The organism is Pseudomonas sp. BF-B-30 (genome assembly GCF_019956305.1).
GTDB lineage: Bacteria > Pseudomonadota > Gammaproteobacteria > Pseudomonadales > Pseudomonadaceae > Aquipseudomonas > Aquipseudomonas jessenii.
Genome location: NZ_JAHBDG010000012.1, coordinates 57,121 through 114,791, shown reverse-complemented (window position 1 = coordinate 114,791; position 57,671 = coordinate 57,121). Strand labels below are relative to the sequence as shown.

Annotated in this window: 47 protein-coding genes and 1 tRNA gene; 23 read left to right on the top strand and 25 right to left on the bottom strand. The window is 57.7% G+C overall.

Translation table 11 applies throughout. The features are described 5' to 3' along the window. Positions 1–130: 130 nt before the first annotated feature. The 3 genes from KGB29_RS09065 to KGB29_RS09055 form a co-directional block, all read right to left on the bottom strand. The gene (locus KGB29_RS09065; RefSeq protein ID WP_150815182.1) at positions 131–2,032 is read right to left on the bottom strand and encodes a PhoX family protein; all 1,902 of its coding nucleotides are present in this window, start codon (positions 2,030–2,032) and stop codon (positions 131–133) included. A 67-nt stretch (positions 2,033–2,099) separates the two neighbouring features. Then, a complete protein-coding gene (locus KGB29_RS09060; protein WP_150815181.1) occupies positions 2,100–2,864 on the bottom strand; it encodes a TOBE domain-containing protein in 765 nt (254 codons plus the stop codon). Between the two features lie 63 nt (positions 2,865–2,927). Then, entirely contained in the window at positions 2,928–3,668 is a 741-nt protein-coding gene (locus KGB29_RS09055) for a ComF family protein (protein WP_150815180.1), read from the bottom strand. A 93-nt stretch (positions 3,669–3,761) separates the two neighbouring features. Here KGB29_RS09055 and bioB point away from each other — a divergent pair, with 93 nt between their 5' ends. The 10 genes from bioB to KGB29_RS09005 all read left to right on the top strand — a co-directional run bounded on the left by bioB (position 3,762) and on the right by KGB29_RS09005 (position 16,274). Continuing rightward, complete coding sequence (gene bioB, locus KGB29_RS09050) at positions 3,762–4,817, top strand: biotin synthase BioB (protein WP_057713026.1); 1,056 nt, start codon at positions 3,762–3,764, stop codon at positions 4,815–4,817. 159 nt (positions 4,818–4,976) lie between these two features. Continuing rightward, positions 4,977–6,155, top strand: coding sequence for an 8-amino-7-oxononanoate synthase (gene bioF, locus KGB29_RS09045; protein WP_150815178.1), 1,179 nt, complete (start codon positions 4,977–4,979; stop codon positions 6,153–6,155). Next, a complete protein-coding gene (locus KGB29_RS09040) occupies positions 6,148–6,879 on the top strand; it encodes an alpha/beta fold hydrolase (protein ID WP_150815177.1) in 732 nt (243 codons plus the stop codon). Before bioF ends, KGB29_RS09040 begins: the two co-directional genes overlap by 8 nt. Next, positions 6,872–7,684, top strand: coding sequence for a malonyl-ACP O-methyltransferase BioC (gene bioC, locus KGB29_RS09035; RefSeq protein ID WP_150815176.1), 813 nt, complete (start codon positions 6,872–6,874; stop codon positions 7,682–7,684). The genes KGB29_RS09040 and bioC overlap by 8 nt, the downstream gene beginning before the upstream one ends. Next, positions 7,681–8,361: a dethiobiotin synthase gene (bioD, locus tag KGB29_RS09030; protein ID WP_150815175.1), complete on the top strand. Its 681-nt coding sequence runs from the start codon at positions 7,681–7,683 to the stop codon at positions 8,359–8,361. Before bioC ends, bioD begins: the two co-directional genes overlap by 4 nt. Before the next feature lie 122 nt (positions 8,362–8,483). Further along, positions 8,484–8,780 (top strand): pyrroloquinoline quinone biosynthesis protein PqqE, encoded by a 297-nt coding sequence (locus KGB29_RS09025; protein ID WP_150815174.1) that lies wholly within the window; start codon positions 8,484–8,486, stop codon positions 8,778–8,780. 276 nt (positions 8,781–9,056) lie between these two features. Next, positions 9,057–10,862: a phenylacyl-CoA dehydrogenase gene (locus KGB29_RS09020; protein ID WP_057713032.1), complete on the top strand. Its 1,806-nt coding sequence runs from the start codon at positions 9,057–9,059 to the stop codon at positions 10,860–10,862. 195 nt (positions 10,863–11,057) lie between these two features. Then, positions 11,058–12,350, top strand: coding sequence for a GGDEF domain-containing protein (locus KGB29_RS09015; protein ID WP_150815173.1), 1,293 nt, complete (start codon positions 11,058–11,060; stop codon positions 12,348–12,350). An 85-nt stretch (positions 12,351–12,435) separates the two neighbouring features. Continuing rightward, entirely contained in the window at positions 12,436–14,232 is a 1,797-nt protein-coding gene (locus KGB29_RS09010) for an acyl-CoA dehydrogenase C-terminal domain-containing protein (protein WP_150815172.1), read from the top strand. A gap of 263 nt (positions 14,233–14,495) precedes the next feature. Next, complete coding sequence (locus tag KGB29_RS09005; protein WP_150815171.1) at positions 14,496–16,274, top strand: acyl-CoA dehydrogenase C-terminal domain-containing protein; 1,779 nt, start codon at positions 14,496–14,498, stop codon at positions 16,272–16,274. Between the two features lie 227 nt (positions 16,275–16,501). Here the strand turns inward: KGB29_RS09005 and KGB29_RS09000 are convergent, their stop codons facing one another. Beyond that, positions 16,502–17,431 (bottom strand): LysR family transcriptional regulator, encoded by a 930-nt coding sequence (locus tag KGB29_RS09000; protein WP_057713036.1) that lies wholly within the window; start codon positions 17,429–17,431, stop codon positions 16,502–16,504. A 169-nt stretch (positions 17,432–17,600) separates the two neighbouring features. Here KGB29_RS09000 and KGB29_RS08995 point away from each other — a divergent pair, with 169 nt between their 5' ends. The 4 genes from KGB29_RS08995 (at position 17,601) to KGB29_RS08980 (ending at position 20,048) form a co-directional block, all read left to right on the top strand. Further along, positions 17,601–18,884: an aspartate aminotransferase family protein gene (locus KGB29_RS08995; protein WP_150815170.1), complete on the top strand. Its 1,284-nt coding sequence runs from the start codon at positions 17,601–17,603 to the stop codon at positions 18,882–18,884. A gap of 251 nt (positions 18,885–19,135) precedes the next feature. Further along, positions 19,136–19,492, top strand: coding sequence for a type II toxin-antitoxin system RelE/ParE family toxin (locus KGB29_RS08990; protein WP_150814013.1), 357 nt, complete (start codon positions 19,136–19,138; stop codon positions 19,490–19,492). Continuing rightward, the gene (locus KGB29_RS08985; protein WP_046039442.1) at positions 19,485–19,805 is read left to right on the top strand and encodes a helix-turn-helix domain-containing protein; all 321 of its coding nucleotides are present in this window, start codon (positions 19,485–19,487) and stop codon (positions 19,803–19,805) included. Before KGB29_RS08990 ends, KGB29_RS08985 begins: the two co-directional genes overlap by 8 nt. An 84-nt stretch (positions 19,806–19,889) precedes the next feature. Beyond that, positions 19,890–20,048: a YqaE/Pmp3 family membrane protein gene (locus KGB29_RS08980; protein ID WP_003228885.1), complete on the top strand. Its 159-nt coding sequence runs from the start codon at positions 19,890–19,892 to the stop codon at positions 20,046–20,048. Between the two features lie 131 nt (positions 20,049–20,179). Here the strand turns inward: KGB29_RS08980 and KGB29_RS08975 are convergent, their stop codons facing one another. From KGB29_RS08975 to KGB29_RS08930, 10 genes are all read right to left on the bottom strand, one after another. Next, positions 20,180–22,006 (bottom strand): S9 family peptidase, encoded by a 1,827-nt coding sequence (locus KGB29_RS08975; protein ID WP_150814012.1) that lies wholly within the window; start codon positions 22,004–22,006, stop codon positions 20,180–20,182. Next, complete coding sequence (gene pqqE, locus KGB29_RS08970) at positions 21,972–23,144, bottom strand: pyrroloquinoline quinone biosynthesis protein PqqE (protein WP_150814011.1); 1,173 nt, start codon at positions 23,142–23,144, stop codon at positions 21,972–21,974. Before pqqE ends, KGB29_RS08975 begins: the two co-directional genes overlap by 35 nt. Then, positions 23,116–23,391, bottom strand: coding sequence for a pyrroloquinoline quinone biosynthesis peptide chaperone PqqD (gene pqqD, locus KGB29_RS08965; protein WP_150814010.1), 276 nt, complete (start codon positions 23,389–23,391; stop codon positions 23,116–23,118). The genes pqqE and pqqD overlap by 29 nt, the downstream gene beginning before the upstream one ends. After that, on the bottom strand, positions 23,388–24,140 hold the full coding sequence (pqqC, locus tag KGB29_RS08960; RefSeq protein ID WP_007993179.1) for a pyrroloquinoline-quinone synthase PqqC: 753 nt from the start codon (positions 24,138–24,140) through the stop codon (positions 23,388–23,390). The genes pqqD and pqqC overlap by 4 nt, the downstream gene beginning before the upstream one ends. A 124-nt stretch (positions 24,141–24,264) precedes the next feature. Continuing rightward, positions 24,265–25,176, bottom strand: coding sequence for a pyrroloquinoline quinone biosynthesis protein PqqB (pqqB, locus tag KGB29_RS08955; protein WP_102670857.1), 912 nt, complete (start codon positions 25,174–25,176; stop codon positions 24,265–24,267). A gap of 81 nt (positions 25,177–25,257) precedes the next feature. Beyond that, on the bottom strand, positions 25,258–25,332 hold the full coding sequence (pqqA, locus tag KGB29_RS08950; RefSeq protein WP_003444522.1) for a pyrroloquinoline quinone precursor peptide PqqA: 75 nt from the start codon (positions 25,330–25,332) through the stop codon (positions 25,258–25,260). A 158-nt stretch (positions 25,333–25,490) separates the two neighbouring features. After that, the gene (gene pqqF, locus KGB29_RS08945) at positions 25,491–27,920 is read right to left on the bottom strand and encodes a pyrroloquinoline quinone biosynthesis protein PqqF (RefSeq protein ID WP_150814009.1); all 2,430 of its coding nucleotides are present in this window, start codon (positions 27,918–27,920) and stop codon (positions 25,491–25,493) included. A gap of 38 nt (positions 27,921–27,958) precedes the next feature. Beyond that, entirely contained in the window at positions 27,959–28,753 is a 795-nt protein-coding gene (locus tag KGB29_RS08940; protein ID WP_150814008.1) for a carbon-nitrogen hydrolase family protein, read from the bottom strand. 12 nt (positions 28,754–28,765) lie between these two features. Further along, positions 28,766–30,448: a flavin monoamine oxidase family protein gene (locus tag KGB29_RS08935; RefSeq protein ID WP_150814007.1), complete on the bottom strand. Its 1,683-nt coding sequence runs from the start codon at positions 30,446–30,448 to the stop codon at positions 28,766–28,768. A gap of 222 nt (positions 30,449–30,670) precedes the next feature. Beyond that, entirely contained in the window at positions 30,671–31,132 is a 462-nt protein-coding gene (locus KGB29_RS08930; RefSeq protein ID WP_046039454.1) for an Lrp/AsnC family transcriptional regulator, read from the bottom strand. 186 nt (positions 31,133–31,318) lie between these two features. Here KGB29_RS08930 and KGB29_RS08925 point away from each other — a divergent pair, with 186 nt between their 5' ends. Continuing rightward, positions 31,319–33,673 (top strand): glucose/quinate/shikimate family membrane-bound PQQ-dependent dehydrogenase, encoded by a 2,355-nt coding sequence (locus KGB29_RS08925; protein WP_150814006.1) that lies wholly within the window; start codon positions 31,319–31,321, stop codon positions 33,671–33,673. Positions 33,674–33,735: 62 nt separating this feature from the next. On the opposite strand, the gene KGB29_RS08920 is transcribed toward KGB29_RS08925, so the two are convergent. Beyond that, a complete protein-coding gene (locus KGB29_RS08920) occupies positions 33,736–34,467 on the bottom strand; it encodes a hypothetical protein (protein WP_150814005.1) in 732 nt (243 codons plus the stop codon). 75 nt (positions 34,468–34,542) lie between these two features. On the opposite strand from KGB29_RS08920, the gene KGB29_RS08915 reads away from it, so the two are divergent. Next, entirely contained in the window at positions 34,543–35,217 is a 675-nt protein-coding gene (locus KGB29_RS08915) for a peptidase M41 (protein ID WP_150814004.1), read from the top strand. 98 nt (positions 35,218–35,315) lie between these two features. On the opposite strand, the gene KGB29_RS08910 is transcribed toward KGB29_RS08915, so the two are convergent. After that, a complete protein-coding gene (locus tag KGB29_RS08910) occupies positions 35,316–35,624 on the bottom strand; it encodes a DUF3077 domain-containing protein (protein ID WP_150814003.1) in 309 nt (102 codons plus the stop codon). Positions 35,625–36,147: 523 nt separating this feature from the next. Between KGB29_RS08910 and KGB29_RS08905 the strand changes: the two genes are divergently transcribed. From KGB29_RS08905 to KGB29_RS08880, 6 genes are all read left to right on the top strand, one after another. Next, complete coding sequence (locus KGB29_RS08905; RefSeq protein ID WP_371319479.1) at positions 36,148–36,942, top strand: MarR family transcriptional regulator; 795 nt, start codon at positions 36,148–36,150, stop codon at positions 36,940–36,942. Position 36,943: 1 nt separating this feature from the next. Further along, positions 36,944–37,645 (top strand): hypothetical protein, encoded by a 702-nt coding sequence (locus KGB29_RS08900; protein WP_150814002.1) that lies wholly within the window; start codon positions 36,944–36,946, stop codon positions 37,643–37,645. Beyond that, on the top strand, positions 37,642–38,313 hold the full coding sequence (locus KGB29_RS08895) for a PP2C family protein-serine/threonine phosphatase (RefSeq protein ID WP_150814001.1): 672 nt from the start codon (positions 37,642–37,644) through the stop codon (positions 38,311–38,313). The genes KGB29_RS08900 and KGB29_RS08895 overlap by 4 nt, the downstream gene beginning before the upstream one ends. Positions 38,314–39,045: 732 nt before the next feature. Then, complete coding sequence (locus tag KGB29_RS08890) at positions 39,046–41,100, top strand: class I SAM-dependent DNA methyltransferase (RefSeq protein WP_223616397.1); 2,055 nt, start codon at positions 39,046–39,048, stop codon at positions 41,098–41,100. Between the two features lie 203 nt (positions 41,101–41,303). Next, positions 41,304–42,359, top strand: coding sequence for a restriction endonuclease subunit S (locus tag KGB29_RS08885; RefSeq protein WP_223616396.1), 1,056 nt, complete (start codon positions 41,304–41,306; stop codon positions 42,357–42,359). Positions 42,360–42,381: 22 nt separating this feature from the next. Further along, the gene (locus KGB29_RS08880) at positions 42,382–45,615 is read left to right on the top strand and encodes a type I restriction endonuclease subunit R (protein ID WP_317851347.1); all 3,234 of its coding nucleotides are present in this window, start codon (positions 42,382–42,384) and stop codon (positions 45,613–45,615) included. A 422-nt stretch (positions 45,616–46,037) separates the two neighbouring features. On the opposite strand, the gene KGB29_RS08875 is transcribed toward KGB29_RS08880, so the two are convergent. From KGB29_RS08875 to KGB29_RS08860, 4 genes are all read right to left on the bottom strand, one after another. Continuing rightward, positions 46,038–46,520, bottom strand: coding sequence for a hypothetical protein (locus KGB29_RS08875; RefSeq protein ID WP_223616394.1), 483 nt, complete (start codon positions 46,518–46,520; stop codon positions 46,038–46,040). Beyond that, a complete protein-coding gene (locus tag KGB29_RS08870) occupies positions 46,520–47,443 on the bottom strand; it encodes a hypothetical protein (RefSeq protein WP_223616393.1) in 924 nt (307 codons plus the stop codon). Before KGB29_RS08870 ends, KGB29_RS08875 begins: the two co-directional genes overlap by 1 nt. Before the next feature lie 599 nt (positions 47,444–48,042). Next, on the bottom strand, positions 48,043–48,444 hold the full coding sequence (locus tag KGB29_RS08865) for a hypothetical protein (RefSeq protein WP_223616392.1): 402 nt from the start codon (positions 48,442–48,444) through the stop codon (positions 48,043–48,045). Between the two features lie 351 nt (positions 48,445–48,795). Then, a complete protein-coding gene (locus KGB29_RS08860) occupies positions 48,796–49,167 on the bottom strand; it encodes a hypothetical protein (protein ID WP_223616391.1) in 372 nt (123 codons plus the stop codon). A gap of 1,248 nt (positions 49,168–50,415) precedes the next feature. Between KGB29_RS08860 and KGB29_RS08855 the strand changes: the two genes are divergently transcribed. After that, positions 50,416–51,324: a site-specific integrase gene (locus KGB29_RS08855; RefSeq protein WP_223616390.1), complete on the top strand. Its 909-nt coding sequence runs from the start codon at positions 50,416–50,418 to the stop codon at positions 51,322–51,324. 127 nt (positions 51,325–51,451) lie between these two features. On the opposite strand, the gene KGB29_RS08850 is transcribed toward KGB29_RS08855, so the two are convergent. From KGB29_RS08850 to KGB29_RS08830, 5 genes are all read right to left on the bottom strand, one after another. Further along, positions 51,452–52,096 carry a helix-turn-helix domain-containing protein gene (locus KGB29_RS08850; protein WP_223616389.1) on the bottom strand — a complete coding sequence of 215 codons (645 nt, stop codon included), beginning with the start codon at positions 52,094–52,096 and terminating at the stop codon, positions 51,452–51,454. Then, positions 52,089–52,337 (bottom strand): hypothetical protein, encoded by a 249-nt coding sequence (locus KGB29_RS08845; RefSeq protein WP_223616388.1) that lies wholly within the window; start codon positions 52,335–52,337, stop codon positions 52,089–52,091. Before KGB29_RS08845 ends, KGB29_RS08850 begins: the two co-directional genes overlap by 8 nt. A 299-nt stretch (positions 52,338–52,636) precedes the next feature. Further along, complete coding sequence (locus KGB29_RS08840) at positions 52,637–53,701, bottom strand: site-specific integrase (protein WP_223616387.1); 1,065 nt, start codon at positions 53,699–53,701, stop codon at positions 52,637–52,639. 106 nt (positions 53,702–53,807) lie between these two features. Then, positions 53,808–53,884 (bottom strand) — tRNA-Ile (locus KGB29_RS08835). A gap of 15 nt (positions 53,885–53,899) precedes the next feature. Next, complete coding sequence (locus tag KGB29_RS08830) at positions 53,900–57,646, bottom strand: bifunctional diguanylate cyclase/phosphodiesterase (protein ID WP_150814000.1); 3,747 nt, start codon at positions 57,644–57,646, stop codon at positions 53,900–53,902. Between the last annotated feature and the right edge of the window lie 25 nt (positions 57,647–57,671).

The window sequence follows — 57,671 nt, the reverse complement described above, 5'->3', positions numbered from 1 at the left end:
GGCGCGGTTTTAGTGGATGTGTGGTGTCTGGGCTGCCGCCATCGCGAGCAAGCTCGCTCCCACAGGTCATGCGCCAGATTTGAAATCGCGCCAATCCTGTGGGAGCGAGCTTGCTCGCGATGAGGGGTTGTCAGGCGCCGACGATCCCGCCATCTTCCCGCGAAATCGCCATCACCGAAGACCGCGGCTTGCCGTTGGGCAGGTGCTCGGGGAAGGTAGAACCGCCGTTTTCACCCGGATGCTGAATCCCGACAAACAGGGTTTTCTGGTCCGGCGAGAAGCTGATCCCCGTCACTTCACAACCTACCGGGCCAACCATGAAGCGACGAATCTCGCCGGTTACCGGATCGGCACAGAGCATCTGGTTGTTGCCCATGCCGGCAAAGTCTCCGGCGTTGCTCGAATCGCCGTCGGTGAGAATCCACAAGCGTCCGGCCTTGTCGAAGCCCAGGCCGTCAGGGCTGTTGAACATGTTCTGCGGCGTGATGTTCGACGATCCGCCTTTTGGTGTGCCGGCGTGAACCCCCGGATTACCGGCGACGACGAACAGGTCCCAGGCAAAGGTTTTCGAGCCGTGATCGTCACGCTCGGTGCGCCAGCGCAGGATCTGGCCGTAGACGTTCTTCTCGCGCGGGTTCGGCCCGCCCGCCGGTTGCCCGTCTTCGCCGCGTTTGGCGTTGTTGGTCAGCGTGCAGTAGACCTGGCCATCCATGGGGCTGACCACGATCCATTCCGGGCGGTCCATGCGCGTGGCTTTCACCACACTGGCGGCGAGACGCGCGTGAATCAAAACTTCGGCCTGATCGGCAAAACCGCTGCTGGCGTCGATGCCGTTTTTGCCGTGGGTCAGTTCGATCCATTCACCCTGGCCTTTCGGGTGATCGACGTTGCCGTCGCCGGCATCGAACCTCGCCACGTACAGGGTGCCGTGGTCGAGAATGTCACGGTTGGCCTTGGGGTTCTTGTGGTCGATCTTGTCGCGGCTGACGAATTTGTAGATGAACTCACCGCGTTCATCGTCGCCCATGTACACCACGGCATGACCGTCGCCGGTTTCGGCCAGTGCGGCGTTTTCGTGCTTGAAGCGGCCCAGGGCCGTACGTTTGACCGGCGTCGATTTCGGATCGAACGGATCGATCTCCACCACCCAGCCGTGACGGTTGAGCTCGTTGGGGTTCTTCGCCATGTCGAAGCGCTCGTCGTGCTGGTGCCAGTTGATTTCTTTGCTGGTGGCCACCACGCCGTAGCGTTTTTGCGCCGGGTCGAACTTCTGCTCGGCGTTGCTGCTGCCGAAGCAGTCGGTGAAGTTCTCTTCACAGGTCAGATAGGTGCCCCACGGCGTCTTGCCGTTGGCGCAGTTCTGGAAGGTGCCCAGGACGTTCTTGCCGTGCGGATCGGCACTGGTTTTGAGCAGGGCATGTCCGGCGGCCGGGCCGCTCAGGGTGATCGGTGCGTTGCCGTGAATGCGGCGGTTGTAGCGTGAGCCCTGGACGAACTGCCATTGGCCGTTCTTGCGCTGCACTTCAATTACCGACACACCTTCGCAGGCCAGCGCCTTGCGCACTTCTTGCGCCGATTGCGGCATGCCGCCGTGGGCGTAGAGGTAGCGGTAGTTGGTGTATTCGTTGTTGATCGCCATCAGCGCCCGGTCTTTTTCGCCCGGAAATTCGAACAGGCTCATGCCATCGTTGTTGTCGCCGAACTGGACTTCCTGATGTTCGGCGCTGCCGTTGCCGCTCGGGTCGAACGCCGGACCGTCCTTGTGCAGGGGCTGGCCCCAGCTGATCAGCACCGAGGACTTGTAGCCCGGTGGCAGGGTGATGGTGTCGCTGGTGGCGGCGGCAATGCTGTCGAAACCCAGCAACTGGCTGTTGCCGGCGCTGACACTGGCGGCCATCACGCTGCGGCTCAGCAGGTTGCCGCCAAGGAACATCGCCGCGCCGCACAGGGCACCTGCGCTGATGAAGCCGCGACGGCTGAGGCCGACCATGGTTTCGAGGTCGGTGGACTGGTTTTCTTCTAATAGGCTCATTTCAGGCTCCCTGCGGATTTTGCAGACACCTTAATGATGAGTCATGAACCTTTTGTTGCAGTTCTGCTTACAGTGGTGTGCCCAGCAGTACCTTGGACGGCGAAAACTCCACGCGCACCGGTTTACCACACGTCAGCTCCGATGCTTGCAGATGACTCTGTTCGGCCAAGGCGCATAGAGTCAGGCCGTTGGGCAGGGTGATGCGCACTTCGCTGGGACCGTCGTCGGCGTCGAGGATTTTTTCGATGATGCCGCTGAGGCAATTGTTTTCAGGCGTTTCGACAGAGTCGATTTGCAGCACGTCGAGCCAGCCGGCCTTGATCAATGCCACGACTTCAGTGCCGATTTGCAGTTCCAGGCGCTCGGTGCTGTCGTGGGTAATTTGCGCGGCGACGATCACGCCTTCGGCGACTTCGAGGCGAATCAGGTCGTTGCGTCCCTGAGGTTCGATCGCAATCACCTTGCCGTGCAACTGATTGCGCGCGCTGGTGCGCAGCATCAGGCGCCCGAGCAGATCCAGATCGCTCGCGTCTTCAGCTGCTTCCAGCACTTGGGTCTGCAAGGCTTGCAGCTTCTGGTACAGGCGCAACACCCGCTCGCCTTCGTTGGACAGGCGCGCACCGCCGCCGCCCTTGCCGCCGACAATCCGCTCCACCAGCGGCTTCTGCGCCAGGTTGTTCAGCTCATCGATCGCATCCCAGGCAGCCTTGTAGCTCAGGCCCGCACTTTTTGCCGCGCGGGTGATCGAGCCTTGTTCGGCGATGTGCTGCAGCAGGGCGATGCGCTGCGGACGGCGGACAATGTGCTGGGACAGCAAGGTTGGCAAAGACATGACAAGTCGCTTTGGGTGGTGACGATGGTGAGGACGTTGGTCGCTTGGGCCGCGCGAGTCAAGTCAGGGTGTCTCGCCGGGTTTGGGCGTGCGGGCCAGGCAATAGACGTCGACCCTCGCCGCCCCGGCGTCCATCAACAGGCGAGCCAGGGCCTGGGCCGTGGCTCCGGTGGTCAGTACGTCGTCGACCAGAGCCAGGTGCCGGCCTTTGACGACCGCGCCGGGTGCCAGGGCGAAAGCATTGCGCAGGTTTCTTAGACGGGCTTCGGCGTTCAAGGCCTGTTGGGCGTCGGTGTCTTGAGTGCGCAGCAGCAACCGTTCGTCGCAAGGGATATCGAGACTCGCACTCAACCAGTGAGCCAGCATCGCCGCCTGATTGAACCCGCGCTGGCGCAGGCGCCGATTGGCCAGCGGCACCGGGATCAGCGCCTGGGGTCGCAGCAGATCGTCTTCGAAGCGATGTTGCAGGTATTGAACAAGAAGTTCGGCGAGCAGGCGACCAAACGGCCACTTGGCGTTGTGTTTGAAGCGGGTGATCAGGCTGTCTACCGGAAAGCTGTAGGTCCAGGGCGCAATCACTTGTTCGAAGGCCGGTGGCTGCTTCAGGCAATGGCCGCAGGTCAGTCCCGCGGCCGGGAGCGGCAGGGCGCAGGTCAGACAGTGATCACCGAGCCAGGGCAACTCGATTTCGCAGGCCGTGCAGACAGGAGGAATGCCGTCGGCCGCTTCATCGCACAAAAGACATGATTGTTTGTTTTTTAACCAGATGTAAACCTGTCCTTCGTATCGTGGTTGACAGCGCATCGCTCTTCCTTAAATATGCCGAAACATCTGTGAAGCGGCTGTGAAACTCCATTACCCAGCCGACTGCCAAAGCATAATTCAAAGGAAACGCCCATGAGCGCCAGCACCACTGCCACCCTGCGTCATGACTGGACTTTGGCCGAAGTCAAAGCACTCTTCGTTCAACCATTCAATGACCTGTTGTTCCAGGCGCAGACGGTGCACCGTGCGCATTTCGACGCCAACCGCGTCCAGGTGTCGACCCTGTTGTCGATCAAGACCGGCGCCTGCCCGGAAGATTGCAAATATTGTCCGCAGTCCGGTCACTACAACACCGGCCTGGAAAAAGAGAAACTGATGGAGGTGCAGAAGGTCCTCGAAGAGGCCGCTCGCGCCAAGGCCATCGGTTCGACCCGCTTCTGCATGGGCGCGGCGTGGAAGCATCCGTCGGCCAAGGACATGCCGTACGTGTTGAAGATGGTCGAAGGCGTGAAAGCCATGGGCCTGGAAACCTGCATGACCCTCGGTCGCCTGGATCAGGAGCAGACCGAAGCGCTGGCCAAGGCCGGCCTCGACTACTACAACCACAACCTCGATACCTCGCCGGAGTTCTACGGCAGCATCATCACCACCCGCACCTACAGCGAACGCCTGCAAACCCTGGCGTACGTGCGTGATTCGGGGATGAAGATCTGCTCCGGCGGCATTCTGGGCATGGGCGAGTCGCTGGACGACCGCGCCAACCTGCTGATCCAGTTGGCCAACCTGCCTGAGCATCCGGAGTCGGTGCCGATCAACATGCTGGTGAAAGTCGCCGGTACGCCGCTGGAAAATGCCGACGACGTCGATCCGTTCGACTTCATCCGCATGCTCGCCGTCGCGCGCATCCTGATGCCGCAATCCCACGTGCGCCTGTCCGCCGGCCGCGAAGCCATGAACGAGCAGATGCAGGCCCTGGCGTTCTTCGCCGGTGCCAACTCGATTTTCTACGGCGAAAAACTGCTGACCACCGCCAACCCGCAGGCCGACAAGGACATGCAACTGTTCTCGCGCCTGGGCATCCTGCCGGAAGCCCGCGAAGAGCACGCCGATGAGGTGCATCAGGCAGCTATCGAGCAGGCGTTGGTGGAGCAGAAGAGCAGCGAGCAGTTTTACAACGCGGCTGTTTGAGCAATCACTGCTTCCACTGAATGAATGCAAAACCCTGTGGGAGCGGGCTTGCTCGCGAAGGCGGTGTATCAGTCAACATCTTTGTTGAATGTCAGGCCGTATTCGCGAGCAAGCCCGCTCCCACAAAAAGCTCTATGTCATTTGATAGTCGAGGCCTGCATGTCTTTCGATCTCGCCGCACGCCTTGCCGCCCGTCGTGCCGAAAACCTCTACCGCCAGCGCCCGCTGCTTGAAACCCCGCAGGGGCCGCAAGTGGTGATCGATGGCCAGCCGTTGCTGGCGTTCTGTAACAACGACTACCTGGGCCTGGCCAATCATCCGCAAGTGATCGAAGCCTGGCGTGCCGGTGCTTCGAAGTGGGGTGTGGGCGGAGGGGCATCGCATCTGGTCATCGGCCATAGCGCCCCGCACCATGCGCTGGAAGAAGCGTTGGCCGACCTGACCGGTCGCCCGCGGGCGTTGCTGTTCACCACCGGCTACATGGCCAACCTCGGCGCGGTCACGGCGTTGGTAGGGCAGGGTGATACGGTGCTCGAAGACCGGCTCAATCATGCGTCGCTGCTCGACGCGGGGCTGTTGTCCGGCGCGCGGTTCAATCGCTACTTGCACAACGACCCGTCGAGCCTGGCCAAGCGCCTGGAAAAAGCCACCGGCAATACACTGGTGGTCACCGACGGCGTGTTCAGCATGGACGGTGATCTTGCCGACTTGCCGGCGCTGGCCCGAGAAGCCAAGGCCAAAGGCGCCTGGTTGATGGTCGACGATGCCCATGGTTTTGGACCGCTGGGTGCCAACGGTGGCGGCATCGTCGAACACTTTGGCTTGAGCCAGGATGACGTTCCGGTGCTGGTCGGCACCCTCGGCAAGGCGTTCGGTACGGCAGGTGCCTTTGTGGCTGGCAGCGAAGAGCTGATCGAAAGCCTGATCCAGTTCGCCCGCCCCTACATCTACACCACCAGCCAGCCCCCCGCGCTGGCCTGCGCCACGTTGAAAAGCCTGGAACTGCTGCGCAGCGAACACTGGCGCCGCGAGCATTTGCAGACGCTGATCCGCCAGTTCCGCAAAGGTGCCGAGCAGATTGGCCTGGAACTCATGGACAGCTTCACGCCGATCCAGCCGATCATGATCGGTGACGCGGGGCGAGCGGTGCGCCTTTCGCAAATGCTGCGTGAACGCGGGTTGATGGTGACCGCGATTCGCCCGCCGACCGTACCCGCCGGCAGTGCCCGGCTGCGGGTCACGTTGACGGCTGCCCACAGTGAGGCCCAGGTACAGCTATTGTTAAACGCACTGGCCGATTGTTTTCAACAACTGAAGCCGGAGCCAAGCCATGCGTGATCGTCTGATTCTGCTGCCCGGCTGGGGCCTTGGCGTTTCACCGCTGGAGCCTCTGGCGGCGGCCTTGCGCGGTTTGGATGAGCACCTGCGCGTCGAGATCGAGCCGTTGCCGGAGCTGGAGTCGAGCGATCTTGAAGAGTGGCTCGATGAGCTTGATTCGACCTTGCCGCAAGACGTGTGGCTGGGCGGTTGGTCATTGGGCGGCATGCTCGCCTGCGAATTGGCGGCCCGGCGTGGCGATCGCTGCTGTGGTGTGTTCACCCTGGCCAGCAACGTTTCTTTTGTCGCTCATGATCAATGGACAAGCGCCATGTCCGGGGAAACCTTCGATGCGTTTCTGGCGGGATGTGAGGCCGATCCGCGCGCGACCTTGAAACGCTTTTCACTGCTTTGCGCCCAAGGCGCCGAAGACCCACGCGGATTGTCGCGGTTGTTGCTTGGCGGCGCCCCGAACACCGCTACGCCGGTGTTGCTGAGTGGTCTGCAAGTGCTCGCGCAACTGGATACACGGCAGGCGCTGCATTCGTTCCGCGGTCCGCAATTGCATCTGTTCGCCGGCCTCGACGGGCTGGTGCCGGTGGAAGCGGCGGGCGAGTTGTTGGCATTGCTGCCGGATGTCGAAATCGGTCTGATTGAACAGGCCAGCCACGTGTTTCTCCTGGAGGATCCCCACGGTGTGGCGGGGGCGATCCAGGCCTTTTTGCATGAGTCCGGCGATGACTGATTTATCCCTTCCCAACCTGCCCGGCGCCTTGCCCGACAAGCGCCAGGTAGCAGCCTCATTCTCCCGCGCGGCAGCAAGCTACGACAGCGTGGCCGAGCTGCAGCGTGATGTGGGCAGCCAATTGCTCGGGCGCTTGCCGCAGGACTTCGTACCGCAGCGCTGGCTGGACCTGGGCTGTGGCACCGGGCATTTCAGTCGTGCCCTGGGTGAGCGATTTCCGGGCAGCCACGGGGTGGCGCTGGACATTGCCGAGGGCATGCTCAACCACGCCCGGCCATTGGGCGGTGCCACATACTTCGTGGCCGGCGATGCCGAGCGACTGCCACTGCAGGATTCGTCTTGCGACCTGATCTTCTCCAGCCTGGCGGTGCAGTGGTGCGCGGACTTCGACTCGGTGCTCAGTGAAGCCTTTCGAGTACTGAAACCGGGCGGCATTTTCGCGTTTGCTAGTCTGTGTGTAGGGACGTTGTTTGAATTGCGCGACAGCTGGCGCGAAGTCGACGGCATGGTGCACGTCAACCGCTTCCGGGAGTTTGGTGTTTATCAACAACTATGTGCGGCCAGCGGCTTGAGGGTGGTCAGTCTGCAAAACCTTGCGCACGTGCTGTATTACCCGGATGTGCGCAGCCTGACCCATGAACTCAAGGCGTTGGGTGCGCACAATCTCAATCCCGGGCGGCCGGGTGGCTTGACCGGCCGGGCGCGGATTTTGGGTTTGATCGAGGCTTACGAACAGTTTCGTCAGGCCCAGGGACTGCCGGCGACTTATCAAGTGGTGTACGCCGTTTTGGAGAAACCCTTATGAGCGCAGCCTATTTCATCGCCGGCACGGATACCGATGTCGGTAAAACCACGATCGCTGCGGGGTTGCTGCATGCGGCGCGTTCGGCGGGTTTGAGCACGGCGGCGGGCAAGCCGGTCGCTTCCGGTTGCGATGTGACACCTAAAGGCCTGCGCAACGCCGATGCGCTGGCCTTGCTGGCGCAGTGTTCGCTGCCGCTGACCTACGCACAGGTCAATCCGATGGCCTTCGAACCGGCCATTGCTCCGCATCTGGCCGCGCGAGAGGCGGGCGTGGCGCTGACGGTGCAGTCGTTGCTGACGCCGATGCGGCAGATTCTGGGCATGCAGGCGGACTTCACCCTGATCGAAGGCGCCGGCGGCTGGCGCGTACCCCTGGCGGATCAGGACAACCTGTCGGACCTGGCCATCGCATTGAAGCTGCCGGTGATCCTGGTGGTCGGTGTACGCCTGGGGTGTATCAGCCATGCCCTGTTGACCGCCGAAGCGATTGCCCGGGACGGTTTGCAACTGGCGGGGTGGGTGGCCAACATCATCGAACCGAAGACCTCGCGGCTGGAAGAAAACCTGGCTACCCTGGCCGAGCGCCTCCCGGCACCGTGCCTGGGGCGTGTGCCTAAACTCAAGGCCGTTACGGCCGAGGCAGTGGCCGAGCACTTGCAACTGGACCTGTTGGACTGAGGCGAGTGGCTGCGGGCTTTGCCTATGAGAAGGCACTGTGCCATTAGTGTTTTTGTCGAGTGTTTTGCTGGCCACTCTGCTTCAATGGTCACTGTTGATCCTTTGAAAGGACGAGTTCTCCCTTGGAAATCTCAGGAAACACCGCTTTTTATGCCGGTCTGAGCACTCTTCAGACAGGGCTGAACCGTGTCGATCAAGCCGCCGGGCAGATCGCCAACACGACGATCGAGCGCTCGGTCACCAGCCAGTCCTCCGAGACGCAGGTCGATCGTCTGCGATCGGTTGATCGCAGCCGGCAATCGGACCTGGCCAGCAATGTGGTCGAAATGGCCCAAGGCAAATTTCAGGTCGAACTGGGCGCCAAAGTCGCCAAGGCATCCGACGAAGTGCTCGGAACGCTGATCGATACTTTCGCCTGATCCTCATTGAATCCGTCTCTCCAACGCCGCGCCTGTTCGCGGCGTTTTTCTGCGTAAGTCCTTCTCACTCAACTAATCTTTTCTGCAGGGTGGCTCGCTCGGTCAATGTCCGTCGTGCGGTTGCGCGCAGATGTGCCTGATCGGCGGTGACGAATGGAAAAAGATCGACGCTTGACAAGATTTGGGCGTAAACGTATGTTTCAAACAACTGTTTGATCGCAACAACAAATCAATGCGGTCGTTCATTCCCGGTTACATCAGCAGAGGTTTATCGCTATGCCTGACTACAAGGCCCCCTTGCGTGATATTCGCTTCGTTCGTGACGAGCTGCTCGGCTACGAAGCGCACTATCAGAGCCTTCCGGCTTGTGCCGACGCAACTCCGGACATGGTTGACGCCATTCTTGAGGAAGGCGCCAAGTTTTGTGAGCAGGTACTGGCTCCGCTGAACCGCGTGGGCGATCTCGAAGGCTGCACCTGGAGCGAGTCCGGCGTTAAGACCCCGACTGGCTTCAAGGAAGCCTACAAGCAATTCGTCGAAGGTGGCTGGCCAAGCCTGGCTCACGACGTAGAGCACGGCGGCCAAGGCTTGCCGGAGTCCCTGGGTCTGGCCATCAGCGAAATGGTTGGCGAGTCCAACTGGTCGTGGGGCATGTACCCAGGCCTGTCGCACGGTGCGATGAACACCATCTCCGAGCACGGCACCCCTGAGCAGCAAGAGGCTTACCTGACCAAGCTGGTTTCCGGCGAGTGGACCGGCACCATGTGCCTGACCGAGCCGCACTGCGGCACCGACCTTGGCATGCTGCGCACCAAGGCCGAGCCTCAGGCCGACGGTTCCTACAAGGTTTCCGGCACCAAGATCTTCATCTCGGCCGGTGAACACGACATGGCCGACAACATCGTCCACATCGTGCTGGCTCGCCTACCGGATGCACCGGCTGGCACCAAAGGCATCTCGCTGTTCATCGTTCCGAAATTCATGCCGAACGAAGACGGTTCGATCGGTGCGCGCAACGCCGTGTCCTGTGGTTCCCTGGAACACAAAATGGGCATCCACGGCAACGCTACCTGCGTAATGAACTTCGACGGCGCTACCGGTTTCCTGATTGGCCCGGCGAACAAAGGCCTGAACTGCATGTTCACCTTCATGAACACCGCACGTCTGGGTACCGCGCTGCAAGGCCTGGCCCACGCTGAAGTCGGTTTCCAGGGCGGCCTGAAATACGCTCGCGACCGTCTGCAGATGCGCTCGCTGACTGGCCCGAAAGCGCCGGACAAAGCCGCTGACCCGATCATCGTGCACCCTGACGTACGCCGCATGCTGTTGACCATGAAGGCATTCGCCGAAGGCAACCGCGCAATGGTTTACTTCACCGCCAAGCAGGTCGACATCGTCAAGTACGGCGTGGACGAAGAAGAGAAGAAGAAAGCCGACGCACTGTTGGCGTTCATGACTCCAATCGCCAAAGCCTTCATGACCGAAGTCGGTTTCGAATCGGCCAACCATGGCGTGCAGATCTACGGCGGCCACGGCTTCATCGCCGAGTGGGGCATGGAGCAGAACGTCCGCGACAGCCGCATCTCGATGCTGTACGAAGGCACCACCGGTATCCAGGCACTCGACCTGCTGGGCCGTAAAGTGCTGATGACCCAGGGCGAAGCTCTGAAAGGCTTCACCAAGATCGTCCACAAGTTCTGCCAGACCAACGAAGGCAACGAAGCGGTTCAAGAGTTCGTCGCTCCGCTGGCCGCATTGAACAAGGAATGGGGCGAGCTGACCATGAAGGTCGGTATGGCCGCCATGAAAGATCGCGAAGAAGTCGGCGCGGCCTCCGTGGATTACCTGATGTACTCCGGTTACGCCTGCCTGGCCTACTTCTGGGCTGACATGGCGCGCCTGGCCGCCGAGAAACTGGCTGCCGGCACCTCCGAAGAGGCGTTCTACACCGCCAAGCTGCAGACTGCGCGCTTCTACTTCCAGCGCATCCTGCCGCGTACCCGCACTCACGTCGTAACCATGCTGTCGGGCGCCAACAACCTGATGGACATGAAAGAAGAGAACTTCGACCTGGGCTACTAAGCCTTAGCGAAGTACTTGAAAAAGCCGCTGCTCCTTCGGGAACAGCGGCTTTTTTGCTTTAAAGGTTGCCGGTGGAAAATGTTTGTAACGCCCTTTAAAAAATACCTCAGTAATTCACTCAGCAACTCAGGCTTTCTGCCGTTACAGTGGTTGGCACATTGCCATCAATTGATTTGACCGGTCGGAGCTTTACCCTTGCCGCGCTCTTCCGCTGTGCGTTTCAGTCACTTCCTGCCGTCATTGCTGCTGTTACTGGCGGGGCTAGCGGCTGCATACATCAAGGAGCTGAACGTCTTTTTCACTTCGCTGTTCAACGTGCTGCCCACCCTGGTGTTGTTGCTCGGTGGCGCCTATTGCGCGGTATACCGACGCCAGCGTGAACTGTTTCTGATGGTCACGGTGTACATCGCCTACTTCCTGCTCGACACCCAGACTGACTATTACCGCGACAACGGCAAGGTGCGCGACGACGCCGCCGTGGTCTTTCATTTGTGTTGCCTGCTGCTGCCGCTGCTGTTTGGCATCTTCGCGGCATGGCAGGAGCGCACCCATCTGTTTCAGGACATGGTGGCGCGTTTCGCCGTATTGCTGGCGGTCGGCAGCGTGGCGCTGGGGCTTGAGCAAAGCTATCCGCACGCGCTGCTGATCTGGTTGTCGGAGATTCGCTGGCCCGCCTTGCATGGCGCCTGGATGAGCCTGATCCAGTTGTCCTATCCGGTGTTCATTGCGGCGTTCCTGCTGCTGGCCTGGCAATACTGGCGCAACCCGCGACCGCTGCATGCCGCGCAATGGGTGGGGCTGCTCGGGTTGTTCTGGATGTTACCGAAAACCTTCATCCTGCCGTTCACGCTGAACATCATGTGCAGCCAGGTGATGCTGATGATTGCCGCTGCCGTTGCCCATGAGGCCTATCAAATGGCGTTCCGCGACGAACTGACCGGGCTGCCGGGTCGTCGCGCGTTGAATGAGCGCATGCAACGGTTGGGGCGCAACTACGTGTTGGCCATGAGCGACGTCGACCACTTCAAGAAATTCAACGACACCCACGGCCACGACGTCGGCGACCAGGTGCTGCGACTGGTGGCCAGCAAGCTGTCGAAAATCGGCGGTGGCGGTAAGGCGTATCGCTATGGCGGCGAGGAATTTGCCCTGGTGTTTGCAGGCAAGACCCTCGAAGAGTGCATGCCGCACCTGGAAGTCATCCGCGAGTCCATCGCCACTTACAACATTCAGCTGCGCAATCAGGAAAACCGCCCGCAGGACGATAGTCAGGGGCGCCAGCGGCGTGCCGGTTCCGGTGCGTCGAGTGTGTCGGTGACGGTCAGTATCGGCGTTGCCGAACGGATCGAACAACGCACCCCCGAAGAGGTGCTCAAGTCCGCTGACCAGGCGCTCTACAGCGCCAAGGGCGCCGGGCGCAACTGCGTGATGGCGTTCGGGCAGAACCGCCGTGGCGCCGTGCGCATGGACGCCGCTACGGTTGAGTGATGATGGCGCATTCAGCGAGCGCAAAGTGATTGTGAGGCGTGGTCGGCAGCAGTAGGTTGGAGAAATCTGCCGACGGAGAATGACCATGCCCGAGTACAAAGCTCCCTTGCGCGACATGCGCTTTCTGATCGACCACGTCTTCGACTTTCACAGCAACTACGCCGCGCTGGGGGCCACCGATGCCAGCCCGGACATGGTCAATGCGATCCTCGAAGAAGGGGCGAAGTTCTGCGAAAACGTACTGTCGCCGCTGAACCGCAGTGGCGATGAAGAAGGCTGCCATTTCGACAATGGCGTGGTCACGACGCCCGCGGGCTTCAAGCAGGCATTCGCCCAATATGTCGAGGGCGGCTGGCATGGCCTGGCGGCGGATCCGGTTTACGGCGGTCAAGGGTTGCCGATCTCTCTGGGTCTGGTGATCAGCGAGATGGTGGCTTCCAGTAACACCTCATGGGGCATGTACCCCGGACTGACCCACGGTGCGATGTCGGCGATCCACGCCCATGGAACCGAGGCGCAAAAGCAGACCTATTTGAAGAAGCTCACCGCTGGCCAATGGACCGGCACCATGTGCCTGACCGAAGCCCATTGCGGCACCGACCTGGGCATCATCAAGACCCGCGCCGTGCCTGCGGCCGATGGCAGTTACGCGATCTCCGGCAGCAAGATTTTCATCTCCGCCGGTGAGCACGACATGAGCGACAACATCATTCACCTGGTATTGGCCAAGTTGCCGGACGCACCGGCCGGAACCAAGGGCATTTCACTGTTCATCGTGCCCAAGTACCTGCCCGATGCGACGGGGGAAGCGGGCGAGCGCAACGGCGTGTCCTGCGGCTCGATCGAACACAAAATGGGCATCAAGGCCTCGGCCACCTGCGTGCTGAACTTCGACGAGGCCAAGGGCTTCCTGATCGGCGAGCCGAACAAGGGCCTCAACTGCATGTTCACCATGATGAACCACGCGCGACTGGGCACCGGCATGCAAGGGCTGTGTCTGGGGGAGGCGAGCTTCCAGGGCGCGATCAAATACGCCAACGACCGTTTGCAGATGCGCTCGCTGACCGGCCCGAAAGCGCCGGAAAAGGCCGCCGACCCGATCATCGTGCACCCTGATGTGCGGCGGATGTTGCTGACCATGAAAGCCTTCAACGAGGGCAACCGCGCGCTGACCTACTTCACCGCACAGTTGCTCGACGTTGCACACCTGAGCCCGGACGAAACGGCGCGCCGGGATGCCGAAGACTTGCTGGCGTTCCTCACGCCAATCTGCAAAGCCTTCATGACCGACACCGGGCTGGAGGTGACCAACCATGGCATGCAGGTGTTTGGCGGCCATGGGTTCATTCGCGAATGGGGTATGGAGCAGTTGGTCCGCGACTGCCGGATCGCACCGATCTATGAGGGCACCAACGGCATTCAGGCGCTGGACTTGCTCGGGCGCAAGGTGCTCGGCAGCCAGGGCAAGTTGCTTCGCGGCTTCACCAAAATCGTCCACAAGTTCTGCACGGCGAACGCTGAACATCCACAACTGGCCGGGTATGTGGCGCAGCTCAATCAACTGAACCAGCAGTGGGGTGAGTTGACCACCAGGGTCGGTATGGCAGCGATGAAAAACCCGGACGAAGTCGGTGCTGCGTCGGTGGATTACCTGATGTACAGCGGTTACATCATCCTCGGCTACCTGTGGTTGCGCATGGCGCTGGTGGCTCAGGCGCAGCTCGATGCGGGCAGCGGTGATGGTGACTTCTGCCGGGCCAAACTGGCGACCAACGAGTTTTACTTCAAGCGTCTGTTGCCACGCACTGCCGCTCATCGGGCGGCCGTCGAAGCAGGTAGCGATTGCCTGATGCAACTGCCTGCGGAGCTATTTGCGCTCTGACACCTACCCTGTAGGAGCGAGCTTGCTCGCGATGGTCGTGAACGATAACGCGTAAAACCAGATGCCCAGTGGCGCCTTGGGGTTTTTCGCGAGCGAGCTCGCTCCTACAGTTTTATCCGTTCACTCCCGCCTACGGCAATGACTAAAAATAACAAAACGGTCATGAGTTGACCCTATGTGTCGCAAAAGTTGTTGAGGTACACTCCGACCCAACGAAAACACTCTTCCTGTGAATCACCTGTATAGATCTTGCGAGGTTTGCCATGGCTGACTACAAAGCGCCCCTGCGCGATATGCGCTTCGTCCTCAATGAAGTTTTCGAGGTCGCCAAACTCTGGGCCGAACTGCCTGCACTGGCCGAAACCGTCGATGCAGAAACCGTCGAAGCCATCCTGGAAGAAGCCGGCAAAGTCACCAGCAAAAGCATCGCACCGCTGAGCCGTGCCGCTGACGAAGAAGGTTGCCATTGGGCGGACGGTGCCGTCACCACGCCGGCAGGTTTCCCACAGGCCTATCAGACCTACGCTGAAGGCGGCTGGGTCGGTGTCGGTGGTGATCCATCCTACGGCGGCATGGGCATGCCCAAAGCCGTTTCGGCCCAGGTCGAGGAAATGGTCAACTCCGCCAGCCTGTCGTTCGGCCTGTACCCGATGCTGACCGCCGGTGCTTGCCTGTCGATCAACGCCCACGCCAGCGAAGAACTGAAAGCCGCGTACCTGCCGAACATGTACGCCGGCATCTGGGCCGGTTCCATGTGCCTGACCGAGCCGCACGCCGGTACCGACCTGGGGATCATCCGCACCAAGGCCGAGCCTCAGGCTGACGGTTCCTACAAGGTCAGCGGCACCAAGATCTTCATCACCGGTGGCGAACACGACCTGACCGAAAACATCATCCACCTGGTGCTGGCCAAGCTGCCGGATGCGCCGGCGGGGCCGAAAGGCATTTCGCTGTTCCTGGTACCGAAGTTCATGGTCAATGCCGATGGCAGCCTGGGCGCACGCAACCCGGCCAACTGCGGTTCGATCGAACACAAGATGGGCATCCAGGCGTCCGCCACCTGCGTGATGAACTTTGATGAAGCCGTGGGTTACCTGGTCGGCGAGCCGAACAAAGGCCTGGCGGCGATGTTCACCATGATGAACTACGAGCGTCTGGGCGTCGGTATCCAGGGCCTGGCCACGGGCGAGCGCTCGTACCAGAACGCCGTGGAATACGCCCGTGACCGTCTGCAAAGCCGTTCGCCGACCGGCGCGCAGAACAAGGAAAAAGTGGCTGACCCGATCATCGTCCACCCGGACGTGCGACGCATGCTGCTGACCATGAAAGCCTCGAACGAAGGTGGGCGTGCGTTCTCCACCTACGTGGCGATGCAACTGGACACCGCCAAGTTCAGCGAAGACGCCGCCACCCGCAAGCGCGCGGAAGACCTGGTGGCGTTGCTGACCCCGGTGGCCAAGGCGTTCCTGACTGACCTCGGCCTGGAAACCACCGTACACGGCCAACAGGTGTTCGGCGGCCACGGTTACATCCGTGAGTGGGGTCAGGAGCAACTGGTGCGTGACGTGCGCATCACCCAGATCTACGAAGGCACCAACGGCATCCAGGCACTGGACCTGGTCGGGCGCAAGATCGTCGGCAGCGGCGGGGCGTTCTACAACCTGTTCGCCGATGAGATTCGCCACTTCACGGCGACCGCCAGCGCGGACCTCGCCGAATTCACCAAGCCGCTGAACGACGCCGTGACCTCCCTCGATGAACTGACTGCCTGGTTGCTGGACCGGGCGAAGAGCAATCCGAACGAAATCGGCGCGGCGTCGGTCGAGTATCTGCAGGTGTTCGGCTACGTGGCCTACGCCTACATGTGGGCGCTGATGGCCAAGGCGGCTTTGGGCAAGGAAGCGCAGGACGATTTCTACGCCAGCAAACTGGGCACGGCGCGCTTCTATTTCGCTCGCCTGCTGCCGCGCATTCACTCCTTGAGCGCGTCGGTGAAGGCCGGTAGCGAATCGTTGTTCCTGCTGGATGCGGGACAATTCTGATGAAGTAACGTTATGTAAGCATTCTCTTACATAACGTGCTGCTGTTCTCCCATAGATGCAAATTGGATCCAGAGCTAATCTACTTCTCATGGACGTAGCGCAGGAAGCGCAAAGCAACAACAGGGACACGTAGGATTCTGCCAGGACGGCGGAGTGAAATGGATGTCAGGGAAACAGTCTGCAAAGCCCCGCTTCGGCGGGGTTTTCTTTTGCCTGAAGAAAAGTTTTCAGCTTGGCCCATCCAGAGCCTGCGCGCTGTTCAAGCGCCCGTCCGGGCCATTTATCACTTCTTCCAGCAATGTCCGCAGCAATGCCAGCGAGGCCTGCTGCCGTTGCACATCCCGACACACCAAACCGACTTTCAGCGGCACTCGCGGTTCGCTCAGGGGTTTCCACAGCAGTTCGTGGTTGCCATGGGTCTTTTGCGAGCGACCGGGCAGTACCGTCGCCAGGCGCGTGTGGGGCAGGCTGTCGAGGATGCCGGCCATGTTGTTCAATTCGGCTTGTACCTGTGGGCGACGTCCGAGGCTTGTCAGCTGTGCCTGCCAGATCTGCCTGATCTGAAACTCTTCGCCCAGCAGCAGCATCGGCAGTTCGGCAGCCTGACTCATGGACACTTTCTTGAATTCACGCAGCGGATGCTCTGCCGGGATGACCAGGGTCAGTTCGTCTTCGTACAGCATCACGCCATGCAAGCCAGGCTGGCGGGGCGGCAGGTAGCTGATGCCGATATCCAGAGAACCGTTGAGCAGTCGCCGCTCGATTTCCAGGCCGGTCAGTTCGTAGATCTGCACCACCAGATGCGGCTGCGCCTTGCGCACCCGCTCGAGCATCTGCGGAACGAGGCTGGTGTGCACGGTCTGCAATACACCGATGGCCAGGGTGCGCAGCGCCTGACCCTTGAAGTTGCCGAGCGCTTCCCGTGCCCGTTGCAGGCCATCGAGCAAAGGCAGGGCGTGGTTGTACAGCGTATGGGCTGCGAGGGTCGGCAACAGGCGTTTGCTGCTGCGCTCGAACAGGCTCACATCGAGGTTTTGCTCGAGGTGGCGGATTTGCTGGGACAGCGCCGGCTGAGAGATGGACAGACGCTCGGCGGCCCGGCCCACATGGCCTTCTTCATAGACCGCGACGAAATAACGCAGTTGCTTGAAATCCATAAGTATTACTTATCGAAAATGCTGGGAAATCGAAATGGCTGAACGCCTCGCCTGAGCCTAGTCTAACCGCATTCACAGGGCTTACAGGGCCACAGAGCGCGATGAATACCCTTTGCTTCGATGGTATTTACATAGGTAAGGCAAAAAACCTCAAAAAGGTTTTTTTCAGATGAATCTGTTCAGTCTGCGCCGCAGTCCTCCCAGTCTTGATGATCTGGTCATGGACGCCTCCCCGCCATCCCAAGGCGTTAACCTTTCCAGCGAGTACTTGATGCCCAGTGTCGAGCGGCCAAAACAGGTGTTTGTGCGTGGCCAGGGTTCATGGTTGTGGGACAGCGATGACCGTGCGTACCTGGATTTTTCCCAGGGTGGCGGGGCCAACAGCCTCGGTCATAGCCCTTCGGTACTGGTCAATGCAATCGCAGCCCAGGCTCAGTCGCTGATCAACCCGGGTTTTGGCCTGCATAACCGTGGCATGCTCAGCCTCGCCGAACATTTGTGTGCCAGCACCGGCAGTGACCAGGCCTACCTGCTCAATACCGGCAGCGAAGCCTGCGAGGCGGCGATCAAACTGGCGCGTAAATGGGGTCAACGGCATCGCGGCGGTGCGTCGCGAATCATTGTGGCCAACAACGGTTGCCATGGCCGCAGCCTGGGGACGATTTCGGCATCGGACAGTTCGACATTGATCAACCGGTTCGAGCCGCAATTGCCAGGCTTCAGTCGTGTTCCGTTCAATGACCTGCCAGCGTTGCATGCGGCCGTGGATGAACGAACCGTAGCGATCATGCTCGAGCCGATCCAGAGCGAAGCCGGCGTGATCCCGGCCGCCGCGCACTACCTCAAGGGCGTCGAACGCTTGTGCCGTGAACTCGGCATTTTGCTGATCTTCGACGAAGTGCAAACTGGCATCGGCCGTTGTGGCACCTTGCTCGCGGAACAGTCCTGCGGCGTCACGGCGGATATCGTCGTGCTCGGCAAAGGCTTGGGCGGCGGCGTGCCATTGGCCGCGCTGCTGGCGCGGGGCAAAGCTTGCTGTTTCGACATTGGTGAGTTGGCAGGTACTCATCACGGTAATGCGTTGATGACCGCGGCGGGGCTTTCGGTGCTCGATACCGTGCAGGACAAGGCTTTCCTCAAGCACGTCGCAGAGGCCGGTCAACACCTGCGTGAAGGGTTAGGGCGTTTGGCCCATCGTTACGGTCACGGCGAGTTGCGCGGACAAGGACTGCTGTGGGGGTTGACGCTGTCGGACGACTCCGCTGACGCGGTGGTCAAGGCCGCGCTGTACGAAGGCTTACTGCTTAATGCCCCGCAACCCGACTGCCTGCGCTTTACCCCTGCACTAAATGTCAGCAACGCCAACATCGATGAAATGCTCCTGCGCCTGGCGCGCGCCTTCTCCCGAGTGCGAACCGCGCAATTGCAGTGCCGCAAAGGGATTGCCGTCTGATCAGACGCGCCCTGCACACATTCCAGAACCGTCTCGCGGTAATACGCACGCCCCACGCCCGATACTTTTGGCGTGGGGCGTTTTTTTGTGGCCGGTTTTTTCCAAAGGCAGTTTCGGCTTGAGCGGTTAACACATTAATGGCTTTCTAGCGTGCATCGGCAGGGAGTGCCGGTGCCAGCGAAATGGTGTTGCTGTCGCGTTGGTTTTGATTTCTATACCACTGGGTGGTATGTTTTATGGAAGGGATGTCCATGTCACCAAGGCTGTTCAAGACAAAGCGCTTCGCAATGCAGGCTGCCAAGGCCTGGATCGGTGATGACGAACTCCGGGAGGCATTCACCGAAATGCTCAATGGTCGGGCTGACAATTTGGGTGGCGGGGTCTGGAAGAAGCGCTTGAATGCCAACCGCCATCGCTCGATTATCCTGGCCAGGGGCGGTGCTCATTGGGTCTATCAGTTTCTGTACGCAAAAAAAGATCAGAGCAATATCAGTCCCAGGCATTTGCTCGACTTGCGAGAGTTGGCCAAGACATATGGTGGACTGACCGAAATGGAAATTCAGCAATTGCTGGATGCAAAGGAGTTTGTGGAGATACTAAATGAGTAAAAAATTCAAAAGTGAGCTATCGGAGTCGATCCACGAATCGGCCAGTGCCTTGTACGCCATAGGTGCAATCAGTAAGGCGACCATGCGTGAGTTCGATGAGTCCTGTCTTGCAAGAGTGCCGGATGCGATTCCCGCGCAGGAGATCAAGGCACTGCGCGAGCGCAACAATGTCAGCCAACCGGTGTTCGCGCGCTATCTGAACACCAGTGCTTCCACGGTCAAGCAATGGGAAGCAGGGGATAAGCACCCCAGTGGCATGGCGTTGAAGTTGCTGAGTATCGTGCGCAAACACGGTCTGGAGATACTGGCCTGAGGAATCGGGCTGAACCCTGACAAACGGCACAGGTCGATTAGCTGTAGGGCTCGAACGAGTCCACCCCCAATCAGGAGCTGTCCCATGGACTTTATTCGCATCATCATCGCTATCCTGTTGCCGCCACTGGGTGTGTTTCTGCAAGTAGGATTCGGCGGGGCGTTCTGGCTGAATATTCTGCTGACGTTGTGCGGTTACATTCCGGGGATCGTGCATGCGGTGTACATCATCGCCAAGCGCTGAATTTTTGCAGCGCTAGATCGATCGCTTTCGCGGGCAAGCCCGCTCCCACAGGATTTGTGCACGCAGCAGAACCTGTGGGAGCGGGCTTGCCCGCGAAGGGGGCGCCACCGTTTCGGCAATGAGCGCGGGCTTCAGTCCACTGAATCCATCACCCGCCGATAAAACAACCACTCCTGCTCCAGCGCGTGGGCCTGGTTACCGGCCTTGCGAAAGCCATGGCGTTCATCGGCGTAGTAATGCGCCTCGACCAGGATGCCGTTGTCCTGCAGTGCCGTGACCATGTCGCGGGTCTGTTGCGGGACGACCACGGCATCCAGTTCTCCTTGAAAGAAGATCATCGGCACGCGGATGTTGCCGGCATGCAGCAGCGGCGTGCGGGCAGCGTAGCGTTCGGCATCCAGTTGCGGATCGCCGATCAGCCAATCCAGATAGTCGCTTTCGAATTTGTGGGTCGCGCGCCCCAGCGCCACCGGGTCGCTGACCCCATACAGGCTGGCGCCGGCGCGGAACACGTTGTGAAAGGCCAAGGCGCAAAGGCTGGTGTAGCCGCCAGCGCTGCCGCCGCGAATGAACGCCTGGTCGCCGTCGATCAAGCCTCGCTGCTTGAGGTAACTGACCACGGCGCAGGCGTCTTGCACATCAACATCACCCCAGCCCAGGTGCAGTGCCTGGCGATAGGCCCGGCCGTAACCGCTGCTGCCGCGATAGTTGAGATCGGCCACGGCGAAGCCCCGCTGTGCCCAGTACTGGATACGCGGATCGAGCATCGGGTAGCACGCCGAAGTCGGTCCGCCATGGACGAACACCACCAATGGCGGTTTCGCCTCGCCGGTCATCGCCGGGTAGAAGAAGCCGTGTGCTTCGCCTGAGCCACTTGGGTAGCGCAAGGTTTGCGGGCGGCTGATCTGTTCGGGAGCAAGCGGTGCGATGCCGCCGGCCAGCACTTGCACTTGCCGGCTCTGACGGTCGATGGCGATGACGGCGGCTGAACTGACGGGCGACGCCGCGATGCAATAGATGAACTGCTCATCCACGGCGAGATGGCGGAAGCGGCTGTAGTCGCCGGTAAAGTCGGCGCTGGAGTCTCCGCCTATGCCCAGTCGGCCAAACCCGCCCTCGGTCCAACTGGCCAGATAACTGTTGTCGCTCAGCGGCAACCAGGTGCTGCCGCCGAGTTGCCAGGGCGCGGGGCCATGGTCGGCGCTGGCACTTGGCAATGGGCTCAGGCCTTTTTCAGACTCTTTCCATGGCTGCCAGTAACCTGCGCGATCCGTCAGGCAATACAGGCGACCGCCGGCATCAAACCGCGGTTGCTGCACAGACTCTTGAGTGCCGTCGCCCGCCACACAACGAGCCTCGGCAAAGCCGCCGTTGGCGAGGCGCTCGGCAACCATCAAACGGGTCGCTGTCCATGGCTGATCCGGGCGACTCCACTCGATCCAGGCCAGGCGCCGGGCATCCGGGCTCAGCGTCGGTGCCGCGTAGAAATCAGCACCCTCGGCCAGCAAGTGACGTGCGCCATCCAACAGATCGATCGCCACCAATCGGTGTTGATCGCGGTGCTCCTCGACCGCCAGCACTTGCCCGTTGGCGAACTGCAGATCGCCATAACGGCACGCCCCGGACGTCAGCCTTTCGGGCGCTTCGTCTTGCAGTGATTGCCGATACAACTGCTGGTCGGCCTCATTGACGAAAACGATTCCATCGTCCGTCAGACAAAACGCCCCACCGCCATATTCGTACACCCGACTGCGAACGCTGAACCCCGGTGGCGTCAGGCATTTCGCTGCGCCGTCACGCCAATGCCAGATCCGGCACGCAGCGTCTTCGGGGCGGTATTCGTTCCAGAACAGGCCCTGTCGACCGACCTGCAGTTCGGCAAAGTCGATACCGGCGGCCACGGCTTTGGCAGCGCTGAAAGGTTCAGCTTTTGGCGATGAGGCGTGAGTTTCGTTCATTGCGAAAGGCCAGTTGGTCGATGGTCTGGGTCGCGTGCCCGGCTTCTTCGCGAGCCTTGAGGATCACGCCGTGTTGTGGCGACTTGCTGCATACCGGGTCGGCGTTGCTTGCATCGCCGGTGAGCATGAACGCCTGGCAGCGGCAGCCGCCGAAGTCTTTTTCTTTCTCGTCACAGGAGCGGCACGGCTCGGGCATCCAGTCGTACCCGCGAAAGCGGTTGAAACCGAACGAGTCGTACCAGATGTGCTGCATGCTGTGGTCGCGCACGTTGGGAAACTGCACCGGCATCTGTCGGGCACCGTGACAGGGCAGGGCGGTTCCGTCTGGCGTGACCGTCAGAAAAATACTGCCCCAGCCGTTCATGCAGGCTTTCGGGCGTTCTTCGTAATAGTCCGGCGTGACGAAAATCAGCTTGCACGGATGCCCTTCGGCTTCCAGTTTTGCGCGGTATTCGTTGGTGATGCGTTCGGCGCGCACTAGTTGCTCCTTGGTCGGCAAAAGCCCAACGCGATTGAGTTGCGCCCAGCCGTAGAACTGGCAGGTGGCGAGCTCGACGAAGTCCGCTTCCAGTGCGATGCACAACTCGATGATGCGGTCGATCTGGTCGATATTGTGCCGATGGGTGACGAAGTTCAGCACCATCGGATAACCGTGGGCCTTCACCGCCCGGGCCATCTCCAGTTTCTGCGCGAAGGCCTTTTTCGAGCCGGCCAGTAGATTGTTCACCTGCTCGTCACTGGCCTGGAAGCTGATCTGGATGTGATCGAGACCGGCCTTCTTGAAGTCGCTGATTTTCTGTTCGGTCAGGCCGATGCCGGAGGTGATCAGGTTGGTATAGAAACCCAGCTTGCGCGCTTCAACGATCAGCTCGGCGAGGTCCTGACGCACCAGCGGTTCGCCACCGGAAAAGCCAAGCTGCGCGGCGCCCATTTCCCGCGCTTCACGAAACACCTTGATCCACTGCTCGGTGCTCAGCTCTTTGCCTTGCTCGGCGAAATCCAGCGGATTGGAGCAGTATGGGCATTGCAGCGGGCAGCGATAGGTCAGCTCGGCGAGCAGCCACAGCGGCAAGCCGACCTCGGGTTTGGGCGGTACTTGCCTTGATGAATCAGGCAAGTTCGATCCAGTGCTGCGCACGGGCAACCTCCATGAATTGCTCGATGTCGTCTCCGAGTTCGGGCACGCCGGGAAACTGTTGGTCGAGCTCATTGATGATGGCCGCGACATCCCGTTCACCATCAATCAAACCGCTGATCAGCGCGGCACTTTCGTTGAGCTTGATCATGCCTTCCGGGTACAGCAGCACGTGGCCTTTTTGCGCCGGTTCGTACTGGAAGCGGTAGCCGGGACGCCAGGTCGGGGTCTTGCTGCGATCGAAACTCATAAGGTGATTCCTTTGTGCCAGACCCGTTCCCCGGTCACGCTGTGATACGGCGGGCGTTTCAGTTCGTAGGCCATGCTCATGGCATCAAGCATGCTCCAAAGAATGTCCAGTTTGAACTGGAGAATTTCCAGCATGCGCTCCTGGCCTTCACGGGTGGTGTAGTGCTGCAACGTGATCGCCAGACCATGCTCGACATCACGCCGTGCCTGGCCCAGGCGCGTGCGGAAATACTCGTAGCCGGCCGGGTCGATCCATGGGTAGTGCTGGGGCCAACTGTCCAGGCGCGATTGGTGGATCTGCGGGGCGAACAGTTCGGTCAGCGAGCTGCTCGCGGCTTCCTGCCAACTGGCGCGGCGGGCGAAATTGACATAGGCGTCCACGGCGAAGCGCACGCCGGGCAGTACCAGTTCCTGGGAGCGCAGTTGGTCCGGGTCGAGGCCCACGGCCTGGCCCAGGCGCAGCCAGGCTTCGATGCCGCCGTCTTCACCGGGCGCACCGTCGTGGTCCAGCAGGCGTTGAATCCACTCGCGGCGGATCTCGCGGTCCGGGCAGTTAGCCAGAATGGCCGCGTCCTTCAGGGGGATGTTCACCTGATAGTAGAAACGGTTGGCGACCCAGCCCTGGATCTGTTCGCGGGTGGCCCGGCCTTCGTACATTGCCACGTGATAGGGGTGATGGATGTGGTAGTAGGCGCCCTTGGCGCGCAGAGCCGCTTCGAATTCGGCGGGGGACATCGGGGTGTCAGTCATTGCGGTTCTCCGGGGAACAACCAGGATATGTGTTGCTGCTGCCGGCCTCATCGCGAGCAAGCTCGCTCCCACAGGGGAATGCGGTCAACTGTGGGAGCGAGCTTGCTCGCGATAGGGCCATCCGCTACAGCACAATACTCATGCCGTCATACGCCACTTCAACCTGACGCCGATCCAGTTCCGCGCGTTCTGGCGAGTCTTCATCGAGAATCGGGTTGGTGTTGTTGATGTGGATAAGTACTTTGCGCTGGTTGGGCAATTGCTCAAGCACTTCGAGCATGCCACCGGGGCCGTTCTGCGCCAGGTGTCCCATCTCGCGACCGGTGCGGGTGCCGACGCCGCGACGCTGCATTTCATCGTCATCCCACAACGTTCCATCGACCAGCAGGCAATCGCTGCCGGCCATGATTTCCAGAAGCCCTGCATCCACCTTGCCCAGGCCCGGTGCGTAGAACAGTTTGCCGCCGGTGTTGAGGTCTTCGACGATCAGGCCGATGTTGTCGCCCGGATGGGGGTCGAAGCGGTGTGGTGAGTACGGCGGCGCGGCACTGCGCAACGGCAGCGGGGTGAAGCGCAGGTTCGGGCATGCCGGTACGCTGAAGCTCTGGTCGAGTTCGATGCGATTCCAGGTCAGCCCGCCATTCCAGTGGTTGAGCATGGTGAACAGCGGAAATCCGGTGCTCAGGTCTTCATGGACCATGTCGGTGCACCAGACCTGATGCGGGCACCCTTCGCGCAACATGAGCAGGCCGGTGGTGTGGTCGATCTGGCTGTCCATCAGGATGATCGCGCCGATCCCGGTATCACGCAGGGCGCGGCCCGGCTGCATCGGGGCGAAGCCCTGGAGTTGGGCGCGGATGTCCGGGGAGGTGTTGCACAGCACCCAGTTCACGCCGTCATCGGAAATCGCGATGGACGATTGCGTCCGCGCCTTGGCCCGCAGGCTGCCGTCGCGAAAGCCCGCGCAGTTCACGCAGTTGCAGTTCCACTGGGGGAAGCCGCCGCCGGCAGCGGAACCTAGAATCTGGACAAACATGGACGCTCCATCATTTCAACGCTGAAAATAAAACGCCTCGGATAACCGAGGCGTTGTGCTGCATCTCTGCCAAAGCTGAGATTAGCGGCTTGCGAAGTACATGGTGACTTCAAAGCCAATACGCAGGTCGGTGTAAGCCGGTTTGGTCCAGGCCATAAATTGAACTCCTTCAGGTAGGGTAGGACAGCGCTATCTATAGGTATAGTCCACCTCAAATCAGAGAGGTTCCAGATAGTTAGGTTGCTATGTTACTCAAAATTTCAAAGAAATTGCCCGTGAAACTTTGAGAAAGCTCCTTGCAGCCCCGGTAATGATCATTTTGCCGCTTGCCATGGCGCACCCGGGGTAACGCTGTTGGCAAGGCACAGCCAGCCGCCTTCGGCCTGATTCAGGCGTTGGGCCGCAGCCAGTAGAACGCTCCGGTCAATGCGCACAATGGCCTCGTGCAGGTGCGTCAGATAATCCGACGAGCGGCCGGCCAGTTTGCCTTGCCAGAGCAATTCGGCCGCTTGAGCCGTGGTGAGCGCAGCGCTGCAAAACTGATCCGCCAGGGCCTGGCGTTGAGCATTGAAGGTGGTGTCGTCGAGTGCGTTGATCAGTTCCGGCAATCGATTCAGGAATTGCTCGATGTGTTGCAGCAGCTCCACAGGCGCAACGCTTGGCGATTGCACGCCGAACAGCATTCCGGTTTGCCCGTGAATCTGCCGCAGGGCGCTGAGCACCGCATAGCCGAGTTGCAACTCCACCCGCAGGCGTTGGTAGAACGGTGTCTGGCAGACATGCGCGAGCAAACGCCACGCGGCTTCGTCGGCCATTTCCTGGGTGGCTGCAGGACAGAACAGCAGCAACGCGTGCTCGCTGGAGGCGGTATCGACAGTGCTCCACAGATGCCGTGCAAGGATCGAAGAGGGCGGCGTCAGTTGATTGTCCGGCGTGCCGGGTATGCGACTCAAGGCCAGGCTCATAGCCGCTTGTGTCTGAGCCGATAACCCGATGGCCAGCCCATCCCATCGCGCACTCGACCAGAGTGGCTGCACGTCATCCGAGTTCGCGGTATGCCCAAGGCAGTGTTCGGGTAATGCCTTGAGCAGTTGTCGAATCGGTATTGGCGCAACGCTCGTCGATTCGGCTTGTGAGACAGCGGCGTCAGGTTTTGTCAGTTCTTTCAGCACATGCTCCAGGACGCTGGGCATCGGTTCCTGCAGCCCGTTCAGTTTGAGCAGCCATTCGTTGCCCGATGCACTGAAGGAAAATTCCACACCGGCCTGGTGCGCGTCTTCGCGCAACGGTTGCAGGTGGTTTTCCAGCCGTGATTGAAGGTGGCTACCGGGAGCCGAGTCCAGACGCCAGCGCAGATAAATCGCGCCTTCAGCACCGTTGTCTGGCCATGCCTGGCTGAATTGCATCGGCGAACGTTCACGACGGCTGCGCGAACGGTCCTGGGCAAAAGTGCGCAGGCCTCGGTGGGCGCTGGTCTGGCCGCGAATCAATCCGGCGTTGGCTGCCGGTGCTTCGGCGCACAAGAACGGGTTGGGTGTTGGCAGTTGCCATGGGCCGCTGAAGTTATCCACAGCGCCGATTTGTTGAAGGATTTGCTTGAGGGCGGTAACACCCGGCTCGGATAACCCGACTTCGCGTTGTTCGCTGTCCAGTCGGGCCAGTAGCAAGGCGCCGCTGACTTGCTGTTGGCGCTGGAGCAGGGTGGCGTACTCTTCGCGCAATCGGCTCCAGTCTTGCGCGGCAAAGAAACCGAGCCAATCCATCAAGCGTTCGCGGATGCCTGAAGCCGGGTCTGCGGTGGGCAGGGTGAATTCGATATGCAGCAAGGCTTGCCCGGCGAACTGGTACAGCGGCTGGGCTTTGAGGTGATCGGCCAGCCCGCGCTCGCGCAGTTCCGCCATTAAGCCACCGGGTTTTGCCAGGTTCAGCCAGTGGCACAGGAACGCCAACGCATCGGCAGAGAAATCTGGCTGCACTTCAAGGGCAAACAGCAGATCCAGGTGTCGCTCGCCAGCCTGTTGATAACTGTTGGTTGAGGCGTCCATCAGCGGTACTGGGGGTTGTTGAGTGGCTGTCTGGCCTTTGGCAATGACACTGCCAAAGGCTTCGGCCATTGCCTTCAACTCAACGAGACTCTGTGGCCCGGCCAGGCTCAAGGTCATTTGCCCGGTCTGGTAAAACCGCTGATAAAAATCCTGCAACGCCTGCTGAAACTCGGGTTGTTGCAGCGGCAGACTGTCGCGATTGCCGGCATGAAAACCCCGTAGTGGATGAGCCTCGGCCAGGCCATTGAACAGCGCAAATTGCTGCTGCGCCTTGGCATCCTGCGACCAGGCGACAAACTCTGCCTGCAGCACTTCCCGTTCCCGCTGCTGGTCGTCCGGATTCATACGCGGATGGGCGAGCATGTCTGACAAACGCTCCAGCCCACCGGCAAACGCTTGGGGCGGCAGTTCGAAAAAGTAGTCCGTGGTGCGTTCGCTGGTCCGCGCGTTTACCTGGCCGCCATGACTCTGGACGTAGGCCATCAACCCTTGCCCGGCGGGAAAACGCTCAGTGCCCAGAAACAGCAGATGCTCAAGAAAGTGCGCCAGACCGGGCCACGCCAGCGGCACATCATGGCTGCCCGCGGCCACCCGCAACGCTGCTGCGCAACGCTTCAAATTCGGGGCATGACGCAGCGTCACCTGCAGGCCATTGGCCAAGGTTTCAGTGTGGGGGCGAGGGTGATTCAGCGCGGGCATGGGCACTTCCAGAACAGTGAAGTGCCAATGCTAGCGGATTAGGACTTGTTCAGCTCGCCGTAAAGCTCGGGGCGGCGATCGAGGAGGTAGCGATTGGCGGCGCGGGATTCGACCATCAACTGACGATCCAGCTCGCCGACAATCAGCGATTCATCCAGTCCCGCCTGAGCGATGCGACTGCCATCCGGCGCAGCGATGCTGCTCTGGCCGCAGTAGTGGATGTCGCCTTCGTGCCCACAGTAATTGGCATAAGCCACGTAGCACTGGTTTTCGAAGGCGCGGGCGCGCACGGTGACATCGGCGACGAAATCGAACGGAATCATGTTCGCAGTCGGCACCAGGATCAGCTCGGCACCGGCCAGGGCCAGGCGTCGGGCGTTCTCCGGAAACTCCAGGTCGTAGCAGATCAGGAAACCGAGTTTCCAGCCGTTGAGTTCAACGATGGGAAACTCGTCGGAACCTGCGCTGAACATCGAGTGATCCAGATCGCCGAACAGATGGGTTTTGCGGTAGTTGCAGACGCGCTCGCCGTCAGAGCCGATCAACTGCACGGCGTTGTAGATTTGTCCGTCCTCGGTGCGCTCGGGATAGCCATACAAAATGGCGATCCCGGCAGCCTTGGCAATGCGCGCAACCTGCTGCGCCGACTCACCGTTGTACACCTCCGCCAGCACGCTGACGGCATCGACGCCGATGTTATAGCCAGTCAGGAACATCTCCGGCAGCACCAGCAGATCGGCGCCTTTTGCCTCCAGCGCAAGCTGCTGCAAGCGTTGCAGGTTGCCGGCGACATCCAGGGGCAGCGGCGGACATTGGTAAAGGGCTACGCGCATTTCGGATTCCTCTTACTCGGGCAGGGCGATCGGTCCAATCTCGTTGAACACATCTCCTGGACCCGGATTCTCGGCGTGAGTTGCACCGCCGAAATGTTTCATGATGCCCCACACTGCGTTGAGCGAGGTCTGTACCGCGCCCTCAACCCAGGCCGGCGTCCACGAAACGTCGTCGCCGGCAATAAAGATCCCGCGCTGCTCGGGCGGCATGTCGTCCTGCATGAAGTGGGCGTACATGCGCTGGTTGTAGCGGTAGTGGCCGGGCAGGGCGCCTTTGAATGCGCCGAGGAAATGCGGGTCGGCTTCCCAGGACACGGTAATCGGGTCGCCGATGATCCGCGCGGCGATGTCGACTTTCGGGTAGATCTTTTTCAGTGCATCCAGCGCCAGTTTCACGCGTTTTTCCACCGGTTGGGGCAGCATTTTCAGCGCATCGCTCATCCACGAGTACGACAGGCAGATCACTCCCGGCTTGTCGTCGCCGTTGTCGAACAGATAAGTGCCACGGGTCAAACGGTCGGTGAGGGTCATGCTCATCAGGTCGCGGCCGGTTTCCGGATCCTTGTCCTTCCAGAACGGGCGGTCGACCATCACGAAAGTCTTCGACGACTGCATGTAGCGGGTGCGGTCCAAAGCCATCCACATCTTTTGCGAGAACAAGGTTTCGTCGCATTCGATCTGGGTGGTCAGCAGCCAGCTCTGGCAGGTGGTCAGTACGGCCGCGTATTCGCGGGTGTCACCCCAGTTGTCGGTGACGGCGAAACGGCCGCCCGGCGCGTGGGCAATCTTCTTCACGCCGGTACGCGGTGCGCCGTTGTGCAGCGAGCTGAGACTGGTGCCGACCGGCCAATGCGCGCAACGCTCCGGCACATGGCGCCAGATGCCTTGTGGCACCTGTTCCACGCCGCCGACCACCAGGTGCTGGTGATCGTCGCAGTTAGTCATCACCACGCGGAAGATTTCCAGCATCGAGTTCGGGAAATCCGAATCCCAGCCGCCGGTGCCGAAACCGACTTGGCCGAACACTTCACGGTGATGGAACGAGAGCTTGGCGAACGCCTTGGACGTGGCGACGAAGTCGTAGAAGGTGCGGTCGTCCCACAGCGGCACCAGGGTGTTCCACAGCTCCTTGAGGCGCGGGACGTCGCGGTCGCGAATGGCTTGCTGGATATCGGAGAATTGCGAGCCGGCTTCCAGAGCATCGGCCCAGGCGTCAGCCACTTCCTGGAACAGTGCAGGAAGGTCCGACAGCTTCTGTGCGTAATGGGTCTGACCTTCGAGGTCGATCACCGTGCTGCCCGACGCGGGCGTTAGCGGGTTGGGGAAAGGTTTGGTTTCCAGGCCCAGTTTGTCGACGTAGTGATAGAACGCGGTTGACGACACCGGGAAGCGCATCCCGCCCAGTTCGGCAACGATGCCTTCGGCGCCATTGAATGCCTGGGAGCGCAGACGGCCACCCATTTTCGAAGCTTCGTAGACGACCGGTTTCAGGCCCAGCTTCATCAACTCATACGCCGCCACCAGGCCGGCGATCCCGCCGCCGACAATCGCCACTTCGGCACCGTGGTTGTGCTTGGGAATACTGCCCAGCCCGGCCGGGTGTTCGATCCAGTCGTCGAAGGCGAAAGGAAAGTCCGGGCCGAAAATGGTGACTGGTTTCTTACCGTCTGCAGGATGGCGATTGTTCTTGTTCATGGCTGACCTTGCTGGCGACCCGACGCGCAATGCGCATCTGAGTATAGGAAAAGATGCCAGCCATTCTAGAGAGCACGGAACACGTTAATAAGACGCAAAGTGTCGTCATTTTGCTATTTGTTTGATCAGTATGACGATCTATCAATACACACTGACCACTGTGGGAGCGGGCTTGCCCGCGAAGAGGCCAGCTCTGGCACCCAAAAAACTACAGGCAGAAACTCAAACCGGCTGCCCCCGATCAATCTTGCTGCTCAAGATGATCGAAGTCGTGGTCTTCTCCACCCCATCCACACTGCCAATCTGGTCCAGCAACTGATCCAGCTGCTCCGGCGAATCGGTGCGCAACCACGCCACATAATCAAATTCGCCACTCACCGCACACAACTGCTGCACTTGCGCCATCGCGCTCAGGCGCCGCAGCACCTCCTTGCCGGAGCGTGGTTGCACGGTGATCCCCACATACGCCTGCAACCCGCCGTCCACCACCCGCTGCCCGAGGCGAACACCGTAACCGGTGATCACCTTGGCCTTTTCCAGCCGCGCCAGGCGCGACGTCACTGTGGTGCGGGCAATGCCCAATTGCCGGGCGAGCATGGCCACGCTCTCGCGGGCGTTGATCTGCAGGGCGGCAATCAGTTGGCGGTCGATTTCATCGAGAACAGGCGTGCGAGTGTCAGGCAAAGGGTTATCTCCAGCGGCATGGATCAGTGCGCAAGCATGTTACAGGCAGTTTCTGCAGGACGCTCGCGACGGAGATTTGATCTAGCCTCAATCACCGTTCATGACATTTTTGCCTGCGACAAATTGCCATAAGTAACTAGGTAGTACATTATTCTGCTCTTGTCACAAATGGGGAAAATTTCCGACATGAACAATTCTGGGGCTGCCGCCGGCAGTAAATGGTTGCTGGCGGGGCTGGGTGTGCTGATTGCACTGATCGGGCTCGGCCTGGCCGGTGGCGGTGGTTATCTGATCGCGCTGGGTGGCAGTTGGTATTTCCTGCTGATGGGGCTGGCGATGCTGGCGTCCGGGTTGATGATTGCCTGGCGCAAGCCGCTCGGCGCCTGGCTGTATGGTGTGGCGTTGGCCCTCACTGCGATTTGGGCCGTTTGGGATGCGGGTCTTGAATACTGGCCGCTGGTCTCACGGATACTGACCTTTGCCGTGATCGGTCTGGTTGTGGCGCTGATCTATCCGACCCTGGTCCGTGCTTCGGGCGCGACCGGCGGGCGTGGCGCTTATGGTCTGGCTGGCATTTTGGGTGTCGCAGTCGTTGCGACGATGGCCTACATGTTCGTGCCGACCCACGTGGTCAAGGCCACCACCGAACCTGCGGTAACGCCGGTCACTCTGGGCACCGAACAGAAAGACTGGGCGCACTGGGGCAACACTACCGCCGGTAATCGCTTTGCGGCCCTGGACCAGATCAACAAGGGCAACATCGACAAATTGCAGGTCGCCTGGACCTTCCGCACCGGCGATATTCCGCAAAGCACCGGTGCCGGCGCCGAAGACCAGAACACTCCACTGCAAATCGGTGACACCGTCTACACCTGCACCGCCTACGGCAAAGTCTTCGCCCTGGATGCCGACACCGGCGCCCAGCGCTGGAAGTTCGACCCGCAAGGCACCGCGCCCAACTGGCAGCGTTGCCGTGGCCTGGGCTACTCCGAAACCCCGGTGTCTTCGGACAATCAGCCAACAGCCTGTACGAAACGTCTATTTCTGCCGACCGGCGATGCGCGCCTGATCGCCATCAACGCCGGCACCGGCAAGCCCTGCGAAGAGTTCGGCAACAAAGGCACCGTTGACCTGACCACTGACATGGGCGAAGTAAAGCCCGGTTACTACCAGCAAACCTCGACCCCATTGGTCGCTGGGGACGTGGTGATCGTCGGTGGTCGCGTGGCCGATAACTACTCCACCGGCGAACCACCGGGTGTAGTCCGCGCCTACGACGTACGTAGTGGTGAACTGGTATGGGCATGGGATCCGGGCAACCCGAACACCACCAAACGCCCACCTGCTGGCGAGACCTACACCCGTGGCACGCCGAACGTGTGGTCGGCCATGTCCTACGACGCCAGGCTCGGTCTGGTGTACCTGCCGACTGGCAACGCGACGCCAGACTTCTTCGGCGGCCAACGTACCGAGTTCGACGACAAGTGGAGCTCGTCCATCGTCGCTATCGATGTGAAGACCGGCCAGGTACGCTGGCACTTCCAGACCACTCACCACGACCTGTGGGACTTTGACCTGCCGGCACAGCCACTGCTGTACGACGTGCCGGACGACAAGGGCGGCACCCAGCCAGCCCTGGCGCAAGTCACCAAGCAGGGCGAGATCTTCCTGCTAAACCGCGAAACCGGCGTGCCTATCGCCCGCGTCGAAGAGCGCCCGGTGCCGCAAGGCAAGGTTCCCGGCGAACGCTACTCGCCAACCCAGCCGTTCTCGGTGGACATGCCGTCAATCGGCAACAAGACCCTGACTGAATCCGACATGTGGGGCGCCACGCCGTTTGACCAGTTGATGTGCCGCATCCAGTTCAAAGGCATGCGCCATGAAGGCGTCTACACCCCGCCGGGCATGGATCGCGCCCTGCAATTCCCCGGCTCGCTGGGCGGCATGAACTGGGGCAGCGTCTCGGTTGATCCGAACACCCACTACATGTTCGTCAACGACATGCGCCTGGGCCTGGCCAACTACATGATCCCGCGCGACAAGATCAAAGCCGGGGCCAGCGGTATCGAAATGGGCGTGGTACCGCAGGAAGGCACGCCGTTCGGCGCCATGCGCGAGCGCTTCCTCTCGGCGGTCGGCATTCCGTGCCAGAAACCACCGTTCGGCACCATGTCGGCCATCGACCTCAAGACCCACAAGCTGGTGTGGCAAGTCCCGGTCGGCACCGTGCAAGACACCGGCCCGCTGGGCATCCGCATGCACCTGCCGATCCCTATCGGCATGCCGACCCTCGGCGCGTCACTCGCCACCCAGTCGGGCCTGCTGTTCTTCGCTGGCACCCAGGACTTCTACCTGCGCGCCTTCGACACCGGCAACGGCAACGAAATCTGGAAGTCGCGTTTGCCAGTGGGCAGCCAGTCCGGTCCGATGACTTACGTATCGCCGAAAACCGGCAAGCAATACATCCTGCTGACGGTGGGTGGTGCGCGGCAGTCGACCGATCGTGGGGATTATGTGATTGCCTATGCTTTGCCCAAATAAGGTCTGATGTTCAGACAAGAAAAAGCCGCGCCATTGCGCGGCTTTTTCTTGCCTGAGAATTGTTACTTCCGCAAAGCGTTGTCGATGAGTTCGATCTGAAAGCGATACCGTGCGTTCACATGTTTGAGAAGCATTGCACCGATAGAGAATCCGAGGATCAGCGCGATCACCATTAGCACAATGGAGTTTCCTAGGTTTCCCGTCACAGGACCGGCCATCAAGGTCTGACTTAACCATGGGAAACCACCGAATGCCTTGGCGCAAACGTAGGCGGTACCTAACAGAGCCAGCCCTGCGGATTTTTCTCCAAAGAAATAGGCGACACGGGCTTCTGCGCGATTCACTTTGAGCTCGAGCCAATATCTTGCATTTGCCAAGGCTTTTTCATGATGGGATTTTAGTGTTTCGACAAAGGCGTTTTCATGCTCGATGTCGGCCAGCATGTTTCTCAAACTGATGGTTTTCCATCGGGCTAGAGTCCATGCCGACGCAAAGATTGGAGCCAACAGGGAGGCGAATGTAGATAGAGTGGATAACAGTATTAGAACGAGTGCGACGTTTTTCATCATATTTGGTAAGGGTGATTGGGACGTGTGCCAATAGGCCAGTAACGCTGCAATCCCGATCCCGACTGCACCAGCCAATAGAGCTCGATTGGCGAAGCGTGCCGCTCGCATTTCTATTCCTGTACGCCGAGAAGCTGCCTTTCGAGGTTCGCATTGACTTAAGTATTCAAGAACCTTGAAAGTCTCTTCGAGAGGGGGCTTCAGAAAATCCTTTTCCATACTGCTCATTTGATGTTCCTTTATCTTTGAGATGGACGAGTTGTCGCAAGAAAAGTACAGCAGAAGCGTCGCGAGGTGACGGAAATGACAAACAAGATGCCGCCCGCTGTACGGGATCATGCATGGCAGATTGCACATCACGAAATGGGGCACTACGTAGTGGCCCGCGCCTTGGGCTTTGCCACGGGCGGGGTAACCCTGACAGTGACCATGGACTTGAGGCATCAAGGAGGGGCATCCATCAACTTGGCGCGGTCAATTTCGTCGATGGAAACCATGAAGGAATACCTGGAAGCCCGGATGATGGTGCTAATGGCTGGCGCAATGGCGCAGACACTTCCTTCAAAACACTCAATCGGGAAACGCGTAGATAAGCCCAAAGCCACAGGCATCCTCAAAGGCGAGCAGGGCGCGGAACAGGATTACGCAAAAATCAGGGAGTTACAGCATCTGCTGCGCAACATTGCCTACCCCGATACCGATCCAGCGTCGTCTGAGCGAATAGCGGCGCAGCTTAAAGCGATGACTGATCGGCTGTGGGGCCGGACTCAAAAAATCATAGAGGATCAGGCCGAGACGATTGCCGAACTGGCTGGGGGGCTGGTGGACAACATGGTCATCGTGGAGCAGTGGGGCAGGCCGGCGGATACCTATGAGGTTGTGATGACGGGGCAGGTACTGGAACGGTTGCGGGCAGTGCAGGCCATCCCTTTGTTAAGTGGCTGGACTGACAGCAGCAGTGATGCAGTTCAGCGCTGAAAATAACGAAGGGTCAAAGAGGCTGGCTCTGTCAGTCCCCAAAAGGGAACGTTCGATCCCTTTTTGGGAATTTTCAGACTCTGTGATTATTCGTTGTTCTATTGATCTGCTTCCGCTCTCGTTTGAACAGGCCGCCGCGTCAGCACCTTCACCACATCATCAATCACCGCTTTGCTCATCGTCGTCAGGTAGTGCGCGGCCCAGGCGTGGCGGTCGGAGTCTTGGGTGTAGGCGGCATCTACGGTCAGGGACTTGGCGAGGAACAGCAGGTCGGAGGCTTGGGCCAGGGCGACTGCGATGGGGACGTCGCGGCAGACATGGAACAGGGGTTGATTCGAGAGATACAGGAAGGGTGTGAAGCCAGCGGTTTTGAGTTCTGAAGGATCAGACGAGATTGGTTTTGTCATGATGTAACTCCTTAATCCAAGGAGCTGCCACGTTCGTTTCCAAGCGAATGGGTGGCAGCTGTACGCAGGTTGGAAAACCGGGGATCAAGGAAACCGGCACGCCCGAGAGCGTCCCACGCACAGCTGCCATAACTCTTTTTCGCAGTCGTAAAAAACGACTGGAATCGTTGTAGGGGGGCTGTTGCGTTTTGATCCGACGGGTTTCCAAGCCCGATCGCTGAATGGTCAGCGACGTCCGAAGACTATCCCGTCAAAGAAAAGCGCAACAAGGCGGCAAAGTGCCAAAAAGCAAGATTCGGAGTTTGCCTACAAGGTCCTAGGGCGTCATCCGATAAAGCGAAACCTTAAGTAAACAAAACTAAACACTCAGGGAAAAAAGCTGCATATGAACGCGGCGTTTTAGTTTGACGTGCCTAGGTCGGTCGCACGCCCTCCCTTCAGAACCAGCACGATAATCAGGGCGTTCGTAAAATGGCTTGACTGTAAAACTTTTCTTGTGCGACAAGTGTCCACGTTTTATGGAATGTGGACAGTGGGGCTTTTTGAGTTCATGAAGAGTCAAGATATTTTGCTTCTTTTTAAAATGGCTAGCCTCCACGCGCAGGAGGAGAAGCTATTTGGAAGAATGGAATCGGAGTCAATGGCGGATTTATTTGAAACGCTACTGGAACCCGGTGTAAGCCCGTCAATGGTGGCTGGCGATCCGGTGGGGCGCGCATTGGCTGCTCACAATCCTGATCCTGAAGACACGGTTTATCGCGTGCAAGAGCTTGATACCCCCATGGGTGATGCAGACAGGTGGGAGGGGTGGTCAGGCGCGGTTCCGTCCCTCCCAGTGTCAAGCTGGAATGAAAGTTACTCCTTGCGCGCACTCTCGGCATCTCTTGGCCTGAGTAAAAGTGAGGTTTCGAATTCAATGGCACGGTGTCGTGAGGCGGGATTGCTCGCCAACGACTACGACACCTCTCTCCCGAAGGTGAACCGCCGAGAGCTCGTGAAAATCACGGAGCATGCCCTCAAATACTTTTACCCGGTAAAGCTAGGTGCAATTGTTCGCGGCATCCCCACCGGCTTTGCAGCGCCAGCGCTGTCCAAGAACCTCAAAAGTGCGGGTGGGCTCATACCAGTTTGGCCTGATGCGTTCGGGAGTGAGCGCGGTCAGGCGATTGAGCCGCTCTACAAAACCGTTCCAGACGCGGTGAAGAAGGACAGAACGCTTTATCACTACTTGGCGCTCGTTGATGCGATCCGCGTTGGCGGACCGAGAGAGTGCGCAGTAGCGGTCAGCATACTCAAGGCAGGGATGGGGCTGAAATAAGATGTCATCAAATGCTGACCACAATTACGAGCTGATCGAGTACGTGGCTGAAGGTCTGGGCAAGGAATTATTGACTGAAGTTGCCTTTGTTGGTGGATGCACGACGGCAATGCTGGTGACCGACACCGCTGTGATGGATGACATCCGGTTTACTGATGACGTCGACTTGGTAATCGAGTTGGCTGGTGTTAGTGCCTGGCAACGACTAACAGAACGCTTGGCGGCCAAAAAATTCAAAATCACAGGGGAAGACGAGGTTAACTGTCGATTTCGTTTCAACGATGTCATCGTAGATGTGATGCCTTCGGATCCGGCTGTTCTTGGTTATGCGAACCGTTGGTTCGTGGAAGGGCTCGCTCAAGCTGAGAGGTTCGCGCTACCCAGTGGTCTAGAGATACAGATCTTCAAGTCGACTTACTTTCTTGCTACGAAGTTGGAAGCCTTCAGCGGGCGCGGAGAAGGCGATCCTTATCACAAGGATGTCGAGGACATCGTTATTCTGATTGATGGGCGACCGGAACTGTTTGAGGAGGTTCGAGGGGCGGAAACTGAATTGCTGCAATTCATCGCCAAGGGCATTGGTCAGCTTATTCGGCTCAGCGGTATCGACTATGCAATTCAAAGCTCAGGCTCGGTTCGGGCAAACCCCTCTCGTGGCATGCTCATTCATCAGCGTATGAAGGATCTGAGCCTGCTCGCATGAGATACGAAATCAGATCGGTAAAAGGGCGAGCCCGAGAAGCCAACCATGATTGCGCTGGCGCGGTATTCGATGGCGTCAGGGGACTGTTTGTTGTCGTGGATGGCACTTCGCAGCCAGGTAGTGGCCAGTTGGCCCATGGATTTGTGCAAGCAGTGATGGATGCCTACCAGGCCCTTATCAATCAAGGTGTTGAAGATTCTACTCATGGTGTCGTCGAGCAGTTGCTAAGGTCTGTGCTTACAGACTTGCATTCCCCCCTTTTTGCTAAGCAGACCGGTACTACAAGCTACTTGGTCGGTGTTGCTTCTCATGGGCAGCTCACCCTTGCATATGAAGGTGACTGCTCATGTGGCTTTGCTGGCACGGAAGGTGGAATCGAGTGGTTCACACCACCGCATTGCAAGGCGAACTGGAGGCGTGACCGATCACATCGGGAGCTTGCGCTTGATCCGGCCCGCAATCTGATCACCCGTTGCTATAGGGCCAACCGTTCCCCGGATCCAGATTTTGTTTTCCGTTCAGTGGCTGCGGGCGAGCGCTTTGTGTTCGCTACGGATGGCTTTTGGGCGGAGCTGACCGATGCTCGACAGCATGACGCGCTTGCAGCTCCTGCCATTGAAATCACCGATGTAGACGATGATGTGACTTGGATTGATGTGAGGCTGTAAACATTGCGAGCTGGCCGGTTTTTTCATTGAAGGCGCGCCAGCTGCGTATGAAGTGGGTCGAAGGGCTTGAAATGGGGCTGAAGTTATTCCAACTGAAGAGTTTCAGTCGCTCCCGCCGACCAGACACGAAAAAGCCGCGCATTGCGCGGCTTTCTTGTTTGGTGGGCCCACACGGACTTGAACCGTGGACCAAAGGATTATGAGTCGCCGACTGATGCACCGAGGTCAGTAAAGTCTAGGCTAGGAAGGGAATGGGTACAATAGCTTTAACTGGTTGATTACACGCAGGTTTGGCTAGTTTTCGCGAGTTGGGTAATGCTGGGTACTGTACTGCTGCTGTACCTGTGCTTCCGCAAATTGCTTTCGACTCGCCTCCTGACAGGCTTATCAATAGCACCACTGGATGTGTTACATCCCCGCCTGAAAGTGGCCTGATCCCTGGCGCTGGTGCGGAATTGCATCCCTCTGATTACCCGGTTGCATTCGATCTAAACGTGGATTGAATTACATTTGACCACCAACCTTCGTGATCATGATCGGCAGAGAATTACCAATGCTGCTGGTACTGAAATTCAGCAATTGGCCGCATGCGGAGCTCGCCTGATAGGTTCGGTCAGTGATCAGTTGGCAGCGGTCCCATATTCTGCAACTATCTGCCACCTTCCTTCATAGGCGCAGCGCAGCATTCAACCGCACGCATCGCACCTAGCCGATTACAGACTGATCAGCCCAATGACCAATATCGTTTCACCTGGCCTCACAAACACCATCGAAGTTCCAAAATCGTCAGACACCACTTTGGCCGCTTTCATCTGGAAAAACGCTGAAGATCTATGGGGTGATTTTAAGCACACGGACTTCGGCAAGATTATCTTGCCGTTCACCCTCTTGCGCCGTCTCGAGTGCGTTCTCGAACCTACTCGCGATGTAGTTCGCGATGCCCATGCCAAATTCAAAGATAAGGGCCTAGATGTTGACCTAATCCTGCGCCAGACAGCGGGACTGCCTTTCTACAATACGTCGCAGTTTTCGCTGGCTACCTTGGGGGCCACGCGAACCAAATCCAACCTTGATGCCTACATCGCTGGGTTCTCTGACAACGCACGTATCATCTTCGAACAGTTCAAATTTACCGAGACTGTGGCAGCCCTAGCGCGCGCGGAGATATTGTTCAAGATTTGCCAAAACTTCTCCAACACCGACCTGCACCCCGACGTGGTGCCTGATCGGGTGATGTCCAACATCTACGAGCACCTTATCCGTAGGTTCGGCGCGGAGGTGAACGAGGCAGCAGAAGATTTCATGACGCCGCGCGATGTGGTCCACTTGGCCACAACGCTGCTGTTGGACCCCGATGACGAACTATTTCGCAATAACCTCGGTCTGATCCGCACTTTGTACGACCCTACCTGTGGCACAGGTGGCTTCCTCACCGACGCGATGAACCACGTCGATGGGTTCCGCGCCCAGGACAAGGTGCCGCCGATACTCATCCCGTATGGACAGGAGCTCGAACCCGAAACTCATGCTGTGGCACTGGCTAACATGCTGCTGCGCCGCCTGGAAACTGAGCCTGCCCGTGACTTGTCGGCCAATATAGCCGGGCCAAAATCTACGCTATCCAAGGATGATTTCGCCGGCAAACGCTTCCACTATTGCCTGTCCAATCCGCCTTTCGGCAAGAAATGGGAGAAGGACCAAGCCCATGTCTTACGCGAAGCTAAGGAGCTGGGCTTTACTGGCCGTTTTGGTGCCGGGACGCCTCGCGTGTCCGACGGCTCAATGCTCTTCCTCCAGCATTTGGTCGATAAACTCGAACGGCCCGAGAAGGGCGGCGGCCGCGCTGCCATCATCCTGTCGGGCTCCCCGCTGTTCACCGGCAACGCAGGCCAGGGTGAGACCGAGATACGCCGTTGGCTGCTGGAAAACGACTATATCGATGCCATCGTTGCGTTGCCCACCGACATATTCTTCCGCACGGGCATCAGCACCTACATCTGGATTTTGTCCAACAAGAAGCCTAAAGAGCGCGAGGGGAATGTCCAACTGATTGACGCCGCAGCTATTCACACGCCTATGCGCAAATCCGAAGGCAACAAGCGGCGCTTTATCAACGATGAGCAGATACAGCAGATCGCCCGCCTGTATGCCGATTACCAGAGTGGGGAGAACGTTCGCGTTGTGAACTACCGCGACTTTGGTTATCGCCGAATTAAGGTTCAACGCCCACTGAGACTGGTCGTCAAGGTCAGCGAAGAAGGTATCAACGCATTCCAGGCCAGCAAGGTGTTCGCAAAGCTAGATGAGCATGAGCAGACTGGCTGGGTGAGCCTGCTACGGGAACATCTCGGGCAGACGCACCCCTATGCCTGGTTTGACACGTTGGCCATCAAGGCGAACAAAGCAGGCCTTGGCAAGGCCGGAAAACCGCTCGCGACCGCCCTCGAGGCTGCGTTGGGCGTGCGCGATCCTGATGCTCCTGAAGTGCTGGACGCCTCCGGGAAATGCATGCCTGACAAGGAAGCCGAGGATTTCGAGATCGTGCCCCTGCATCAGGAGATCGACGAGTATATGGCTGCCGAAGTTTTGCCCCACGCCTCCGATGCTTGGGTGGACGCTAACTACACGGATGACAAAGACGGTCAGGTCGGAAAGGTCGGATACGAAATTAACTTTAACCGCTACTTTTACAAATACACTCTGCCGCGCGACCTTCACGAGATTGACGCGGAGCTGAAAGCTGTCGAGAAGGAAATTGCGGCTCTGTTGGATGAGGTGGCGGAGTGAGCTATCGAACTACAGGCACTGACTGGGTTGGTGATGTCCCTCGCCATTGGAACATCGTCCCTATCAAATGGGTGGTAAAGCTCCGAAAGGATCGAACACATTGCCTTCCCCAAGATTGGACGTATATAGGTCTAGAGGATGTTGAAGCGGAGACCGGCAAATATTCCCCGACTGCCGAATCGGCTAGAACGTCGGAAGATGGCATGTCCGGTATCTTTGATGCCAACGATGTCTTGTACGGTAAGCTACGACCCTACTTGAGGAAGTCAATCGTTGCCGATTTTACAGGCGCATGCTCTACGGAATTTCTTGTGCTTCGCCCGACGAGTGTGGTTCCTCGTTGGCTCCAAAGCTGGCTCTTATCTACGGAGATCACTCAGCGCATTGAGGCTAGCTGCGAAGGTGCCAAGATGCCCCGCGCTGGCTGGAGCAGCATTGGTTCACTTCCAATACCTGTTCCACCCAAAGAAGAACAGGAGCAAATCCTGTCCGTATTGGCCAGAATAACTTCCCGCATAGACACCCTGATCACCAAAAAGACCCGGTTCATCGAAATGCTGTGCGAGAAGCGCCATGCGTTGATCACCCATGCCGTAACAAAAGGGGTGGATGCCAAAGCGCCGATGAAGGACAGCGGAGTTGAGTGGCTGGGGAAGGTGCCCGCTCATTGGGACGTAGTTTCTCCTGCAGCACTGTTCACAGAGAGCAAGGAGAGAGCGCGGGACGGCGATCAAATGCTTTCTGCCACTCAAAAATATGGCGTAATCCCTTTGGCCGAGTTCGAGGCGCTCGAGCAGCGGCAAGTCACAAAGGCTTCGGCGAACCTTGAGATGCGCAAGCATGTCGAGATTGGCAATTTTGTAATCAGCATGCGAAGCATGGACGGTGGACTTGAACGGGCCCGAGCGATAGGTAGCGTTCGGTCGTCCTATTCGGTTCTGAGGGCTGGTCCATGTGTAGACGGGCGCTTCTTCGGAGCTCTTTTGAAATCTAGCCTCTATATCCAGGCACTCCGGCTGACCTCAAATTTCATTCGTGATGGGCAAGACCTAAATTTTAGTCACGTTAGGAAGGTCAAGCTTCCGAAACCGAGGCTTGATGAACAGGTCGCAATCGCAGACCACATCGAAGTTGGCACAGCTCGCATAGACACGCTGATTGCAAAGACTGAGCTCTCCATAGAACTGTTGCGTGAGCACCGCACCGCTCTCATTACGGCCGCCGTTACCGGCAAAATCGATCTACACGACGCCGCATAAAAGGACGATCATGACCGCTGCCCTGTCCGACACCTCCCACCAGGAACGCCACTTTGAGGCGTACATCGTCCAGCAACTGGTCGAGCGCGGCTGGCTGGTGGGCCAGTCATCTGGCTACGACCAGAACCATGCGCTGTACCCCGACGACCTGGTTGGATGGATCACGGACACCCAGCCCAACAAATGGGACAAACTGGTGGCCGCCAACGGTGAGAAGGCTACGGACACGCTTATGGCGCGTCTTGCCCAGGCCTTAGACAAGAGCGGCACAGTCCATGTTCTGCGCAGTGGTTTCAAGATCGCAGGCGCTGGCGAGATTACGCTTAGCGAAGGGCTGCCTGAAGACGAACGCGACCCCTCAGCTTGGGAGCGTTACAAGGCCAATCGCCTTCGCGTGGTGCCGCAACTCCACTACCGCCCCGGTAGCAATTTGGCCATTGATCTGGTGTTCTTCATCAACGGTCTGCCGGTGGCCACGGTGGAGATCAAGACGGACTTCACCCAGTCCGCAGACGCTGCCGTAGACCAGTACATGAACGATCGGCTGCCCAAAGATGCGGCCACCGGTCGCATCGAGGCCCTTCTGACCTTCAAGCGAGGTGCTGTCGTCCACTTCGCTATGTCCGACAGCGACATCCGAATGGCCACCAAACTGGCTGGCCCCGACACCTATTTCCTGCCCTTCAACGTGGGTCGGGACGGGCATGCGGGTAACCCGGAGCGGACAGATGGCGAGTACCCGGTCGCTTACTTCTGGGAGCAGGTCTGTGCGCCAGACAACTGGCTACGAATCTTCCACAGCTTCGTTTACACCGAGAAGAAGGATGTGGTGGATCTGGCCGGCAACCACCACCGCAAGGAAACGCAGATCTTCCCACGCTTTCACCAGTGGGACGCTGTCGTGAAGATGATCGCCGATGCTAAGGCTAACGGGCCTGGGCGGGCCTACTTGTGCGAGCACTCCGCAGGCTCAGGCAAGACCAGCACCATCGCCTGGACGGCCCACGACCTTATCCGGCTACGCACGCCCGATAAGGGTGAGCCCTACTTTCACTCTGTCATTGTCGTCACGGACCGGACCGTGCTGGACAAGCAGCTCCAAGACGCCGTGCAGCAGATCGATCACCAACACGATTTGATCTCCGCTATTGGTGAGAAGGACTCAGGCGAAAGCAAGTCCAAGGAGCTGGCGCGTGCCTTGGAGCGGCAGACGCCTATAATCGTCGTCACCATCCAAACCTTTCCCTATGCCATGGAACAGATCCTGACCAATGGGAAGCTCTCCGGCCGCAACTTCGCCGTCATCATCGACGAGGCGCATACCAGTCAAACGGGAAGCGCAGCCTCCAAGCTTCAGGCTACATTGGCAATACGCGATGCCAGAACAATGGAAGGCCTCACCGTCGAGGAGCTATTGGAGAAGATTCAATCCTCACGCGTACGCCCAAAGAACGTCAGCTACTTCGCATTTACCGCCACGCCCAAGCACGCGACAATGACCCTATTCGGGCGTCCAGCAGACCCGACGCGTCCGGCCGGCAAGGACAACCTGCCTCAGTCCTTCCACAAGTACCCCATGCGTCAGGCCATCGAGGAGCGCTTCATCCTCGATGTGTTGAAGGGCTACCTGCCCTACAAGACCGCGTTCAATCTGGCTGAGCCAGCTAAGGAAGGAAAACGTGTCGATGGCAAGGCGGCCAAGCGCGCCTTGGCCAAGTGGCTCAACCTCCACGCCACCAATGTCACCCAAAAGGTCGAATTCATCGTCGAGCACTTTGCTGCCAACGTTGCCTTTCTGTTGGGCGGCACGGCGAAGGCCATGATCGTCACCTCCTCACGTGCGTCTGCTGTGCGCTACAAGAAGGCCTTCGATGCGTACATCGAGGCCAACCCACAGCACAAGGCCTACCAGGCACTGGTCGCATTTTCTGGTTCGCTGACCAGCAAGGAAGTCGCTCATGCTTCCGACGAGCTACTGGCCAACGACGTGTTCGCAGCCGAAGACGACGAACAGTTCACCGAGAACAGTATGAACTCGCGCCAGTACGGCTCCGACCTTCGAAAGGTCTTCGAAAGACCCGAGTTCCGCGTGATGATCGTGGCCAACAAGTTCCAGACTGGGTTCGACCAGCCGAAGCTTTGCGCTATGTATCTGGACAAGAAAATTGCTAACCCTGTGGAAATCGTCCAAACATTATCGCGTCTGAACCGCATCGCTCCCGGTAAGGACACCACATTTGTGGTCGACTTCGTCAACGAGCCTCAGGCCATCGTTGATGCCTTCGCCAAATACGATGCAGGCGCCCGCATCGAGGAGGCTCAAGATCCGAACGTAATCTACGATCTCCAGTCGGACCTAGCTAAGGCTATGATCTACTCGGAAGATGAGGTCAAGGCCTACACCGCCGTGCGCTTTAAGTCGGCCCAGGCCTATGCCGCAGGCGAGCAATCTCAACATAAGGCACTCTACGCCGCCACCAGTGCTCCCACCATGCGGTTCAACGGCAAAGTTGCTGCCGAGCGCGTCGCAATTGAAAAGGCAGAAGCTACCTTTGAAGTGGCCAAGCAGCAGGGCAACGAGGTAGGTATGAAGGCTGCCGACGCCATGCGCGCCACGCATTCCGAACAGCTCAAGGCGCTTATGGACTTCAAGTCCGGGCTGACCCGCTTCGGCTCTCTGTACACCTATATCGCCCAGACCATCGACTTAGGCGACCCCAGCCTAGAAGGGTTCGCTAGCTTTGCCCGCCTGCTTTCCAAACGGCTTGATGGGGTGCCCCCTGACCAGGTGGACATGTCCGCCTTGGTACTGACAGGATTCGACATAAAGCCTAAGGATCTGCCCAGTGAGGGGGAAATGGCGTCTGATGTCGTCCTAAAACCAGTTGGCCCCGGCGGCGGTGGGCAAGCGGCCATCCTAGTCTACCTGCGCGAGGTGATCGCACGCTTGAATTCTATATTCGGCGAAGCGAGCCCTCTCGGCGACAAGGTTGCCTTTGTCAACCATATCGTGAACATCGCCCGTGAGGACGTCCATACGATGGCGCAGGTTGCCAACAACCCACGCGATGTGGCAATGAACGGCAACATCAATGGGACTGTCCAAGCTGGCGTCGTGCGAGCCATGACGTCGCACTCGAACTTGGCGGAGCATGTCATGAAGCACGATCAGCAAGCGATGGCGCCGCTCGTGAACCTAGTCTATGAATTGCTCAAAGCAGGTAAGAATATAGACCTCAGCAATTTGGGCGAATGACGTTGTGACCTACGCCGAAATAGTCGCAGCTTTGATTGCCTTGCGCGCACCTGCTGTCGTCAGTCCCCTCGATCGCATCCGTGCTTAAAACTTACCTGAGATCGGCGTCAGCTAGGGTCGATAGCTACCTCTCATTAGAGTTGGCTATCGACTTATATCAGCATATTTAGAACGATCAGTTCGATGCATATCGAAGGCAACCCTTGTTTCAGCGCCCCATTGTTGAACACTGGCAGCTAGGATGCGGGGCACGAACAACTCTATGGTGGTGATCGCGAGAAAGGACGATTAGCAACGCCGTCCGGCATAAACGGGTGAAGGAGCTGTTGAAAGGTGGGAATATGCATCCTTGCCACCGCCCGGCACGCGGCCTGCGCCACAAATATCCTGCTGCGTAAAAAAGCCTTTTAATCCCCAGAAGCCTATTCGCCGTCAGGCTTTTTCTTCTCATCGATCATCTCGTTGTACCTGCCTACTTGGAGCTGCATTAACTGATTGGGCAAAGTCAGAGAGATGATGAAGGCTAGGGTAGCGAGCGCTAGATAGATCCTCTCAATCCAGACAAGAATGTCGGCACAATCTTTGCTTTTATCCAGAAGATTGGCGGTAAATACCATCCCTAACACTATGAGATAAAGCATAAACAACCATTTATAGCGGATTATTCGGTTGACGAAGGTAGTCTTCTTCGACGCAGCTTCACGCCAAATCTTTGCCGTGGGCTTTGGTTCGATGAGCAACGTGAGAACGGTCATTAGGAAGCCGGCAAGAATCGAGAATACGTCAGTAATCATTGATCTGGCGTCGTCACTTTCATGAATCAACGGCTGTCCATGCCATCCACACCAAACGCTAACGGTAGCCGCACCAAGGAAGAAGAAGAGCCGACGCCAATCAATACTCATCATTGCTCCAGTAATTTCTGCTTCTTAAGTTGCCCGAAGTACTTAATCATTTCGTCCCATATCTGCACATGATCTAAGGAAGTACCATGCTTCTCAACGGAGATAGTGGAGTGTAGCTTGACATCGTCACTAGTAATTGGCGTTCCATCTCGCGTGATGATAGTGAAGCTGTCAACAGGAGAATCATCATCAGCCAGCACTTCGTTCGCCAAGTCTGTGATCGTATCCTTAGACTCAACAGTTGCCCTGGAGTTGCCATCTAAGCCAATTTCCAGCGCGACCGTCATGTCCTCCAAAGATTTTTCCTGGGACCGATTTGGATCTTTTCCGATTAGAGCTATCACCTCATCACCGACAGACGATAGAACCCCGCCGAACCATCCTCTATTTTCCTTCGGCAGACTCAATTTGTAGGCATTGACGTTCAAACGGATAGATTTCGCACCCTGCGCGTTTAGAATCGCGACTTTGTCTATATTGCTAGAGGGATGAAATTTTATAGGTTCAAGGTCGTATTTTTGGGCCTTGATTAGCATAAAAACGTAGCCCGCACATTTTTGATGCGTCAGCCCATGTCCACAGAACAGAACATTATGTTTGTTGATCAAGACATAACATTCGCCAGTCTTGAACTCCTTCCCTGCTGGCGCCCCGAGACTCCCTTCTGTGTCGAGCTTGCCAGCCGCTTTGGGAGTTAGCGTAGAGCTCTGCGTTCCTGGAGCGTAACGCGAAAAGTGATAGAGTCTTCCCACGGGGGAATCTTTAAACCGCTGGATACGCACCACGTCTTCGAAAAGCTGAATTTCGCTCTGGCCAATACTGAGAGCGTCTGAAATGTCGATCAAGGCTTCACTGAAGTCTACAAGGCCGCCGGCCAGATTCTTCACCCTGAAACAGTAGATACGCTTTGAAACACGACTCATATTCACACCCTGCGAACGAAATTGATGGCGGATGTCAAATAGAGGGTAGCCCTTACAAGCGGCCTGAGCGAGGTTCGGGCCTAGTAGCGAGGGGCATACATCCATTTGCACCCACTTCGCACCCACAAAAGATTCTGTGAGGCAAAAACTGGTAAGTCATTGATTTTTATGATTTCCAAGCTAGGTTCGAACTGCCAACCTTTTCCTAAGGGAAGTAAGTCCGCTAATTCTAGACTCAGTCCAGTCTAGCGTACGACGACCAGCTATAGATAGCATAATGGCGACTCGCCATTTTTTGCGAATGAGGAACGATCCAAATTGTTATTGATAGCTTCGGATGGGCATGTGGCGTTGACTTAACACCTTACGATGGACGCCTGAGTCTCCATTATAGAAATAGGAAAATTGATATCCCGAAGCGTCCAGTGCGGTAGCCGCAGGCGAGCGATGACGTGGTTTGACGGTTGTGGGATGGAGCCGATCCTCCATCCTTCTCAACTCATCACAGTCAGCACAATCACCGCACTGACATCTTACTAAGGAATATATCCTCCTAAAGTTCGATGGCCATCAGAACTGTAGATAGTCGGTACCAATCTTTAGAACTTTGTTTTTCGCGCAACAATGGTTACACCCTCGGTAAAGCTATAACCATAGCCGTATCCATATCCCCATCCTCCACCTTCGAATATGCCTCCTGAGTTGTGCGCTGATTTATAGTCATACTTAAATGCATAAGCCCCTGAAATGATGGGAAGAATGGATTGGACTTCGTAACCCTCTTGATTGAGTAAAATCACCGCCTCATTGATGTTGTCAGTCAAAAGTTCACCATCAATTTGTGCATCTGACCAGCCAGTCTGTTTCCATTCGGCGGCTTTGGTTTTTATTTCCTTTTCATTGCCAAAAAATCCTTTTTCAAATTGTCCTGTAGGTACTTCAATTTCTACCTCTTCACCCATAGGTCGAAAATAAGCTTTTACGTAAACTATTTTATTCATGAGGGTTTCCGTTAATTTATCTAATTAGACTTCAGCAAATTTTATTCGACGCTTGGTTAAAGTTCATAGAACGATCCTGGGAGTTGGAGCGCTCCTACGTGGTTGGGAAAATCTGCGATGCGATAAGACCGATGCCAAGGCCAACCAGTACACAGAACAACTCTCTAGCCAATCGCCGTTCTTGCCGCCTCAATAAACTCCGGATAGCGATTGCAGTCGAGAATAAGGCAAGGGCACCCCATACCAGTTGTGCAGTCAGAAACCCTGGCCAAATCGAAACGGATGCTATGGGGGGGATAGTTAGAAGTACGGAAGTCAACCATACAAATCGAATTCGGTCGGCGGTCATTATTAAGCCCTCCCGATATACGGCACATTGATCACCGGCAATTGGTCAACCAGTTTTTGGTACCTGCATAAATGAAGCTCCTCCAGACGGGCATCCATGTGATTGCGTTTATTCAGTTCGCTTAAAACCAGAAAAAACGTAACCGCATCCAGGTGGGGTGTTTCTACCAACCGGACCTCAATTGCCGTTGACTCTTCCCAATTAAACGCTGGTACCCCGCTCAGTTGGGCATGCCGATAATTTGGATCGCCGCGCATCACCCAGCACAGACCTGGCCAGAGGGCTAGGCTGTCGAACATCCATCGTAAGTCGATGGGGTTGTCCCAGGTCGCGGACCAATCCGCTGTCAAATCATCATCAAATGTCAGGCTCATCCGCGGTCTCCTTTAGTTGGAGACCGAATGTTCAGGGACGTTGATGCGTGCCAGAAGCCCTTTCGTATTCCCTCAGATTGGAATTGAATTCGATTCCAATCTGAGGTTCTGAATTGGACGCTTGAGCTGATCGGAGCAACGCTCTACGCGTTGCAGCGTGGTTCCCACGCGGCTCTGTCAGGGTGTCTCGCTTCGCTCAAACACCCGTACAGAGCCGCGCTCCGTTGTCAAAAGCAAAATCGATGTGACACGTCGCGTATGCCGTTGACCTACTAGGGATGGCAGATTCATTATCGGTCTGCACCACTGAGTTCACCCACGAACTCAACCCTAACAGCATCATGCCTTTCATGATGTTGGGCTTACGAGCGTAGCGCTATTTCGCATGCTCCAGCTGGGAAGGTGCGAGGCGTGAGCACAGACACTTCTGGCTCTCCTCGCTGCGCGACTGACTACGTTGGTGCATTTCTCCAACGTAGTCAGTAGCAACGCCTCGATTGGTTGGTCACCTATCAGGGTTGTTGTAATGGCCTGACTATCAGACCGCTTCATCTGATGATATGAGGTAAAAAACCACTGCCTAAGCTTGGCAATAAGTTGAGTTCTAATCAGGGCGCGTTAACCTTGGTAAGCTCGAGTTTGGTAGTGAGAAGCAAACAGAGAGAGTGCTTTCGAGCGCATCGTTGCGTTGACGAAAATTCGTCAGCTGTTAACTGATAAGTCCGACTGAAAAACGGGGCTAGGCATTCATCGAATGTCGGAACTACAAAGCATAGAGAATTTCGAGCGCACCTTTTGGTTTGCAGCTGAATTTCCGCCATGCTGTAGTAGTGGCTGTATCTTACAGTAAAGCCATAATCATGAACGACAAATTATCAACGTATAAAGATGAGATTCTATCTCGACATCTGCAGCATTACACACTGGCCATGATTCAGCTTTGGCTAAAAGAAGAAAGCAATATTTCCGTCTGTCAGTCAGCGATATCAAGATCAATACATCGTTCCCTAAAGCAGCGAACGATGAATTATCGCCCGGCTCAAGACGCTCAATATAGATACTACCGCGACAAAATAGACGCGGGCCTGCAACACAAAAAATATAAACGTCACCTAAATAAGTACCTTGGCCTTATCGAGTATTATCGATATCGGCTCGAATTTAGCCCGAAAAATATACTGGATAAACTTAAATCGCAAAATATTGAAACTTCGATAAATTCTGTGTATCGCGCATTAAGGCTGATCGATGAAAGGAAAACTATCGAATTTACAGAAAACGAGCAGAACCTTTGCAAAACCCGAAACCCAAGCCAGGGAGTTAAGCAAAGCGATGTTCAACTCCAACCGAATAGCCGGATTAGGAACATCCCTCAGCTATGAAAGCAGTCTTCGGCTTGCTGCTGCATGGCTTCAAACGTCGGGCCGAGGTGCTTTGTTCGAACTGACGCCAAAAGCTGCGAAGTTTTATCTATATGAACGTGCCAAGGTCGTAGGGCAAAAAACACTAGATCGTGATCGACAAGCACTTCAAGCGGTACTCCGACAAAATGGAAGGCTCAGTGAAAAGCAACGCTTGCCTGTAATACACGCAGATAAACAACAACTGCTAACCAGTCGCAACTACACCACCGACCAGGTAAAGAGGATCATGAGCTGTCAAAGCGAGCGCAATGCTTTATCAACCGAGCTGGCAACCGCTGCGGGCCTTCGGGCTCACGAGCTGCTCACACTGCTGCCTGCGAAAGAGAGACCTATGAGTGACCGTCCTTCAGATCCGCAAAAATTTCGCGACGGCGTTCGATACACGGTCGTCGGAAAAGGCGGACTGATTCGCGAGGTTAGCGTTCCGCACCATCTTGCCCAGCGCCTTGAGGCTAAGCGCTTGTCGGAACCGGTCGATCGGATCGATCGGCGGATTCACTACAATAGTTATTACGATATTGCTGGTGGTCAGTCCTGGTCTCAGAGCTTCAGCGAAGCCAGCTATAGGGCTCTAGGTTTCAGTAACGGGGCGCATGGTATTCGACACAAGTATGCGCAGGACCGCTACCTGGAAGCCCAAGCGCGTCTTGGTAATATCGACCGAGCGAAAAAGATCGTGTCTCAGGAGCTTGGGCACTTCCGCCCCGAAATCACGGACACCTACCTACGCTAAGCCTAATTTTTATTTTCCTTCTTGCTGAGAAATCTTTCTCTCTTTTGTTCTCTCTTTATGTAGCTCACAGGTGACCTAGGCGAGGAGCTCACACATGAACCATCTCCTAGACCACCTATGACCTAGCTCACTCATCAGCTAGCTCATCAGCGTGCTGCCTGTGGAAAACTACATCCTCTTTCTTTATATTGCCTGACCGAATTAAATGCTTCTCTAGGGTTTTGCCAATTCGTGCGGGAAGCTCCGCGCTTGGCGGTGAACCATTAATTACATTGCCATTAATAGTGATGTTGTTTCCTGTAAAAACTAATTGATTTGTAATCTTGATATCTAATTTTATAGTGGGTGACGAGTTAGCTAATCCTCCTTTTTCCAGCATTTTCTTGATCTCGTCTTGGCGCTCATTCACCTTTCTCCCTGCGTAAGGAAATGTTGCGGTGGCTACTACCTCACCATTCATCCTGCTTACCGGGAATCGTTCGAACAGCCAGTACGTACATGCGCGTCCTGGCTGTTCCTCACTAACGACGTACCCCATTTTTCTCAGCTCGGCCAGGCCACGTTTTACACTGCTGACCGATAAGCCGCACTCCTTTGCAATGCGGTCCTGCCCGACATCAGCCTCGCCGGAATGAAGATTCGCTCTGACTTTGAGTGCGACATAAATTTTAATAGCTGTACCGCTAAGCACTTGCAGATCGCCACTGGTGACGATGCTCCTAAAAATATGGCACCACCAAAGATCGGCCTTCAGAGAGTCTTTGTCAGTCATCGCTTCCACCGCTGACGAGTAGAGCGGCAATGTCGCTGGCTCGAAAGTAGATACGCCGCCCCAATTTCAGTTTTCCCGAATTTACGCTATCCGAGAATTCACTTTTTCGTGCAAGGGTGTAGGACAGGCCATCAGGGCTTCTATGAAGAACTTTAGCCAAATGTTCTTTCGTGAGAACCGGGCCATAGAGATCGAGCAACTGCTGCTCAATTTGTTTCTGCTTTTCAATCTTGTCTTGCATCGTACAAATGCCTTTTTGGTTTCGAATACCCTAATAGTGGGTAGTGAGTGACCTCTTTTGAGCATTTGGCATTTTTGAATCCTCTCCGCACCTGCTCCACCCCGTTCTTGAGGGGCGTGCAGCTATCATTTTTCTGGGCCGATCGAAAATCGGATTCTGACCGGACCAACGTGGAGCAAACGTTAGGTATGCGATGAATGACGTTTTATGGAGCGGGAGATTTGATGTGTTTTGGAGGATATAGCTAAGGCTATAAATGTTTTCGCATGCAGAAACTTTTATAGCCTTTGTAGCCCCATTTAACTGTTGTTTCGCTTGATCTGGTCAAGTTTTGATACTAGATCTTCGGCACGCAGGTGGGTATAGCGTCGGAGCATTTGCATGGATTTATGACCGCTAATCGCGGAGACCTCCTGGTCGGAAAGACCTCCTTCCACCAACCGACTGACAGCTTCATGGCGAAGATCGTGAAAGCGTAGGTCGGGCATTCCCAATTTTTTCTTTAGAACGCCCCAAACCTTTGTAAAGGCATATGGCCTACGCCTGCCGTCTTTCCCGGGCTCTCCAAAGAACACTAAATGGCAGTCGATAGGTCGTGCTGGATGTTTCAACGCAGATTGAAAGACTTCGGTAGCTCGCTTATTCAGTGGAACAGTTCGAGCAGAATCATTCTTCGTATCCGCAAGGCGTATGACGCGTTTGGCTAGATCAACCTGCGGTAGGCGTAGGGATGTTATTTCAGATGAGCGCATACCAGTTTCTAAGGCGATGCGAACAATCCACCCCAGCATTGGATTGCTGTGTGCATTGACTGCTGAAACCAAGCGGCGCTCTTCATCCGTTGATAGCCGGCGGTCGCGACCGTCGCCAGGACTTGGCTTGCGAATGTTCAGCACTGGATTGAATGTCAGTCCCAAACCCCATTCCTGAATGGCAACGGTGTAAAGGTGGCTCAGCAGAGCCAGTTCGAGGCGCACAGTGTTGTTGCTGATGTTTCCATCACGGCCGGGCTCGTTCAGTCTCTTGTCGCGATACCCCGCGATGATTTCAGCGGAGAGGGCGGCAAGAGAGTATTTGCCAAGATGCTCGGTGATTTTCTTGGCTTTAGAAATCTCACCGCGTTGGGTTGTGAGTTTTTTGGTGGGCGTGATGTCGCTCAGATAGCGTTTGAGTGCTGCCTCAAGCGTCATACGCTCGGAGCCGCTGCGCTGGATATACACGCCTCTAACCATTTCGTCTTCGGTTCGGCGCGACCAATCTTCAGCATCACGCTTGGTACGGAAGGTTTTGGATGTTGTTGGCCAACCATTCTTGCGAATGACAGCCTTCCATGTGCCAGAGGGGGTTTTTACGAGGGTTGCCATACGTTTCTCCGAGGACGGTCGATACGGACTGTACCGAAACTGTACCTCGGGAACATCTGATTATGGCGTCAAAAACTGCAGCGGGGGCTGCAGGCCTTGATTTGTATGGTGGGCCCACACGGACTTGAACCGTGGACCAAAGGATTATGAGTCCTCTGCTCTAACCAACTGAGCTATAGGCCCTCAGTAGGTCGCGGATTATAGCGACGGTTTTGCGACTGTGCTATCCGAAAAAGCCTTTACTGCTGTACGAAGAAACGTTGCGGCAAATTCGTCGGGGGGTAGGGGCAGGCTGACGATGTAGCCCTGGATTTGTTCACAGCCTTCGGCGGCGAGGAATTGCTGTTGCGCGTGGGTCTCGACTCCTTCGGCAATCACGGTGAACTGCATGCTGCGTCCGAGGGCGATGATGGCGCGGACGATCGCCGCGTCGTGGGGATCGTCCGGCAGGCCGCGGACGAAGGACTGGTCGATCTTGAGGATGTCCAGCGGCAGGCGCTTGAGGTAACTCAAGGACGAGTAGCCGGTGCCGAAGTCATCGATGGCCAGTTGCACGCCCAGTTGTTTGAGTTGATGCAATACCGCCAGCGCTTCCTCTGCCTGGCTCATGATGAAGTTTTCGGTGATTTCCAGTTGCAGGAAACCGGGGTTGAGACCGTTGTCCTTGAGCAACTGTTCGATGCGGCCCAGCAGGTTGGGTTGGCGCAGTTGGGCGCCGGCCAGGTTGACCGACAGCGGGCCGGGATTTTCGTACAGCCGGTGCCATTCGGCCATCTGCCGGCAGGCGGTTTCCAGGACCCAGTCGCCGATTTGCAGGATCATGCCGTTTTCTTCGGCCAGCGGGATGAAGTGTTCCCGCGGCACGTCGCCAAAGGTCGGATGGTGCCAGCGGATCAGGGCTTCGGCGCCGACCAGGCTGTAGTCTTCGAGGCTGATTTTCGGTTGGTAGCACAGGCGCAACTCGTTGCGCTCGATGGCACGGCGCAGTTCGTGTTCCAGCGCCACGCGTTCGCTGGCCTGGGCGGTTAGGTCGCGGGTGTAGCTTTCGACACGGTTGCGGCCCTTGGCCTTGGAGCGGTACATCGCGGCGTCGGCGTTCTTGATCAGTGTGGCAACGTCGCAGCCATCCTTCGGATAGAGGCTGGTGCCGATGCTGGCGCTGATGAAGAACTCGTGTTCACCGGCCTGGAACGGCGCGGCGAAACAGTTGAGAAGTTTGGTGGCGATGTGGTCGGCATCGCTGGATTGTTGCAGGCCCGGCAGCAGGATAATGAATTCGTCACCCCCCAGGCGCGCCACGGTATCGATGTCACGCAACTGCTCCTTGAGGCGCACGGCAATGCCCTTGAGCAGCAGGTCGCCGACCGGGTGGCCGAGGCTGTCGTTGATATGTTTGAAGCGGTCGAGGTCGAGGAACAGCACCGCGCCCTGGCCGCCGTTTTCCTGCTGGCTGTTGAGCGCCGTCAGCAGGCGGCTTTCAAACAGCGTACGGTTCGGCAGGCCGGTCAGCGGGTCGTGGTGTGCCTGGTAGTCGAGTTTGGCCTGGGCGTGCTTGAGGCTGGAAATGTCGGCGAACACCGCGACAAAGTGGGTGATGAAGTTCTCCCGGTTGCGCACGGCACTGATGGTCAGCCAGCTTGGATACAGCTCGCCATTCTTGCGTCGGTTGGAAATCTCGCCTTGCCAGTGGCCTTCGGCGGTCAATTGATGCCACATGGCCGCGTAGAACGCGCTGTCATGCAGGCCCGAGGCGAGCAGGCGTGGCGTGTGGCCCAGGGCTTCGCTTTCGCTGTAACCGGTGATTTCGGTGAAAGCACGGTTGACCGCGCTGATGTGCTGTTGGGTGTCGGTGATCAATACGCCTTCGGCGGTGCTTTCGAACACGGTGGCGGCCTGTTGCAGTTTTTCCTGCATCAGGTGCCGCTCGGTGATGTCCCGGGCGATGGTCAGCATGCAGTCGTCATCGCCAATCGGCAGTGGTCGGCTGGATACTTCACAGAGTCGGATCTGCCCGTCGCTGCGGCGGATATGGCAGCTGAAGTCGCGGACAAAACCATCGCGGCGCAGCAGATCGAGCATTTGCTTGCGTTCATTGAGGTTGACCCAGATCCCCAGGTCCAGCGCCGAACGATCCACCGACATGGCGCTGTTGAACCCGGTGATGCGGCTAAAACCGTCGTTGACCTCCAACAGCAAGCCATCGCTTTGCCGTGACAGCAGCAAACCGTCGGGGGAGGCGTGGAAGGCCTTGGCGAACTTTTCTTCGGATGTTTGCAGCTGTTGCTGGGTTTCCTTGAGTTGGGTGATGTCCCGCACCACGACCACCAGCGCCGGTGTCATGTCGAGGTCGAACGGTTCGGCGGAGATCAGGCCGGTAAACACCTGGCCGTTGCTGCGGCGAAAGGGCATTTCCAGGTTGCGGATGCTGCCGGCCTGCAAGCGTTGCAGCAGGCCCGGCCCGACACCGGGAATCCCCCAGATGTTCAGGTTGGTGGCGGTCTGGCCAATGACGTCCTCGGCCTTGAGGCCGATTTGCTCCTCGAATGCTTCGTTGACCTCCAGCAGGCAACCGTCGCTCAGGCGCGCGATCACCAGAATGTCCGGGCATTGCTGGAACACGGAGGCAAATTTCTGTTCCGACAGGCGCAGTGCTTCTTCAGTGCGCTTGGCGTCGGTGATATCGATCATCAAGCCGCGCAGCACCGGCTCATGCCCGTGCTCGATCAGGCTGACGATATCTCGCACCCACAGGCAGCGGCCGTCGGCGGTAATCACCCGGTAATCGAGGCGGTGATCGCGCCCGGCCAGTACTTCGTGATCGCAGAAGGTCTGGGCTCGGGTCAGGTCGGCGGGGTGAATGATGTTGCGCCAGAAGCCTGGAATCAGCCAATGGGACAGGGGATAACCGAGAAGGTCTTCGGCGTGGGGCGATACATAGCTGTAGGTGAAGTCCGTGACTTTTGCTTCCCAGGCGATTGCCGACAGGCTCTCCACCAGGCCGCGGTAGTGGTATTCGCTGCTGCGCAGTTCCTGTTCAAGGTCGACCCGGCGGGCGATTTCCGAGCTCAAGCGGCGGTTGATGCGGATAACCACCGCCAGCACAGTAGTCAGCAGCAGCAATCCGGGCAGGCCGTACACCAGCAAGTCACTCCAGAAAGTTCGATGATCGAGGACGTTACCGACCCAATGCTCCTGAATGGCGCTGATTTCAGCCGGGCTCATGTCCGCCAGGACTTTATCGAGAATGCCGACCAGCATCTTGTTGTTGCGGGGTACACCCATGGCCAGTTGATAGCGATAGGGCGTTTCACCGCTGACATACAACCCATCGAGCTTGAGTTGGCGCAGGCTCCAGACGCTGGAAGCCAGATCGCCTACCACTGCGTCTACTTCGTCGATGGCCAGCGCCTGCAGCGCCGAACTGACGTTGGGCATTGCCACAAGGTTCAAGTCAGGATGGTGGGTGCGCAGCAGTTCGTGGGGGGCGTAGTTTTCCACCACGGCGATTTTCAGGCCGTACAGGTCTTTCAGGTTATGTGGCTGAGGACCCCCGACATGGGCCAGGATGACAATCGGAAAATCCAGATAGGGGCGGGTGAACGACAGGTAATTCTGGCGTTCCGGGGTCGACATGATGCCCGGCAGCAGGTCCAGCTTGCCCTTCTTGGCCTGTTCCAGGACGGCGGTCCAGCTCACCGGCTCGATCGGCGTGAGCCGGGTTGCCAGCCTTTTGCGGATGACCTCAATGTAATCCGCGGCAAGGCCCTGGTAGCGGCCCTCATCGTCACGAAACTCGAAGGGCGGCCATGACGCATCGACACCCAGACGCAATTCCGGGTGAGCCGCCAGCCAGCTACGTTCTTCGTCAGTGAGAGTCAGCGCGCCAGCCGTTGCGGTCCAGGTCATCAGCGACAGCAAAAAAAGCACGGTCGGCAGTCTGGGCATAACGGTCTCGTTATGGCTCGGGGGA

Excerpts from the sequence above, each read along its gene's own strand:
- KGB29_RS08895 (WP_150814001.1), top strand. The coding sequence starts at position 37,642 with ATGAGATACGAAATCAGATCGGTAAAAGGGCGAGCCCGAGAAGCCAAC.
- KGB29_RS08990 (WP_150814013.1), top strand. The coding sequence starts at position 19,136 with ATGTCACCAAGGCTGTTCAAGACAAAGCGCTTCGCAATGCAGGCTGCC.
- KGB29_RS09005 (WP_150815171.1), top strand. The coding sequence starts at position 14,496 with ATGGCTGACTACAAAGCGCCCCTGCGCGATATGCGCTTCGTCCTCAAT.
- KGB29_RS09055 (WP_150815180.1), bottom strand. The coding sequence starts at position 3,668 with ATGCGCTGTCAACCACGATACGAAGGACAGGTTTACATCTGGTTAAAA.
- KGB29_RS08995 (WP_150815170.1), top strand. The coding sequence starts at position 17,601 with ATGAATCTGTTCAGTCTGCGCCGCAGTCCTCCCAGTCTTGATGATCTG.
- KGB29_RS08845 (WP_223616388.1), bottom strand. The coding sequence starts at position 52,337 with ATGCAAGACAAGATTGAAAAGCAGAAACAAATTGAGCAGCAGTTGCTC.
- KGB29_RS09040 (WP_150815177.1), top strand. The coding sequence starts at position 6,148 with ATGCGTGATCGTCTGATTCTGCTGCCCGGCTGGGGCCTTGGCGTTTCA.
- pqqB (WP_102670857.1), bottom strand. The coding sequence starts at position 25,176 with ATGTTTGTCCAGATTCTAGGTTCCGCTGCCGGCGGCGGCTTCCCCCAG.
- KGB29_RS08940 (WP_150814008.1), bottom strand. The coding sequence starts at position 28,753 with ATGCGCGTAGCCCTTTACCAATGTCCGCCGCTGCCCCTGGATGTCGCC.
- KGB29_RS08870 (WP_223616393.1), bottom strand. The coding sequence starts at position 47,443 with ATGAGTCGTGTTTCAAAGCGTATCTACTGTTTCAGGGTGAAGAATCTG.
- KGB29_RS08830 (WP_150814000.1), bottom strand. The coding sequence starts at position 57,646 with ATGCCCAGACTGCCGACCGTGCTTTTTTTGCTGTCGCTGATGACCTGG.
- KGB29_RS09010 (WP_150815172.1), top strand. The coding sequence starts at position 12,436 with ATGCCCGAGTACAAAGCTCCCTTGCGCGACATGCGCTTTCTGATCGAC.
- bioD (WP_150815175.1), top strand. The coding sequence starts at position 7,681 with ATGAGCGCAGCCTATTTCATCGCCGGCACGGATACCGATGTCGGTAAA.
- pqqD (WP_150814010.1), bottom strand. The coding sequence starts at position 23,391 with ATGAGTTTCGATCGCAGCAAGACCCCGACCTGGCGTCCCGGCTACCGC.
- KGB29_RS08915 (WP_150814004.1), top strand. The coding sequence starts at position 34,543 with ATGACAAACAAGATGCCGCCCGCTGTACGGGATCATGCATGGCAGATT.
- KGB29_RS08925 (WP_150814006.1), top strand. The coding sequence starts at position 31,319 with ATGAACAATTCTGGGGCTGCCGCCGGCAGTAAATGGTTGCTGGCGGGG.
- KGB29_RS08885 (WP_223616396.1), top strand. The coding sequence starts at position 41,304 with ATGTCCGGTATCTTTGATGCCAACGATGTCTTGTACGGTAAGCTACGA.
- KGB29_RS09000 (WP_057713036.1), bottom strand. The coding sequence starts at position 17,431 with ATGGATTTCAAGCAACTGCGTTATTTCGTCGCGGTCTATGAAGAAGGC.
- bioC (WP_150815176.1), top strand. The coding sequence starts at position 6,872 with ATGACTGATTTATCCCTTCCCAACCTGCCCGGCGCCTTGCCCGACAAG.
- KGB29_RS08910 (WP_150814003.1), bottom strand. The coding sequence starts at position 35,624 with ATGACAAAACCAATCTCGTCTGATCCTTCAGAACTCAAAACCGCTGGC.
- bioF (WP_150815178.1), top strand. The coding sequence starts at position 4,977 with ATGTCTTTCGATCTCGCCGCACGCCTTGCCGCCCGTCGTGCCGAAAAC.
- KGB29_RS08890 (WP_223616397.1), top strand. The coding sequence starts at position 39,046 with ATGACCAATATCGTTTCACCTGGCCTCACAAACACCATCGAAGTTCCA.
- pqqF (WP_150814009.1), bottom strand. The coding sequence starts at position 27,920 with ATGCCCGCGCTGAATCACCCTCGCCCCCACACTGAAACCTTGGCCAAT.
- KGB29_RS09060 (WP_150815181.1), bottom strand. The coding sequence starts at position 2,864 with ATGTCTTTGCCAACCTTGCTGTCCCAGCACATTGTCCGCCGTCCGCAG.
- pqqC (WP_007993179.1), bottom strand. The coding sequence starts at position 24,140 with ATGACTGACACCCCGATGTCCCCCGCCGAATTCGAAGCGGCTCTGCGC.
- KGB29_RS08875 (WP_223616394.1), bottom strand. The coding sequence starts at position 46,520 with ATGAGTATTGATTGGCGTCGGCTCTTCTTCTTCCTTGGTGCGGCTACC.
- KGB29_RS08840 (WP_223616387.1), bottom strand. The coding sequence starts at position 53,701 with ATGGCAACCCTCGTAAAAACCCCCTCTGGCACATGGAAGGCTGTCATT.
- KGB29_RS08920 (WP_150814005.1), bottom strand. The coding sequence starts at position 34,467 with ATGAGCAGTATGGAAAAGGATTTTCTGAAGCCCCCTCTCGAAGAGACT.
- KGB29_RS08975 (WP_150814012.1), bottom strand. The coding sequence starts at position 22,006 with ATGAACGAAACTCACGCCTCATCGCCAAAAGCTGAACCTTTCAGCGCT.
- KGB29_RS08850 (WP_223616389.1), bottom strand. The coding sequence starts at position 52,096 with ATGACTGACAAAGACTCTCTGAAGGCCGATCTTTGGTGGTGCCATATT.
- KGB29_RS08900 (WP_150814002.1), top strand. The coding sequence starts at position 36,944 with ATGTCATCAAATGCTGACCACAATTACGAGCTGATCGAGTACGTGGCT.
- KGB29_RS09020 (WP_057713032.1), top strand. The coding sequence starts at position 9,057 with ATGCCTGACTACAAGGCCCCCTTGCGTGATATTCGCTTCGTTCGTGAC.
- KGB29_RS09065 (WP_150815182.1), bottom strand. The coding sequence starts at position 2,032 with ATGAGCCTATTAGAAGAAAACCAGTCCACCGACCTCGAAACCATGGTC.
- KGB29_RS08935 (WP_150814007.1), bottom strand. The coding sequence starts at position 30,448 with ATGAACAAGAACAATCGCCATCCTGCAGACGGTAAGAAACCAGTCACC.
- KGB29_RS08860 (WP_223616391.1), bottom strand. The coding sequence starts at position 49,167 with ATGAGCCTGACATTTGATGATGATTTGACAGCGGATTGGTCCGCGACC.
- KGB29_RS08980 (WP_003228885.1), top strand. The coding sequence starts at position 19,890 with ATGGACTTTATTCGCATCATCATCGCTATCCTGTTGCCGCCACTGGGT.
- KGB29_RS08985 (WP_046039442.1), top strand. The coding sequence starts at position 19,485 with ATGAGTAAAAAATTCAAAAGTGAGCTATCGGAGTCGATCCACGAATCG.
- KGB29_RS08905 (WP_371319479.1), top strand. The coding sequence starts at position 36,148 with ATGTGGACAGTGGGGCTTTTTGAGTTCATGAAGAGTCAAGATATTTTG.
- bioB (WP_057713026.1), top strand. The coding sequence starts at position 3,762 with ATGAGCGCCAGCACCACTGCCACCCTGCGTCATGACTGGACTTTGGCC.
- KGB29_RS08865 (WP_223616392.1), bottom strand. The coding sequence starts at position 48,444 with ATGAATAAAATAGTTTACGTAAAAGCTTATTTTCGACCTATGGGTGAA.
- KGB29_RS08855 (WP_223616390.1), top strand. The coding sequence starts at position 50,416 with ATGAAAGGAAAACTATCGAATTTACAGAAAACGAGCAGAACCTTTGCA.